The organism is Arthrobacter sp. P1_B11 (genome assembly GCF_056406715.1).
Genome location: NZ_JBFTZQ010000006.1, coordinates 55412 through 110465, shown reverse-complemented (window position 1 = coordinate 110465; position 55054 = coordinate 55412). Strand labels below are relative to the sequence as shown.

Genomic DNA, 55054 nt, shown 5'->3' with positions numbered 1-55054 from the left:
TCGGCTACCTCGGCGAACCATACGCGCATCGACGCGCGTTCGTTGAGGGGCCAGCCTGAGCTCTCCGGTGCTTCCAATTCGGCGCCGAGGATGACGGCGATCCCGAGTTCCTCCCGCAACTCCCGGTGCAGGGCATCTTTAGGGGCCTCGCCCGCCTCCACCTTGCCGCCGGGGAATTCCCACATGCCGGCGAACTGCGGCGGTGCCGTGCGCCGGGCCACGAGCAGCCGCGCGGGCTCAGCCAGCGAATCGAGCACGGCGCCGCCCACAACGTTGATCAGTTCAGTGTTGATCAGTTCAGTGTTGGTCAGTTCAGTCACCGCCCCAGTCTATGGGGCAGAATGGGTAGGGCCCCCAGCGCGGGAACCCCGATCCCGTGTATCTGCAGGGAATACCCTTCAGCCCCGCGACGTTCTATAAATCAGATTTAACTTGCCCTGGTGTCCATCAGCCCCAGAGGCCGTCTCCACACTTCCGCTCCGAAAAGCAGGCTCATGACTTCTACTGTTCAAGCCCCCGGCACTTCCAAAGCCGCCGGCACCCACCTCGGACTCGCGATCCTGGCCCTGGCCATGGGCGGCTTCGGTATCGGCGTCACCGAATTCGCCATGATGGGGCTCCTCAAAGAGGTGGAGCTTGGACTCAACATCAGCACCCCCGAGGCGGGCCACCTGATCTCCGCCTATGCTCTTGGCGTTGTCATCGGCGCTCCGGTGCTGGCCGCCGTCGGAGCGAAGCTGCCACGCAAGTACCTTGCCCTCGGCCTCATGCTGTTCTTCAGCATCGCCAATCTGACCTCTTACGTCGCACCCGACTACGGGAGCATGCTGGTTTCGCGGTTCGCCGCCGGACTGCCGCACGGGGCTTTCTTCGGAGTGGCAGCGGTCATCGCAGCCTCCCTCGTGGCGCCGACGAAGCGGGGGTGGGCCATTTCCATGGTCATGGCCGGCCTGACGGTTTCCAATGTCATCGGCGTACCCTTCGCCACGTGGCTCGGCCAGACTTTCGGCTGGCGGCTGCTCTTTGTCTTGGTCGGCGCGCTCGGTCTGGTGACCCTGGCCCTCATCTGGAGGTTCGTCCCGTTCCAGAAGGCGCACGCCGACGCGAGCATCCGGCGTGAACTCGGCGCACTGAAGCGCGCACAGGTCTGGCTTGCCATCATGATTGGAATCGTTGGGTTCGGCGGCTTCTTCGCAACGTACACCTACATCGCTCACACCATGACGTCGGTCGCCGGCATCCCATCTGCATGGCTTCCCCTGGTGGTGGCCCTTTATGGGCTTGGGATGGTTGCCGGCAACATCGTGGGCGGCAGGATCGCGGACAAGTCCGTGATGGGAACCATCTACCGCGTCCTGCCCGCCATCGCCGTTGCGCTGGTGGTGTACGCCATCGCCGTTCACTGGTCCTGGTCCGCGTTCGTCATGGTCTTCGTCGTCGGGGCGGCCGGTTCAATGCTGGTTCCGGCGCTGCAGACGCGTTTGCTCGACGCATCCCCGGATGCGCCGTCGCTGGCCTCCTCGCTCAACCACGCGGCACTGAACGTGGCCAACGCCCTGGGCGCCTTCCTCGGCGGACTGGTCATCGCCTGGGGCTGGGGCTACGTGGCCCCCGCCCTGGTGGGTGCGGTACTGGCGGTTCTGGGCCTGGGCGTCGCCGTCCTCAGCGGCATGCTGGAACGCAAGAGACCGCTGGCACCGTAACCCTCAAGTCACAGCGAACCCTCAGGTCACAGCGCCAGCGGCCCCGGCTGCCCGGGGCCGGTCAGGCCCCCTGCTCCCCCGCGAACGCCTGCCCGCTTGGTACGTCAGCACGGTGCACGTCAGGTTCGAGATAGATGACCCGGGCAATCGGCACTGCGGTGCGGATCCTGTCCTCCGCGGCGTCGATAAGCCGGGCAATTTCCAGTCCGGAATCGGCCGCGCCGATGGTGATCTTGGCAGCCACCAGGAGCTCTTCCGGCCCAAGGTGCATGGTCTTCAGATGGATGATTCCGGTACCGTCCGACTCAATGGCGTCCCTGATCTTGGCAACATCTGCCTTGGTGGCCGATTCCCCTAGGAGCAGCGATTTGGTCTCCACGGCGAGGACGACGGCGATCGCCACGAGCAGCAGGCCGATCATCCCTGTTCCCAGCGCGTCCCAGATGCCGTCTCCTGTCAGCAAGGTGAGTCCCACACCGAGCAGTGCGAACACGAGCCCCAGCAGGGCCCCGAAGTCCTCCAGGAGGATGACCGGAAGTTCCGGCTGCTTGGCGTTCCGGATGAACTTTGCCCAGCTCTGCTGGCCCCGAACGTGGTTCGATTCGATGATGGCGGTCCTGAAGCTAAAGGACTCCGCGACGATGGCACCTACCAGTACGGCCAGCGGTACCCACCAGAAGTCACCCTCAATGGCGTGCGGGTCCTGGATCTTTTCCCAGGCCTCAAACAGCGCGAACAAACCGCCCACGCTGAACAGCACAATTGAGACGATAAAGGCGTAAATGTAGCGTTCGCGGCCATAGCCGAACGGGTGCTCCGGGCTTGCCTCCTTCTGTGCGCGCTTTCCGCCTACCAGCAGGAGCAGCTGGTTGCCGGAGTCAGCCACCGAGTGGATGGCTTCGGCAAGCATCGAGGAGGACATCGTCAGCAGGAAGGCGACGAACTTCATTACAGCGATGGTCAGGTTTGCGGCCAGAGCCGCGACGATCGCCTTGGTACCGCCATTTGCAGCCAAGGGAGCTTCACCTCTTCAAGTGGGAATTACAACGAATTGGATACAGCCGCGAACCGCGGCCGTCTAGTAAATACCGTACCTGCACGGTCCACGGCGGTGCACCAGCAGTGGCGGGTTCACGCCACGGAAACCCCGAAACTAAGCGTGCTGACAAATAAACGCGCGCTGTGTTAGCTTGAAGCCATATCGGGACTGATAAGAATCGATCCCGACGAATATGAAGGAGGAGACAATGGGTTTTCTTGCTTGGATTATTCTCGGCCTGATCGTAGGCGCAATTGTGAAAGCCGTCATGCCCGGTAGGGTCGGCGGTGGCTGGGTCACCAGCCTGGTTCTGGGCGTCGTTGGCGCCATCGTTGGCGGCTGGATCGGCAGCCTTCTGTTCGGCAAGGGTGACCTGGCCTTCTTCGACCTCGGCACCTGGATCCTCGCCATTATCGGCGGCCTGGTCGTCGCCGGCGTCTACGGGGCAATCACCGGACGCAGCAACCGGACCACGCGAGCCCCTTAAAAGGCCCGCCTCGACGCGGACCTGCTGAAAAACTAAATGCGGGGACCCACCATCTGGTGGGCCCCCGCTTTTTTCATGCCGACTTTTCCGAGCTCCTAGGCCGGTTGCTGCGCCCTCGCACTGGCATAGAGACAGACGGTGGCGGCCGTGCCCAGGTTCAGGCTCTCGGCGGCGCCGTAAACGGGAACTGCCACCCGGTGGTCTGCCAGGGCGAGCTCCTTCTCAGACAGTCCCTGCGCCTCGTTTCCGAACAGCCAGGCAGTGGGACTTTCAAGGGCATAAGCCGACCCGGCGGTAGATCCACCGAGCCGCCGCGCCGCACTCTCGTCCTGGAGACGGTCGAGATTAAGCTTGCCGTAGCCATCGGCCGCCAGCACCCCGATGCCCCGGGCCCTGCACTGGGCCGCCAGGTCTTCGACGTCGGCGCCGAGGACCACCGGCAGGTGGAACAGCGATCCTGCCGTCGAGCGCACGGCCTTCGGGTTGTAAATATCCACACTGGAGCCTGTCAGCACAACAGCATCCGCGCCCGCGGCATCGGCAGCGCGCAGAACGGTGCCGGCGTTGCCGGGGTCCCGCACCTGGCACAGCACGGCTATCAGCCTCGGCCGGGCGTCCAGCGCATCTGCGAGCGGAACGTCGACGAAATCGCAGACAGCGATGATTCCCTGCGGGCTCACGGTATCCGCCATGGCGGCAAGAACGTCGTCCGTTGCCAGCCGGGCGCTGGTTCCGGCAGCCAGTTCCTCGAACTCCGGGTAACGGTCCAGGCATGCCTCGCTGGCAAATACTTCGCTCACGATGCCCGGCTCCCCCGCGTCCGTCCGCTTGCGGTGCAGGACCAACGCCTCACGGACAGCCTGGGGTCCCTCTGCCAGGAACTGCCGGCGCTTTAAACGGGCCGGGCGCCCTGCAAGCTTTGCCACATCCCTGACCCGATCAGCTCGGGGGTTGGAGAGTGGAAAGTCTTGCGGGCGCCCGGTTTCGTTCATATAAGAACCTTAGTTGCTGTCGCAGCAGGTTCTCGAACTACCAGAACGGGGGAACTACTCGGCGGCCTCGTCAGCGGCCGGCTTCTCTGCAGCAGGCTTCTTGGCGGCGGGCTTCCTGGTGGCCTTGGCCTTCGGAGCCGGTGCGGCTTCAGCCGAGACGGCGGGAGCGGAGGTGTCGGCAGGCAGCGAGTCCTTGGCGACCTGGACCAGCGCAGCGAAGGCGTTGGCGTCGGAAACGGCAAGCTCGGCCAGCATGCGGCGGTCGACCTCGACCTCAGCGGCCTTCAGGCCCTGGATCAGTCGGTTGTAGGTCAGGCCGTTGGCGCGGGATGCAGCGTTGATGCGCTGGATCCAAAGACGGCGGAAGTCGCCCTTCTTCTTCTTGCGGTCGCCGTAGCTGTACACAAACGAGTGCAGCAGCTGCTCTTTGGCCTTGCGGTACAGGCGTGAACGCTGTCCACGGTAGCCCTTTGCGCGTTCGAGGATAACCCGGCGCTTCTTGTGGGCGTTTACCGCCCTCTTCACACGTGCCACGTGCGTACTCCTTCAGAATTCTTATCCCAAGCGTCTACTGCCGGTAACCCGGCCGGCCTGAGAAGGCTTATTTAGTTGACTGGTGCCAGGTGGCAGTCAGTCAGAGAGCTTGGAAATTAGATGCCGAGCATCTTCCGGATGACCTTGGCGTCGCCCTTGAAGACGATCTTGTCGCCGGCGAGGCGACGGGTCAGCCTGGAGGACTTGTGCTCGAGGTAGTGGCGGCGGTTGGCCTGCTGGCGGCGCAGCTTGCCGCTGCCGGTCAGCTTGAAGCGCTTCTTAGCACCACTGTGGGTCTTCATCTTCGGCATGGGAACCGATCTCCTAACGTATCCGCAGACTATATGTCTGCAGTCTTTCGTGCAGCCGCCCCTGCGGGCGGCATGCTGGTTGCTGACTGCCTGAAGGCGGTACCTTCCGCAGCTGTGAACTAGGTGGTCTTCTTGCCTGCCGGCTTCGGCGTGGCCCGGGGTGCTGCAGGTCGCGCAGCGGGCTTCGGCGCAGCAGGCCTGGCCACCGGCTTCGGTGGAGCAGGAACAGCCGCAGGCTTGGGCGCGGCCGGGGCCGGGGCCTCGGAAACCTTCGCCGCGGCGGGTGCCGCAGCCTTCGGTGCCGGCGCCTTCGCCGGTGCAGCCTTGGGCGCTTCGGCCTTGGGTGCCTCGCGCTTCGGCTCGGCAGCCTTGGGAGCTTCGACCTTGGGTGCCTCGCGCTTCGGCTCGGCAGCCTTGGGCGCTTTCTGCTTCGGCGCTTCCTGCTTCGGAGCTTCCGCGGTAGGCGCTTCGGCAGCCGGAGTCTGTGTGGTCGGCGCTTCGACGGCGGCTTCCGGAGCAGCGGCTGCTGCCGGGGCTTCCGGAGCAGCTTCAGTGTTGACCTGGAAGCCTTCCGGGAGCAGGTCCGCGAGTGACTGCGTCAGTGGTACCTGGTCGTCGCCCGAGACGTCGATACGGCCGGATGCCTTGGCTTCATTCTGGGCCTTGGCTTCGGCGCGCTGGGTGGCGCGGCGGGCTTCGGCCTTGGCCTCAGCCTTGTTCTTCAGCGGACCGATCACCATGACCATGTTGCGGCCATCGATGCGCGGGCTCGACTCCACCACACCAACTTCGTTGACGTCTTCGGCGAAGCGCTGGAGCAGGCGCAGGCCCATTTCAGGGCGCTGCTGTTCGCGGCCGCGGAACTGGATCATGGCCTTGACCTTGTCCCCGGCTCCGAGGAAGCGCAGGGCGTGGCCGCGCTTGGTCTCGTAGTCATGGGTGTCGATCTTCAGGCGGAACCGGATTTCCTTAAGAACCGTATTGGTCTGGTTCTTGCGGGCCTCACGGGCCTTGACGGCGGCCTCGTACTTGTACTTGCCGAAGTCCATCAGCTTGCACACCGGAGGCTTGGCCTGAGGTGCAACTTCAACGAGATCAAGATCGGACTCGGCAGCCAGGCGAAGAGCATCCTCAATACGGACGATTCCCACCTGTTCGCCGGCAGGGCCGACCAGCCGCACCTCAGGGACGCGGATACGCTCATTGATTCTTGGCTCGCTAATGTTAAAGCTCCTGTGTTTGTGGTGAGTATTCCACCGGCAAATAGAGAAGGCCCCCAATTGCCGGAGCAATCAGAGGCCTCGAGGATCGGATGCGCAGGCCCGCGGGCTGCGCACGCTTCGACAGGACTGTGCCCGCCGGAAACGCCCGACCATTACCCGGCAACCTTGCTTACCTCTGGAATCCGAGGAAAAACGGCCGACGCGGGTGGGAGAGAACTCCGCTTGCAAACTGAATATCAATTCTACAGAAAACTACCCGCTCCCCGCACATTGCGGAAGTGGGACTCATCCACAGCAAAATAACGACATCCAGTCGGTCTGTGACAAGCTTACCAGTATGAGCACTCCAGACAGTAATTCACACGTTTACCAGGCCCCCGGCGAGCAGGCTGATGTCTCACAGCAGATCCGGGACATCTCTGAGGTTCCCGCCATCGAGGTCATCACCACAGCCGCCGTGCACCTTATGAGTGCCGCAGCCGTGAAGCTCGGCCTGGCAGCCGAAGAGAACGCCGAAGAGCTCAAGGACCTGGACGAGGCCCGGAAGCTCATCACTGCCCTCGCCGGACTCGTGACGGCGGCCGCTCCGGAGATCGGCTCCCAGCATGCCGGGCCGTTGCGCGACGGACTGCGTTCACTGCAGCTTGCCTTCCGGGAAGAGTCGATCATTCCCGATCCCCCGGGCAAGGGTCCTGGCGAAAAGTACACCGGCGCGGTGAACTGACGCCCGGCATCCGGCTTTAGCCGCCGCGTGGCTGCGCGGACATGTCGCGGCCCACAGGAAAGTAACGACGACGGCGGGCCGACCTTTGAGGTCGGCCCGCCGTCGTTCTGTCTTAAGCCCGCCGTCGTTCTGTCTTAAGTCGTAGGTCCTACGCCCTCGCAGCCCGCCGGCGTCGGCGGTGCTGCAGGGCGATGCCGGCTGCGCAGAGCACGACGCCGGCCACGCCCACGGAGACGAAACCCCCGGACGGGCCCACGCCGTCGATAAACACCCCGGCCAGGGGCGCTCCGAGTGCCACGCCGGCGGTCAGCGCCGAGCCGTACCAACCCATCGCCTCGCCCCGCCGGGCCTCGTCCACGAGGTCCGCCACCTTCTCCGACGCCGCCGACAGTACCGGGGCGCACAACAGACCGGGCAGCAGCGACAGCAGGCTCAGGGTCAGCGTGTCGGTGGCGAAGCCCATCGGAATGGTCAGCGCCGCCATGCCCAGCAGCAGAAGGAACGGCGAAACCGGGCGGTGCATGGCGCCATAGATGACGCCGCCCACGACCGACGCCGCGCACCAGAAGAGGAAAACGATCCCGATTTCGCCCTGGTGCCCGCCGGTCTCCAAAGCCGCCACGATCCCCACGTCGGTGCCGCTGAGCACCATTCCCGCCCCGGCTGCGACGGTAAACACCGCCGCAACAGCCACGGTGAACCACCTGAAATTGTGGGCGACCTTGTGCCTGAGCCCGGCACGCCGTCTGTTGCCCGCAGCTGCCGGGCCGAGCTCAGCGGCCGCCTCCTGGACGTGGGCCGGGGCGGCAGCCACCACCGCCACCTCGGCAGCCTCCCGCTGGTCCGCCTCGCATGCCTCATCGCGGGCCGCGCTGCGGGTGGGCGGGTTGAACCACATGAGAAACAGCCCGGCCAGCGAGGTGGAGACACCGACGATCGTCAGGCCGAGGACCGAATGGCCGCTCGTGGCCACAATCGCTCCGGCAGCGGGCCCGATCATGAAGACCACCTCGGTGGTGATGGCGTCGAGCGCGAAGGCGGTCCTGCGCTGGTCGCCGTCGGCAAGCACGCCCAGCGATTGGCGCACCACGCTGAAGATGGGCAGAGTCAACAGCCCTCCCACAAAGACCAGCGGCAGCAGCCACTGATAGGACACGTGCGGCACGACGGACCAGATGACCGTCTCGGAAACCACCGACGGGATGAGGGCTGTCCGGAGTCCCGCGGTGTCCACCCGGCGGCCGCGCCACGGGGCGCCTACCGCAATGCCGATGGTCATGACGGCTGCTGCTGTGCCCGCAGCTGCATACCCCTGTCCCAGGGTCAGCACTATGTGCAGGGTCAGCAGCACGCCTGCGGCCGAATGGGGTATGCGGGCAATCATGCCGACCACCAGGAGCCGGCGAATGGGCCTGATGGCCAGCAGCTCCCGGTACAGGGTGAAATTCACGGGTGGGTCCTTCGTTCCGCCGCCGGGCAGCATAGGGACGGACCACAGGTGGACCGCCGTTTACTCCGCGGCGCGCCTTAGCTTGACTTCGATCGAGTCAACACGCTCACCAAACAATACATTCCGGCTCCACTCATTCTGGAGCCCTGCAACGAGCGACTGGACGCCGGCCGCATCCAGTCCGCCCGCCAGGTAAAGCACCACTCGCACCTCGGGCCCCGGACCGCCGCCCGAAACGGGGCGGCCGGAGGCAGTCGACGTTGCCACGCCGCCCCCGGGAAGAACCTCCAGGCGGCGGACAGCCGGCAAGTCTGCCGCCGCAGAACCCAGCATGTCCGCCAGTTCAGCATCGCGGTACGCGGGAATCCACTTCTGTTGCCGGGCCAGGGACCAGACCGCGGGCCGCCTCACCACGAACGTCACTTCCGAGCCCGGGTCCACGACCAGCAGCTCCGCGCCCTCGGCCACGGCCGACAGCGCTGCCCTCGCTGCGTAGACCGCGACGGGCCTCGCCTCGGGGTGCCATGCCGCCAGCGCTGCCGACGAGCTGAATACCGGCATGGCAAGCCGCCCGTCCGGCGCCTTCAGCGTCACGAGTGCCATGTCCGCCTGTTTGTCGGCGTGCAGCCCGCCCACGCCTTCGGCCTCTTCCGCCAGCTGGGCCACGACCGGAACGAAAACGCGTGCGGTCGCCAGCGATGCAACAACGGCTGCTTCGTCGGCTTCACCGCTGAGCAGCCGATCAACTGCGGCGAGATAGCCACTGTCCGGCGAGCCGTCGTCGTCCTCAAAGTTGTGGATGGCGGCGTTTTCGCCGGCGAGGCTCCGCCCGGCCCAGGGCTGGCCGGCCGAATCGGTGGCACCGCCGGCGCCTGCAAGCGCAGCTTCGATGTGTCCCGGAAGCCGGCGGGGCTGCGGCTGGTCCGCCCCCGATCCGCCCGTCCCTCCGGAAGTCAGCCCGTGCCCGGCCATGGCGGCAGCCTAGCGCCGGCCGGCGACGTCGAGGGCCTCCGGCAGGGTGAAGGCCCCTGCGTAGAGGGCCTTGCCGACGATTGCGCCCTCGACGCCCAGCGGCACGAGGGATCGCAGGACCTTCAGGTCATCCAGGCTGGAGATACCGCCGGAAGCCACCACGGGCTTGCCCGTCTTCTCCACCATCTGCCGCAGCAGCTCAACATTGGGGCCCTGCAGGGTGCCGTCCTTGGTCACGTCGGTGACAACGTAACGGGCACAGCCGGCTTCCTCTAGACGGCCCAGCACGTCCCAGAGGTCCCCGCCTTCCTTAGTCCAGCCGCGGCCGGAAAGCGTGGTCCCCCGGACGTCGAGCCCGACGGCGATCCGGTCTCCGAAGCGCTCGATGGCCCGCGCGGTCCAGTCGGGATTCTCCAGGGCTGCGGTACCGAGGTTAACCCGGGCCACTCCCAGGTCCAGGGCCTTTTCCAGCGACTCGTCGTCGCGCAGGCCGCCGGAGAGTTCCACCTTGATATCAAGCCGGCCCACCACTTCGCGCAGGAGTTCGGCGTTGGACCCGCGGCCGAACGCAGCGTCCAAGTCCACGAGATGCACCCATTCGGCGCCCTGCTGCTGCCAGTTGAGGGCTGCTTCCAGCGGCGTGCCGTAGCTTGTCTCGCTGCCGGCCTCGCCCTGGACCAGGCGCACAGCCTGGCCGTTCACGACGTCCACTGCAGGAAGCAGTTCCAGTGCCGGCAGATCGGTTTGGCTGATCATTTCGGGTCCTCAGTTCTCGTGTAGCGCAGTTTCCGGAAAGGCGCGGTTTTAGGCAGCGCCTGGGGAGTTTTGGTAGGTGCGGCAAGCACCTGGTTTCAGGCCCCTGGCAAAGTGAGCAGGTAGGCGGCCAGCAGCGACATTCCTGCCAGCACGTAGAACCCGACCTGCGTCCAGAGCGGCTTCGTCTGCTGCCTGAAGGACAGCGCGCCGCCGACCAGGAGGCCGGCAAGGCCCATCAGGACGATGGACCACATCTAGGCGTCCGCCGCAGGCGCCGCGTCCACTGCCGCACTTGCCTCCGCTGTCGCGGTGCGGCCGTGCGGGCCGCGGAGGCCGTTCACCCAGTTCCGGAGGAGCCGGGCGCCGGCGTCCCCCGATTTTTCCGGGTGGAACTGGGTGGCGCAGAGCGGCCCGTTTTCCACGGCGGCGATGAAGGGTCCGCCGTGCTCGGACCAGGTGACGAGGGGTGCGGCCATACGCGGCTGGACAACGTCGAATTCCCAGTTCTGCACGCCGTAGGAGTGCACGAAATAAAAGCGTTCATTTTCCACGCCCTCGAAGAGCCTGGAGCCTTCCGGGACCTTGACGGTGTTCCATCCCATGTGCGGAACGACGTCCGCCGGAAGGAGTTCCACCTTGCCGGGCCACTCCCCCATGCCTTCAGCTTCGGTCCCGTGTTCCACTCCGGCTTCGAACAGCACCTGAAGTCCCACGCAGATGCCGAGGACGGGCCTGCCGCCGGCTACGCGGCGTCCGATCATCCTGATGGCGTCCACGGATTTCAGTTCGCGCATCACAGTTTCAAAGGCGCCGACCCCCGGAACGAGCAGTCCGTCGGCATTGAGGACGTCCTCCGGCTTGGAACTCAGGATGACTTCGGCGCCCGCACGCTCCAGCGCACGGACGGCGGAGCGAACATTGCCCGAACCGTAGTCGAGCACTGTCACGGTGGGTTTACCCTCCGGCGAGGGGGGCTTGACGGTGGCCGAGGGGTCGATGATCGCACCTTCCCGCAACAGTTTGCCGGTCACAGGGCTCCCTTGGTGGACGGAATGCCTTCGACGCGGGGGTCGGGTTCTACGGCAGCGCGCAGCGCACGGGCGAAGGCCTTGAACTGGGCTTCGACGATGTGGTGCGGGTCGCGGCCGGCAATGACGTTCATGTGCAGGCAGATGCCGGCGTGCAGTGTGATGGCCTCGAACACGTGGCGCGTCAGCGAACCGGTGAAGTGGCCGCCGATCAGGTGATACTCCTGGCCCGCGGGTTCCCCGCCATGGACCAGGTAAGGCCGGCCGGAGACATCGACGACGGCGTGGGCAAGCGCTTCGTCCAGCGGCACGGTGGCTTCCCCGAAGCGGCGGATACCGGCCTTGTTGCCGAGAGCGGTCCGTAGCACTTCGCCGAAAGTGATGGCCACATCCTCAACTGTGTGGTGCACATCGATGTGGATGTCGCCGCTTGCCTTCACAGTCATGTCAATGAGGGAGTGCTTGCACAGCGCAGTCAGCATGTGGTCGTAGAACGGGACCGACGTGCTGATGTCCGACACGCCGGTGCCGTCGAGGTTGATCTCCACCAGAACGGAAGATTCGCTGGTGGCACGCTCGAGACGTGCGGTCCGGGCCCCGGCAGCCTTGATTCCGGTGTCACTCATAGTGATAGATGTCCTTTGACGAAGGAGGGTGCAGACATTGCTGGGTCTTCCCTCAAGTTTAGGCCGGAAGAGCAGCCTGCCCGGCCAGGATGTTCTCCAGTGCCTCGAGGAAGGCTGTGGTTTCGGTCTCAGTGCCGGCAGTGACCCGCAAATGACCGGGGATGCCGACGTCCCTGACCAGCACGCCGGAGTCCAGCAATGCTTGCCAGACCTCGTGCGGGTTGTCGAGGCCCCCGAAGAACACGTAGTTGGAGTCCGATGCGGCAGGCCGCAGGCCCATCCTGATGAGTTCGGCGACAATCCGGTCGCGCTGCTGCTTGATGTCCTCGACGTCGGCCATCAGTGCCTCCCGGTGGTGGAGGGCCGCCAGGGCCGTGGCCTGCGTGATGGCGGACAGGTGGTACGGCAGGCGAACAAGGCGCAGCGCGTCCGTTACCTCAGGTGCCGCTGCCATGTATCCGAGCCGGGCGCCCGCAAGGGCAAACGCCTTGCTCATGGTCCGGGAGACGATGAGACGTTCGCGTCCCGGCAGCAAGGAGAGGGCGCTGGGTGTGCCGTCGTGGGCGAACTCGTGGTAGGCCTCATCGACGATCACGACGGTCTGGCTGGCTTCGCCAGCCTCGTAAACGGCTTCCACGACATCCAGGCCCAGGCCAGTTCCGGTGGGGTTATTGGGCGAGCAGAGGAAGACGACGTTCGGCTGCAGCTCGCGGACTTGGCGGGCGGCGGACTCGGCGCTCAAGCCATAGTCGTCCGCGCGCTGGCCGACGATATATTCGGTGTCCGTTCCGCTGGCCAGCAGTGGGTACATGGAGTACGTGGGCGGGAAACCCAGAGCCTTGCGGCCGGGGCCTCCGAATGCCTGGAGAATCTGCTGGAGGACTTCGTTGGAGCCATTGGCTGCCCAGATGTTTTCGGCGCCGAGTCCGTGGCCGAGGTACTCCGCCAGCGCTTCCCTGAGTCCGGTGAATTCGCGGTCAGGGTACCGGTTGAGGCCTGCTGCCGCCTCTGTCACAGCCTCGGCAATTGCCGCCCTGACATCGGCGGGGACCCCATGGGTGTTCTCGTTGACGTTGAGCAGGATGGGTACGTCCAGCTGCGGCGCTCCGTAGGGAGTCAGCCCCCGCAGATTAGTCCGCAGGGGCAGTCGGTTCAGTCGCTCAAGCTGGTCACTCACTTGGACAGTTTAAGTGCCGGAGGCGGCGACCGGGAAACTGTGACGGATCAGGCCCGGCGAATCAGCCCTTACTTGGACGGTACAAACAGCTGCTGCCCCGGCATGACCTTGCCGTTTTCGAGGTCGTTCAGCTGGACGATGTCCGCGATGACATCGCGCGGATCCCTGGTGGGGTCGACTGTCCCGGCGATAGCCCACAGTGATTCCCCCGGCTGCACAGTCACAGAAACCGTCTCCGTCACGGACAGTCCGCTGGCGGTATCGGCGGCCTTGGCCGGCGAGTTCAGCAAACCGGTGAGCGACAGGAGCAGTGCCGCCAGGAGAACCAGGGGCAATCCGATGAGGACGATCCGGCCCCGGCGAGTAAGCCGAAGCCGCGGCGGCCTGCCCGGCTGCATGCCGAAAGCACCCTGCGCACCCTGCCGACGTGAATGGTTGACTGCTGTTGAAGCTGACATGAACTGAGCCCTCCTGGACCACTCTGTGCTGCCCGGTGTGCCCGGTCCGCCCGGCATCCGCCGGAATATTCGAAGAAACCGGCCCGCTCCGCAGCTGAACTAGAACACATGTTCGAACTTTGCTTCTTCAGTTTTAGCACTTATCAACGAACAAAGTCGAGACTCGCTAGAACAAATGTTTGAAAAAGCCGTGTGGCTGGCCTACGTTTGAAATCAAAGAACAACCACTTCTGCAGTTGATCAGCAGGGTCTGACATTTTCAGGCCGGAAGTTCCCGGCAACTGCAGCCACGGAGGCCGGGTGGAACGAAAGGCGTTGGCGAACATGGCAGCACAAGCCTCCGACGGCAAGGCTACCCAGCGCAGCCAGCGGTCTCAGCGGACACCCAAAGGACTGACCATCCGCCAGAAAAGGATCCTGGAAACCATCCAGCGGTCGGTCAACGACAACGGGTACCCACCCTCCATGAGGGAAATCGGCGACACCGTTGGCCTGGCCAGCCTGTCCAGCGTCACCCACCAGCTCTCACAGTTGGAGAAGCTCGGCTACCTGCGGCGTGATCCCAAACGCCCCCGGGCCATGGAAGTCCTCATGCCCCTCACCCTGGACGCCGGCTTGTCCAAGGCCTCCGGTGCCGAAGGTGACGCCAAGCCGCACAGCGCGCGAAGCGCGTCAGTCACCGAGCTGCCCAGCGCAACAGACACGGCCATGGTGCCGCTGGTCGGCCGCATCGCGGCCGGCGGCCCCATCTTCGCCGACCAAGTGGTTGAGGAACTCATGCCCCTGCCACGCCAGCTCGTTGGCCACGGCGAACTGTTCATGCTCAAGGTTGCGGGCGACTCCATGGTGGACGCTGCGATCTGTGACGGCGACTGGGTAGTTGTCAGGCGGCAGAGTGACGCCGTCAACGGCGACATCGTGGCGGCGCTGCTCGACGACGAAGCAACCGTTAAGACCTTCCGGCAGCGGGACGGCCACACTTGGCTGCTGCCGCAGAACACCCAGTACGAGCCCATCCTTGGGGACCACGCCGTGGTCATGGGCAAAGTGGTGTCGGTGCTGCGTTCGCTCTAGGACTTCGTGCGTTCACTCTAGGTCGTCGTGCGTTCGCTGAAGGCCGCTCCTTAGGACCGCGCTCCCGCTAGCCTCTCCAGCGCCGCCACGGCGATCTTCCGGTCCGTCGTGGGCCAGAAGGGCGGGAGTGCGGCGCGCAGGAACCCTCCATAGCGCTCCGTCGACAGCCGCGAATCCAGCACTGCCACTACGCCCTTGTCATCGGTGGACCGGATCAGGCGCCCGGCACCCTGGGCCAGCCTGATGGCCGCATGGGTAGCTGATACGGACATGAATCCGTTGCCGCCGGCCTGTGCCACTGCCCGTGAGCGTGCCGTCATGAGCGGGTCGTCGGGCCGGGGGAACGGAATCCTGTCGATCACCACAAGCCTGCATGAACCGCCGGGAACATCCACGCCCTGCCACAGCGACATGGTGCCAAACAGGCACGTGTCCGGTTCGTCGGCGAACTGCTTTACCAGCGCGGTCATCGTCGAGTCGCCTTGGCAAAGAACGCTCACATCCAGGCGCGGACGCAGTGCCTCGGCCGCTTCCTCGGCAGCACGCCGGGAGGAGAACAGGCACAGCGCTCCCCCAGCGGAGGCGCGGATGAGCGATTCCAGTTCGTCGAGTGCTTCAGGCGACATACCCCTGCCCGGCTTGGGCAAGTGGCCCGCCACATAGAGGATGCCCTGCTTGGGATAATCGAAGGGAGAACCGACGTCGATGCCGGTCCAGCTCGGCGCACCCTCCCCCACGAGGCCGAGTCCGCCGGCAGCGGGTTCGAACGCGGAGCCGATGGCAAGCGTGGCCGACGTCAGAACTACTGTGTGGCCTGCGAACAGGCCTTCCCTGAGCTTTCCGGCGACGCTCAGTGGGGCAATGTTGATCAGGGCAGGCTGGGTGTCATCCGGTGCCGAATAGCCCTGCTGCGGATCAAACGTGCTGTTCCGCGAGAACCACACCACTTCGCGGTTGTCGCGCGCCGTGAGCAGGCGCTCGCAGAGCTCGAGAATCACGAGGAGGCGGGACCGCGCGAGCTGCCGCCCGCCGTCGGCCGTGGTGTTGCTGTCCCCCTTGGAATCGGACAGCGCCGCCCGGCACGCTTCCCGGAGCTGGTCCACGCAGTCGAGCTGTTCGTCGTTGAGCCCGTTGGGGACCAGCCCGCTGGGGACCCCGGCGATGGCGAGCTCCAGGTTGGCCGCGGCGTTGTTCAGCGCATCCACCGTGATCCCGGAGTGCTTGCGGGCACCGGAGGCGGCCGCGTGCACCATGGCAACGGACAGTTGTCCCGAGACCGCGCCGGTGACACGGTCCTGGAGCTCGTGCGCTTCGTCCACCACCACGACGTCGTATTCGGGCAGCACAGCCAGCCCTTCAAAGGCGCTGACGGCGAGCATCGCGTGGTTGGTCACTACGACGTCGGCCTCGGCCGCGTTGTGCCGCGCGAGTTCACTGAAGCACTCCGCCGCGAGCGGGCACTTCTGCGCGCCCAGGCATTCCATGGAGGTGACCGAGACCTGGCGCCAGGCGCGGTCCGTCACGCCCGGGAGGAGTTCGTCGCGGTCGCCGGTGGCCGTCTTTTCTGCCCATTCCCGGAGCCGGACCACTTCCTTGCCCAGCTGCGACGACGGACCGCCCATGGCGGCGGCAAAGTGCGGGACGCTGGTGTCCTCGCCCAGGGAGAAGAGCTGGCCTTCGGAAGGCTCCTCCGAGGGGAAACCACCTTCCAGTTTGTGCCGGCACACATAGTTGGCGCGGCCCTTGACGAGTGCCACCTTGACCGGCCGGTCCAGCGCCGGAGTGATGGTCTTCAGCAGCCGGGGCAGGTCCCTGCCTACGATCTGGGTCTGCAGCGCAAGGGTGGCGGTGGACACCAGGGTGGGCTTCTCGCTCTCCAGCGAGTGGGCGATGAGCGGAATCAGGTACGCCAGCGACTTACCCGTTCCGGTGCCCGCCTGGACCAGCAGGTGGTCGCCGGTGTCGATCGCCCGCGCCACCTGCCGCGCCATCTCGTGCTGGCCGCTGCGGCTTTGTCCGCCCATACCGGCCACGGCGCGGTCGAGGAGTTCGATCACGAACTCCTCGCCGGCTGTGGCTTCGGCGCCGTCCGGTTCCTGGTCAGTCATTGCTGATGAAGGATTCCAGTTCAGCCGCGAGGCCTTCCCGGACCATGACCACGGCGCGTGTGCCGCCTTCTTCATGATTCAGGCTCAGGATCTCCGCATCGGAGTCGTGGAGTTTACTGATCAAATCACCTCGGTGGTACGGGACCAGCAGCTCCAGCTTAACGTTTGGCCGCGGAATGGCGTCACTGATGGCCTTCAGCAGCTCCGGGATGCCCTGGCCCGTGCGGGCGGAAACGACCACATGGCGCGGTTCGCGCTGCTTCAGCCTTTCCACGACGAACGGGTCGGCTGCGTCGGCCTTGTTCAGCACGATGATCTCGGGCACCTTGCGGGCGTCCACTTCGGCGAACACCGAGCGCACCGCAGCAATCTGCCCCTCCGGATCGGGGTGGGACACGTCCACAACGTGCAGGATCAGGTCCGCGTCCGCCACTTCCTCCAGGGTGGATCGGAAAGCCTCCACGAGCTGGGTGGGAAGGGACCGAACGAAGCCGACGGTGTCGGCCAGGGTGTAACCCAGGCCATCCGAGGTCTCGGCCTTGCGGACCGTGGGGTCCAGGGTGGCGAACAGGGCATTCTCCACCAGGACTCCGGCGTCGGTGAGCCGGTTCAGCAAGGACGACTTGCCGGCGTTGGTGTATCCGGCAATGGCGACAGACGGCACTGCATTACGACGGCGGTTGGCCCGCTTGGTCTCGCGGGCCGGCTTCATCGCGGAGATTTCGCGGCGCAGCTTGGCCATCCGTGTGCGGATTCGCCGCCGGTCCAGTTCAATCTTGGTTTCGCCCGGACCGCGGGAGCCCATGCCGGCGCCTGCGCCGCCCACCTGGCCACCGGCCTGGCGGGACATGGATTCACCCCAGCCACGGAGGCGCGGGAGCAGGTATTCGAGCTGGGCCAGCTCCACCTGGGCCTTGCCTTCGCGGCTCTTGGCATGCTGGGCGAAGATATCGAGGATGAGTGCGGTGCGGTCAATCACCTTGACCTTGACGATGTCCTCGAGTCCACGGCGCTGGGACGGCGCCAGTTCCGCATCCACCACCACGGTATCTGCGCCGGTGGACATCACTACGTCCTTGAGTTCCAACGCCTTGCCCGAGCCGAGGAACGTGCCGGGATCCGGCTTGGCGCGTCGCTGGACCAGGCCGTCCAGCACCTCGGAACCTGCGGTTTCGGCCAGCGCCGCGAGTTCGCGCAGCGAATTCTCGGCGTCGGCCAACGTGCCTTCGGTCCACAAGCCGGCAAGGACGACGCGCTCAAGGCGCAGCTGCCGGTACTCGACCTCGGTGACGTCTTCCAGTTCGGTGGATAGTCCCGCCGTGCGGCGCAGGGCCCGGCGTTCCTCGAGATCCTGCTGGTCGCCGTCGAAAGTGCTGTGTTCTTCATCAAGCCGCGAGATGGCTTGGGCCTTGCCAAAGACGGCCCTGCTGCCGGCTCCCGAGCCGTCCGCAGCCGCGGCACTTCGTGCCGGGACGTCCTTGGAGAGAATCCGGTCGATGACAGCTTGGATTTCCTCAGGACTCATGTCCTGGGCTGCTGGCTCGGATCCGGAATTTTGCTGACTGGTCATGGTCTCCTTAAAGGGTTCTGCATCTTCAGAATAGTGCTGATTGCTTGCCTTGGGCGCAGAATTCGCGCTGGGCTGACGACTGGAGGGCATCTGAGCTCCTGTGCGGCCGCGGCGGACAAGCCTGGGCCGGCGAGATTGATCTGAGTGAATTGATCTGAGTGAGGGTGCATTCCGTGGTGCGTGCATCGCGGCGTCCGGGCGGAAGGTCGAAACCTGCATCACTCCGGAGACGGTGCTGCGCCCGTGGCGACGGCCTCGAAGGCCGGCAGTTCGGGGCGGACCGCGTCAGGGCCGGCTACTCAAAGATCAAGAACATGCCTTTTAGATTAGCAGACGCGCACCCTCCGGTTTCCCATCCGGCGGGCGGCCCACTAATCTGGCCAGTTATGGAGTCTGCCCACTATTTCAGCGCCTCGCCCGCAGGGCCGTTTACCCGCAAGCAGCTCACGGTGGAACTCGCCGGCGAAACGCGCAAGCTGCAGACCTCCTCCGCCATCTTCAGCCCTGACGGCATCGACAAAGGCACGGCGGTCCTGCTGGCGGACGTTCCTGCCCCGGCCCCGCAGGGAAACCTGCTGGACATTGGCTGCGGCTGGGGGCCGATTGCCCTGACGATGGCCCTCCGGGCGCCGCACGCCAAGGTGTACGCGGTGGACGTCAACGAACGCTGCATCACGCTCACGAACGAGAACGCCGAACTGCTGGGCCTAGGCAACCTCGCCGCCAGCGCGCCGGAGGCCGTTGATCCGGACCTGCGCTTCGACACGATCTGGTCCAACCCGCCGATCCGGATCGGCAAGGATGAACTGCATTCGCTGCTGATGCTGTGGCTGCCCCGGCTGGCACCGGGGGGTTCTGCCTGGCTGGTGGTGCAGAAGAACCTTGGCTCGGATTCGCTTCAGCGCTGGCTGGCGGGGGCGCTCGACGGTTCCTTTACGGTGACCCGCGAGAGCACGTCGAAGTCGTTCCGGATCCTGCGGGTCAGGAAAGCGTCCCGCTAGCGACAATCGTTGCCGGGCCGCTCAGCTCCACGTGTTCGTGCCCGTCTGCCACGGTAAAGAATTTAACCCCGACGACGCCGCCCGGTACTTTCACGTGCCAGGCGTCCGGTGCGCCCTGGCCGGCCCAGTGACGGATGGCCACGGCGGCGGCGCACGCGCCCGTTCCGCACGACTGCGTTTCGCCGACGCCGCGCTCGTGCACGCGCATGGTCACGGTGCCGACCCCGTCGTGGACCAGCGGCTCGGCCGGAACGACGAACTCGACGTTGGTGCCGTGTTCCGGCGTGGGATCAACATGGGGTGCGGTGAAGAGCTTCGTGCCCTCAAGTTCTGACAGCTCGGCCAGGGCGACCACCGTGTGCGGGTTTCCCATGCTGACGGACAGCGCCGGCCGCGGCACTTCGAGTCCGTCGGCGCTGACGAGGGAATCCATGGCGCGGGCCGCTGCCTCGGCCGGAAAGATGAACTCCCACGGCCCCATGTCCACCGCGTAGCCGCCAGCAGTACGGACAATGGTCTTCACGCCGCCGCGGGTGCCGATGGTCAGCGAGCCGCCCGGAGGCAGTTCAGCGAGGCCCTCGGCGAGGAGGAAGTGGACGAAGACCCGGACTCCGTTGCCGCACATCTCGGACAGTGAGCCGTCACCGTTCCGGTAGTCCATGAACCATTCGGCGTCGGGTCTTCCGGTCAACAGCTCGCGGCCCTCGTCAAGCAGCCGGGACGGGACAGCCCGGATGAGTCCGTCGCCGCCGATGCCTCTGTGGCGGTCGCACAGCCCCACAACCTGCCCGGGGGAAATGGAATGCATGCCCTCGGGGTCGGCAATCAGAACGAAGTCGTTGCCCGTCCCATGGCCCTTGGAGAAGCGCAGACCGCTCAGCTGTGAGATGGCGGGCTCAGCGGTTTCTGCAAGGGTTTCATCCATGCGTCAAGGTTACCCGCACGCCGCTGGCGGCCGAAAACCGGCCCCTCCCGCCTCGATGGCATTCCGGACGGGGTGGCCTAACGGACGGGCGCGCCTTCCGGACGGGCGCGCCTTCCGGGGTCAGCGGCAGAACGCCGCGGCCTTGGCGGCCAGGGCGGGGTCCTGCCAGTCCAGCCAAGAGATGCGCGGGTCGGCCCGGAACCAGGTGAGCTGGCGGCGGGCGAACTGCCGGGTGGCCACGATGGTCTCCTCAGCGGCCAGCGCAACGTCCGCTTCGCCGTCGAGCACTTTGAGGAACTGGGCGTAGCCCAGGGCGCGCGGCGCGGTCCGGCCGCGGCGCAGGCCCGCGGCATCCAGCCTTTCAACCTCGGCCAGCAGTCCGCGGTCCACCATGCGGTGGACGCGTTCGGCCAGCCGCCCCCGCAGGACTTCGCGGTCAACCTCAAGGCCGATCTGAACGGTGGGCTGGAAGTACTCACGGTTTGGCATGAATGAACTGAACGGGCGTCCCGTCAGTTCGAAGACCTCCAGCGCCCGGATGATCCGGCGGACGTCCCCGAGCCGGCCGGCGGACACCGGGTCAACATCCCGCAATCGTTCAAGGAGGGGGGCCGTCCCGGCGGCGGCGTGTTCCTGCTCAAGGCGGGCGCGGATGTCAGGGTCGGTGCCCGGGAATTCCAGAACGTCCAGGGCGGCCCGGACGTAGAGCCCGGAACCTCCCACCACTATGGCGCGCCGTCCCCGCCGGTGGATGCCGGCGACGGCCGCCCTTGCCTGCTGCTGGAAGTCCGACACGGACGCTTCCTCGGTGACGTCCAGGATGTCCAGCAGGTGGTGCGGCACTCCCCTGCGCTCGGCCTCCGTGACCTTGGCCGTCCCAATGTCCATGCCGCGGTAGAACTGCATGGCGTCGGCGTTAATGACCTCGCCACCGAGTTCCAGGGCGAGTTCGACGGCGAGGTCGGATTTTCCAGAACCTGTCGGCCCGACCACGGCGATGACGGGAGGCTGTCCTTCTGGGCCCTTGGCTCCGGAGGTTGAGGCTTGGGAAGTGACTGTTCCGGGACTGGCGGCCACAGGGCTAGCGGCCGCGGACCGGAAGGGACGGCATGCCGAGCGAGACGCCGGATTTACCTCCCGCGGCGGCCGGCGCCGGTGCACCACAGGAGTCGGCCTGCGACCTGTCCCATGCGTCACCGGCGCGCGAGCGGCGCAGGGTGTAGTCTCCTGAGTTTTCCGGGTCGGCAACCAGGTGGAAGGCTGCAGCTTCGGTGATGGTGACCGTGACCAGATCGCCCGGCCTGGGCGCCTGGGCGCCCGCCGGTACGGAGAAGTGGACGAGCCGCTGGTCCTGGGACCGGCCGGACAACCGGTGGGTTTCCTCGGCCTTGCGGCCGGACTGGGCGGTTACCATGACCTCGACGCGGCGTCCGAGCTGCTTGGCGTTCTCCTCTGCGGCGATGCGGTCCTGGAGTGCCGTGAGCCGTTCGAAGCGTTCCTGCACGACGGCTTTGGGCAGCTGGTCCGGAAGGTCAGCCGCCGGCGTGCCGGGCCGCTTGGAGTACTGGAACGTGAAGGCGGTGGCGAAGCGCGACGTTTCGACGACGTCCAGGGTTGCCTGGAAATCTTCCTCGGTCTCCCCCGGGAAGCCGACGATGATGTCGGTGGAAATWGCGGCGTGCGGGATCTTCTCCCGGACCTTATCCAGGATTCCGAGGAATTTCGCGGAACGGTAGGACCGCTTCATGTCCTTGAGGACCTTGTCCGAACCAGACTGCAGGGGCATGTGCAGCTGGGGCATGACGTTCGGCGTCTCCGCCATGGCGTCGATGACGTCGTCGGTGAAGGCCGCCGGGTGGGGACTCGTGAAGCGCACCCGTTCCAGGCCCGGAATGTCACCGCAGGCGCGGAGCAGCTTGGAGAAGGCCTGGCGGTCGCCGAACTCCACGCCGTACGAGTTCACGTTCTGGCCGAGAAGGGTCACTTCGATGGCGCCGTCATCCACGAGCGCCTGAACCTCGGCGAGGATGTCTCCGGGCCTGCGGTCCTTCTCCTTGCCCCGCAGCGCCGGCACGATGCAGAAGGTACAGGTGTTGTTGCAGCCCACCGAGATGGATACCCAGCCGGAATACACGGAATCGCGCTTGGTGGGAAGCGTGGACGGAAAGACGTCCAGCGACTCAAGAATCTCCAGCTGGGCTTCGTTGTTGTGCCGCGCGCGGTCCAAGAGTGCAGGCAGGGCACCTACGTTGTGCGTTCCGAAGACCGCGTCCACCCACGGCGCCTTCTTCAGGATGGTCTCGCGGTCCTTCTGCGCCAGGCAGCCACCCACGGCTATCTGCATCCCCGGGTTGGCTTCCTTGACCGGCGCCAGCATTCCCAGGTTGCCGTACAGCTTGTTGTCTGCGTTTTCCCGTACGGCGCAGGTGTTGAACACCACGACGTCGGCCTGGCCGCCGTCAGCGGGAACGTAGCCTGCCGCCTCAAGCATCCCGGCCATCCGTTCGGAATCGTGCACGTTCATTTGGCAGCCGAATGTGCGTACCTGGTAGGTGCGGGGCGCGGCGGACGCGTCAGCTGCTGCGGGGACGGTGCCGGATGCGGGGGAAGGGTAGGTCAGACTCACCCGTTAAGCGTACCGGCTGTGCCTAGCTCCCCGACGCGGCGTCGAGCACTTCGCCTACGATCCGGAAGGCCTGCGAGGGCTGGTACCCCTTGCGGGCCAGCATGGACGCCAGGCGCCGCATGGTTTTGTCGCGCTCGGCGCGGTCCGACAGGTCGGTGCCGGGCCGGAGCTTGCGCTCCACCATATGCCGGGCGGCGGCTTCCTCGTTGTCGTCACTGAGCTGCTCCAGAGCCGAGGCAGCCGTGTCCGGATCAATGCCCTTGTCCGCCAGCTCACGGCGCAAGGCACCCTTGGCCAGCTTGCGGGACTGAGCGCGGCTCCGCACCCACATATCGGCGAACTCTGCATCGTCGACGAGTTTGACTTCTTCAAAGCGGTCGAGGACTGCTGCCGCAACATCCCCGGGCACATTGCGTTCGGCCAGCTTGCGCTCCAACTGGACCCTGCTCTTGGGCGAACTGGTCAGCTGCCGCAGCACAATCGCTCGAGCCACCGACGCCGGATCGGGCTCCCTGTCCTCCGGCGGCCCGGACGCCGGACCGGACAGTGGACCCGCAGGACCGGAAAGTGGTGTTGAGGCCGGCTCGGCGGGGCCTGACCGGCCCCGCCGCCTGCTGTTAGAAACCGTCAACGGCCTTCAGCTTCGGTGAGGCCTCGGCATCCGCCGGCTTCACTCCGACCCCGAGCTTTTCCTTGATGAGCCGCTCCAATTCCGCAGCCAGTTCAGGGTTGTCGCGGAGGAAGCGCCGGGAATTCTCCATGCCCTGGCCGAGCTGGTCGCCGTCGTAGGTGAACCATGAGCCCGACTTCTTGATGATGCCGTGCTCCACGCCCATGTCGATGATGCCGCCCTCGCGGGAGATGCCCTGTCCATAGATGATGTCGAATTCGGCGATCTTGAACGGCGGGGCCATCTTGTTCTTGACGATCTTCGCCTTGGTACGGTTGCCGACCGAATCCGCGCCTTCCTTCAGGGTCTGGATGCGGCGGACGTCGATGCGGATGGACGCGTAGAACTTCAGCGCCTTACCACCGGTGGTGGTTTCGGGTGAGCCGAAGAACACACCGATCTTTTCGCGGAGCTGGTTGATGAAGATGGCGGTGGTCTTGGTCTGGCTCAGCCGACCAGTGATTTTTCGCAGGGCCTGGCTCATGAGGCGGGCCTGCAGGCCGACGTGGCTGTCACCCATGTCGCCTTCAATTTCCGCCCGGGGCACCAGCGCCGCCACGGAGTCGATGACGATGACGTCGAGGGAGCCGGAGCCGATGAGCATATCCATGATTTCAAGCGCCTGCTCGCCGGTGTCCGGCTGGGAGACCAGCAGGGCATCCGTGTCCACGCCGAGCTTGGCGGCATATTCAGGATCCAGGGCGTGCTCGGCGTCAATGAAGGCCGCAATGCCGCCCAGCCGCTGGGCGTTTGCCACGGCGTGCAGGGCGACGGTGGTCTTACCGGAGGACTCCGGACCGTAGATTTCCACCACACGGCCACGCGGCAGCCCGCCAATTCCCAAGGCCACGTCCAAGGCGATGGACCCCGTCGGGATGACCTCGATGGGGGCGCGGACTTCATCGCCCAGCCGCATGACGGAGCCTTTTCCGAACTGTTTGTCTATCTGGGCAAGCGCTGCTTCAAGCGCCTTTGCACGATCCGGGGCTGCCGCCATGGTTCACACCTCTAATGCTTTCTCGCTGTGGAGTGGGCCTGCGCGGCCCCTTTTCTCTGTCATCACTGACGCTAGCGCCGCCCTCTGACATTGTTGCCGGGCGGCACTGCGTATGTGGATAACCCGCTGAAAAAAGCATAGTCCTACCCGAACAGATATTCGAACAATCGGTCGGCGTGTCAGGAGTCTGCCAGCGGGCGGGGCGGATTTAGTTGCGGCTGGGCTTGACGTCCCTGCCGAGCCGCCGCTCCGCCGGCACGTCCTGGACGTCGCAGACTGCGAGCCAGACATCGCGGGGGCTGACGCCGGCGGCCAACGCTTGGTCCGCAGTCCGTCCCCCCACACCCGCGAGGACCAGCGAACTGCTGAGCACGCGGGAGTAGCCAGCGCCGAATTCATCGTCCATGAGCCGCCAAAAATCACTAATCCGCACGACATAGAGTCTCTCACGCCCGCGGACTCTAGAATGGTTGCCATGAGCAACCCCGTTGACGTCCCCGGAGTGTCCGCCCCCTTCGAGGACACCATGGATACCGCACTGAAGTCAGTGGAGCATCAGATCAGCATCTTCTGGCGGCGCGCCCGCTCCGTCTCGCAGCAGCTTTCACGTCAGGTTCACCCGGACATGGAGCCTGCGGCCTACGGCCTGCTCACCATGATCCGCCAGACGGGACCCATCCGGCTGACCGAACTGGCCTCCTGCATCGGCGTGGGCAAACCGTCGGTGAGCCGGCAGATTGCCTTCCTGGAAAGTATCGGCCTGGTACTCAAGGAAGCGGACCCGCTGGACGGTCGCGCGCAGACGATCCGGCTCACGCCCAAGGGCGAAGAGAAAATGCACCAGGTACAGGACGCCAGGCGGGAAGTGTTCCGCGAGCGGCTGGGCGAATGGCCGGTGGCGGATCTTGAGGCCCTCGCCACCTATATGGCCAAGCTCAACGCAACTTATGAACGTGACGGGTTTCCCAAAGACGGCGCCCTCTAAGGACGGCGCCCTTTAGGAGACGACAAAAGGCCTCCGGCTTGTGCCGAAGGCCTTCATCTTGGATCTGTAATGCCTTGGGTTCTGTAGGTCCGGGTTGCGTTAGGCTACCGTGCGCCGGACAGCAGGCCCTTGGCCAGTTCGTTGTTGAGTTCAGTGCTGAGATCGCGCTCAAGATCCCGGCCGTAACGCTGGGAAAATTCCTGCGGAACGGTGTCCGGTACGGCTACGCCTTCGGCCACTGCCACGCGGTCGCTGACCTCACGGAGCATGATGGACAACGGAACATCCAGGGCTGAGCAGATCGAGGACAGCAGCTCCGAGGAGGCTTCCTTCTGCCCGCGCTCCACTTCACTGAGGTAGCCCAGGGAAACTCGGGCGCTGTGCGAGACTTCGCGGAGGGTACGCCCTTGACGCTGGCGGACGTCGCGCAGAACATCACCAATTTCGTGACGAAGTACTACCATCTTGCGCTCCTTCTGTTCGCTCTTGGCCTGATCGGCGAGGCCCACATCCTTCCAGCGGACAACGCCGTTCACGGATACGGGCTGCTTTACCATCTGTATCGCCTTGCTCCCTCATGAGTCCGGTTCGCTGTGACGCGAACCGTAGTTGGTCTTTTCATCCTAGGCGCCTCCGTATTGTGGAAGCGACACAAAGTAACAACTATTCGGTAATGCTTTTTGTTCCCGGCAACCTTACTCCCGGTAGCCTATCGACGCGAGGGCCTCCTGTAGCCGCTCCAGCGCCGCCTCACACGCCAGGGCCCTGATCTCCGCCCGGGTGCCTTCAAAGCTGTAGGGATACGACGAGGAGCCCTGCGCTGTGGCGACGCCGACGTACACCGTACCCACCGGCTTGCCGTCGTGCTCGTCCGGCCCTGCCACGCCCGTGGTGGACACGGCCAGGTCTGCGCCGCAGGCGCTCCGCGCACCCTCGGCCATGGCCGCCGCCACTTCGCCGTCAACCGAGCCAACGGCGTCGAGCAGTTCCTGCGACACGTGGAGAACATCCCGTTTGACGGTATTGCTGTAGGAAACGACGCCGCCACGCAGCATGGCCGACGCACCCGGCGTGTCCGCCAGCATTGCCGTGACCATGCCGGCAGTCAGTGATTCGGCGGTGGCCACGGTGACGCCGCGCCGGACGGCCGCGGCAACAGCCTCCCCGGCGATTCGGTGAAGGTTGGACATGCCTATCCCTCCTGTGCTTCCGGCTTGTGGTTTTCCGATTTCTGGTGCCCGTCCGCTGGGAGTTCCCCGGCCCTGCGCAGCAGGCCCTGGGCGCGGACCTTCATTGCTTCAATGACGTATTCGACGCCGGTCCACACCGTGATGAGCACCGCCACGAGCATGACGGCGAGGGCCACCCAGACCAGCCATGGCGCAATGGCTGACAGCGGGAGCAGGTAGAGGAAAATCGCGGCGGTCTGCACGACGGTCTTGAGCTTTCCGCCACGGGAGGCTGGGATCACGCCATAGCGGATGACGAAGAACCGCAGCGCCGTGATCCCCCACTCGCGGACGAGGATGACCAGTGTGATCCACCAGGGCAGCTCGTTCAGGACCGATAGCATGACCAGGGCGGAACCGATCAGCAGCTTGTCGGCAATGGGATCGGCTATTTTTCCGAAATCGGTAACCAGTCCCCGGCTCCGGGCGATGTCGCCATCGAGCTTGTCCGTGTAGATGGCGACGGCGAAGGCCGCCACCGCAGCCCAGCGCCACGGTCCGGATTCGCTCCGCAGGCCGGGAGCATCAGCGACGAGGAACCACACAAAGAACGGCACCAGCACGATGCGGAGCATGGTGAGGATGTTCGGAAGATTCCAGATTCCGGAGCTGCTGGAGCCGGCCGCGGTCGCTTCGGTGCTAGTCACTCTCCTAGGCTACCGTCTTCTCAGCTACCGTCCGGTGAGGGACCAGGCGTCTTCGGAACCGTCCTCGTCGTCGCCGGAGCTGGCGTCGGCGCCGTCGTAGTACTCAACGTTCTGGGTGCGGTTGTCCAGATCAGCCGCCACGAGGTCCTCGGCATAGCCGCCCTGGGCGATGTTGGCATTGGCGTTGTCACTCAGGGCCGCGGTCTGTGAATCAGGAGCAGCCGGGGATTCCTGGCCCTTCATGGCGGCCAGCACCGTGGCGAGGTCATCGGGCTTGACCAGCACGTCGCGGGCCTTGGATCCCTCGGAGGGGCCCACCACTCCCCTGGACTCAAGCAGGTCCATGAGGCGGCCGGCCTTCGCGAAGCCCACACGCAGCTTGCGCTGCAGCATCGATGTTGAGCCGAACTGCGTGGTGACCACCAGCTCGGTGGCCTGCAGCAGCACGTCGAGGTCGTCTCCGATGTCGTCGTCGATCTGCTTCTTCGGCGCTTCGGCGGCGACGTCGTCGCGGTACACGGCCTTGAGCTGGCCCTTGACGTGCTCCACGACCTGGTGGATCTCGGACTCCGTGACCCAGGCGCCCTGAACACGCATCGCCTTGGAGGCGCCCATGGGCAGGAAGAGGGCGTCGCCCTGGCCGATCAGCTTCTCCGCTCCTGGCTGGTCAAGGACCACGCGGGAGTCGGTCACTGAGGACGTCGCGAAGGCCATGCGGGAAGGCACGTTGGCCTTGATCAGGCCTGTGACGACGTCCACGGAAGGCCGCTGCGTGGCCAGGACCAGGTGGATGCCGGCCGCACGGGCCAGCTGGGTGATCCTGACGATGGAGTCTTCGACGTCGCGCGGGGCCACCATCATGAGGTCGGCGAGTTCGTCGACGATCACCAGCAGGTAGGGGTAGGGGCGGATGACGCGTTTGGAATCCACCGGCGGGTGGACCTTGCCGGCCCGGACGGCCTTGTTGAAGTCGTCGATGTGCTTGAAGCCGTAGTTGGCGAGGTCGTCGTAGCGCGCGTCCATCTCGCGGACCACCCACTGCAGGGCTTCGGCGGCTTTCTTGGGGTTGGTGATGATGGGCGTGATCAGGTGCGGGACGCCCTCGTAGGCCGTGAGTTCCACGCGCTTGGGGTCCACCATGACCATGCGGACCTCATCGGGCGTGGCCCGCATCAGGATTGACGTGATCATCGAGTTCACGAAGGAGGACTTGCCGGCGCCGGTGGCGCCGGCAACGAGCAGGTGGGGCATTTTGGCGAGGTTCGCCACCACGTAGCCGCCCTCGACGTCCTTGCCGACGCCCATCACCATGGGGTGGTCGGTGCGGCGGGCGTTCTGGCTGCGGAGGACGTCGCCGAGGGAGACCGTCTCGCGGTCCGTGTTGGGGATCTCGATGCCGATGGCTGACTTGCCGGGGATGGGGCTCAGGATGCGGACGTCAGAGCTGGCCACCGCGTAGGAGATGTTCTTGGACAGGGCGGTCACCCGCTCCACCTTGGTGCCCGCGGACAGTTCTATCTCGTACCGGGTGACGGTGGGGCCGCGGCTGAAGCCAGTTACCTGCGCGTCCACGTTGAACTGGTTCAGCGTGTCCGTCAGAGAGGCCACGATGGCGTCATTGGCTTCGGTGCGCTCCTTGGGAATGGAACCGGGAGTCAGCACGTCCGACGACGGCAGCGTATAGGTGACGTCGCCAGCCAGCGACAGCTGCTCCGTGCGCTGCGGGATGGGTGTGGGCAGCGGCGCGGGTGCCACCGGCTTCGACGGAACCTGCGCGGCTGCCGCGGCAGCCGGAGCGGCGTTCAACGAACCTGCCGCCACCATCCCCGGCGTTACCAGCGGGATGGCCTCGGTGGCATTGTCTTCGGCGGCGCCCGCCGTAGTTTCCCGGTTCGAGGCCCCGAGGCCTTGGGCAGCCTTGATCTTCTCGACGGCGATCTCCGCCTGGGTGGGGCGGCGGACGCCGGGCGCCACCGCTGAGGAACCCTTGCCGGAAGACGCAGGCGGGGCGTCGTCGTCAATGACGGCATGCTCAAAGGCCTCGTCCCCGACGTAGCCTTCCAGGCGGGCGTCGGAGTCCTGGTCTTTGCCGAAGAGCCGCTTGCGCTTCTTCTTCGGCGCTGCCGGAGCGCTGTTTTCGTAAAGATAGCTGCGGTCGTGGCTATCGCCGTCGTCGTCCTGAAGGTCGATGCCCATCAGGTGCTCATAGGCCCCCCGCAGCCGGCGCGGGATCGCGCCGAACGGCGTGGCCGTGACGATGAGCACGGAAACAAAGGCCAGCAGCCCGTAGAGTGCCAGCGGAACGGCAGCGTGAATGGCCGCCAGCGGGGACGCCGCGAGGAATCCCAGCATGCCGCCCGCCCGGCGGAGGCCGTCGAAGCCCTCGCTGACGGTGGGCTGGCCGCCGATGATGTGGGCGAGCCCGCAGCCCGCGCAGGTCATGATGAGGAAACCGATCCCCACCCGGTTGTTTCCGCGGCCGTCGGCCGGCTGGCGGAACAGCCGAAACGCGCAGACGAACAGCATGAGCGGCAGCACCAGGGACATCCAGCCGAAGGTGCCGTTGACGACGGCGTAGACCGCATCCGGGAACCAGCCCCGGAGGCCCCACCAGGCGAAGGTGGCGATGAAGACCGCCAGCGCAAGGTTGAACAGGGCGGCACCGTCACGCCGCTCTTCCGGTGCGAGGTCGCTGACGTCATGGCCGATCCGGCGCACTCCCCCGCCCACGAGGTGCCCGATGCCCTGCCAGGCGCCGCCGGCCACGCGCAGCAGCCACGGCTGGTGCGGTTCGACGGCGGCCAGCTGGCGCGTGCGGGCGGTTCCGCCGGACGCTCCGGCCCGGCTGGATTTTGATGCCGGAGAACCGGCGCGGCCTGCGGACGTGCCTGTCTTAGCGCTCGGAGTACGTTTTGGCGCGGGGGAAGTACGTGTGGCCATATGTGCCACGGTACTCCAACCCAGGCCGGATTCCGCGGATTTCCGGGCCTTGGGGGCTGTGTTCACCCGCTCCCAAGGCCCGGCGGCGCCCGTTTAGGCCTCCAGGACCACCGGAATGATCATGGGCTTGCGGCGGAGCTTGCGGTTTACCCAGGTGCCGACCACACGCCGGACAACCTGCTGCAACTGGTGCGTGGTGTGGTCCGTCCGGTTGAGCACGGCTTCCTCAAGCGCGGCATTGATCCTGGGGATAATGTCGTCGAAAACCGAGTCGTCTTCGGCGACGCCGCGGGCGTGGATCTCCGGGCCCGAAACCACTTTGCCGGTGGCGCGGTTGATGACCGTGATGATGGAGATGAAACCTTCATCCCCCAGAACGCGGCGGTCCTTGAGATCGGCGTCGGTGATTTCGCCCACGCTTGAACCGTCCACGTAGACGAAGCCGACCTCAACCTGGCCCACCACGTCAGCCTGGTGGTCCCGGAGATCGATCACCGTGCCGTTGTCCGCGAGCAGGATGCTCGCGTCGGGCACACCCGACTCCTCGGCAATTTTTCCGTTGGCGATCAGGTGGCGCGTCTCCCCGTGGACGGGCATCGCGTTGAGCGGCTCGAGGATGTTGTAGCAGTACAGCAGCTCGCCGGCCGCGGCATGGCCCGAGACGTGGACCTTGGCGTTTCCCTTGTGGATGACGTCCGCGCCCAATTTGAGCAGACCGTTGATGATGCGGAAAACCGCGTTCTCGTTGCCCGGAATGAGGCTTGACGCCAGAATGACGGTGTCGCCTTCGCCCACCACCACCGGGTGGTCACCATTGGCCATGCGGGACAGCGCGGCCATCGGCTCACCCTGGGAACCGGTGGACATCAGCACCACGCGGTTGTCGGGGAGGTTGCCGATGTTCTTGACGTCAACGAGGATGCCGTCCGGCACGTCCAGGTAGTCAAGCTTCGCGGCGATGGCCATGTTGCGGACCATGGAGCGGCCCACAAAAGCAACTTTACGGTTGTGCTTCGCCGCGGCGTCCAAAACCTGCTGGACGCGGTGGACGTGCGACGAGAAGGAGGCCACGATGATGCGCTTGCTGGCCTGCCCGAAGAGCCGGTCCAGTGTGGGTCCGATTTCCTTTTCAGCGGTGGTAAATCCGGGGACATCCGCGTTCGTGGAGTCGGACATGAACAGGTCCACGCCCTCTTCGCCGAGGCGGGCGAAGTGGCGGAGGTCGGTGATCCGGCCATCCAGCGGCAGCTGGTCCATTTTGAAGTCGCCGGTGTGCAGGACGGTGCCGCCTGCGGTGCGGAGGAAGACCGCCAGGGCATCCGGAATCGAGTGGTTGACGGCCACGAACTCACATTCGAACGGGCCGAACTTCTCCACTTGTCCTTCTACCACCGTGAGCGTGTACGGCTTGATCCGGTGTTCCTGCAGCTTGGCCTCGATGAGGGCAAGCGTCAGCTGYGATCCGACCAGCGGGATGTCGCTGCGGAGCCTGAGCAGGTACGGAACGGCACCAATATGGTCCTCGTGACCATGGGTCAGCACCACGGCAACGATGTCGTCAAGCCGGTTTTCGATGTACGAGAAATCGGGCAGGATCAGGTCCACGCCGGGCTGCGTTTCCTCAGGGAACAGGACGCCGCAGTCCACGATCAGCAATTTGCCGTCGATTTCGAAGACGGCCATGTTGCGGCCGATCTCGCCCAACCCGCCGAGCGGAACGATCCGCAGGGTTCCTTGGGGAAGTCGGGGAGGCGTGACAAGGCCGGGTAGCGCTACTTGGGTCATAATGCACTTCTTTCCAGGCGGAAGAGTGCCGGTCTCAGTCCGTCAGGAAAAGACCAGCCCTCCCTCCGCCAAGTCCTCGCGGATGATTTCGATCTCGGCTTCGTCCGGCTCCACGAGGGGCAAACGGACAATCGAGTTGGGCAGGACTCCCTGCCATTTAAGAATTTGCTTGGCCGCAACGGCTCCCTGGACACGGGTCATCGTTGCGCGCACCACGGGCTGCAGCTCGAAGTTGATCTTGCGGGCCGTTCCGAGGTCGTTCGCATTGACGGCGTCGATAAGGTCCCGGAAGCGGCGGGTAGCAACGTGGGTTGTGACACCCACCAGTCCTACGGCGCCCAGGGCCATCCAAGGAAGGGTCAGTCCGTCGTCCCCGGAGTAGAAGAGAAGGTCGGTCTCTGCCATGACGCGTGTGGCCGCAGTGAAGTCTGCCTTGGCATCCTTGACGGCGACGATATTCGGGTGCTGGGCAAGACGGATCATGGTGTCGGGCTCGATCGGAATGGAGGAGCGGCCCGGAATGTCGTACAGCATGACGGGGACATCTGTTGACGACGCGATGGTCTCGAAGTGTGCGCGGACGCCGGCCTGGCTGGGCTTGTTGTAGTAGGGCGTGACGAGCAGGAGGCCATCGACGCCGAGGGCGGCCGCCTGCTGGGAAAGATGCACGGAGTGCGCCGTGTCGTTGGTCCCGGTGCCGGCGATAATGGCGGCCCGCCCCCCGACAGCGTCCTTGACAGCGCGGAACATTCCGAGGTTTTCCTCGTCCGTGAGGGTAGAGGTCTCACCTGTGGTTCCGGTAACCACCAGGCCATCGCAGCCGTCGTCCACGAGCTTGATGGCCAACTCCGCCGCCTGCCCGTAATCCACTTGGCCATCCTTGGTGAAGGGCGTGACCATCGCGGTCAGGAGGGTACCAAGAGCAGGAATGTTCGCGGAAGTGTCAGCCATGGGAAAAACGTTACCCTGTCACCTGCACGTTAGGACAATGGCCGGCACGTGATGATGGTCAAACACCTGGCTGCCGTCAAATTGCGGCGCCGGCTCGTCACATGGCGGGATGCCGGTACCGATCGAGGGCACCCCGGCGCAGAACCGCCGTGACAACTTCCGTTCCGCTCCCCGCCGCGTGCTTCATGACCAGGCCGTCCGGGCCCCAGAAACCGCTCAGGCCGCAGGACGGTCCCAGCGGCGTGTGGCCGCCAAGGTTTGCAAGGACCGTGTACATGCGGTTGTCCATGGCCCGCGCTCCCAGATGCAGCCCCAGCCGGTGCCCTTCGCCCTTGGGTGTACAGCGCAGATACGGCGTAAACGTCCGCGCCGCCCTCGGCCGCGGCACCCGAGTGGCCGGGGTGGGCTGCGTCGAAGCAGACGGCCAGGGCTATTTTCCAGCCGTCCACAGTCAGGATGGCGGGACCCGGACCGGCGGTGAACAGCGCCTCCTCACCGCCGTGGAGGTGGGTCTTGAAGGCTGCCTCTTCAGATCCGTTCGGATGGACGGCCAGGGATACGAGCCTCGGTGTCCCGTCCGCTGTCCGCAGCGCCGCACCCACGACGGCGGTCACTCCGGTTCGGCGGCAGATCTCCCGGACCGCGCTGAGGCGCGCGTCGCCCGGCACCAGCCACTCGTCCGCGTTCCGGAACAACGGCAGGTTGTACCCGGTCAGGGACAGTTCGGGGAAGATGACGAGCCGGGCGCCGTGGGAATCGGCGTCCTCGATGAGGCGGACGTGTTCGGGTATGTTGGCCCCGATCCCGCCCGCGACGGCCTCGTATTGGATGGCGGCTACAGTCAGCGCTCCGGTCACGGCTCCATCCTAGGCGGGACCGTTCCCCGCACAGTAGCGGCCCACAGCCGTCTCCCGCAGCGACTCTGCCCAGGACGCCAGCCGCTGGGCGGCGCGAACGTAGTGGAACAGCTCCGTGGGCGTCAGCGCCTCAACGTCGGTCTCCGACAGGCGGCGGGCCAGCTCCGCGCCGGGGGCCTGGGCTGAGAGGGGGATCCCCTCACGCCCCCATTGCACGTCTTCGGCGGGCTCGCCTGCGACGAGCCGCCGGAAGAGGTAGTCCACCACTCCCGGGCTCATCGCTTTCAGCGGTCCGTCATTGCCGCGCCTCGGTGCGGCGCGGTGAACGGAGCTGCTGTCCCCCGCCTGCTGTCCCGGCTGATGACGCGATGGGTTGACCTGGTGCCCGGATGAGTTGATCATGCGGAAATACTATTCGAACATATATTCGAACACAAGACCCGCGGCAGCGGGAGATGAATGCCCGGTCAGAAAACGTCATGGCGGGATGTGAGACGATCACATCATGACCTCGCGGAGCACGGCTGCATCGTCCAGAACAGCAAAAGGACCTGCAACCGGCACCCGCCTCGCGGGCATCGACGCCGCTCGCGGCCTCGCCCTCCTGGGGATGATGGCCACGCACCTGCTGCCCACGTTCGAGGCGGATGCCGCCCTGACTCCCACGTGGATCGGGCTGACATTTTCCGGCCGTGCTGCGGCCCTCTTTGCCGTCCTGGCCGGAGTCGGGCTGGCCCTGTCCACCGGCAAGCAGCGCCCCCTGGAAGGCGGAGCCCTCACAGCTGCCCGGCGGGGCATTGCCCTGCGAGCGCTGGTGATTGCCGTCGTCGGCCTGGCCCTGGGCGGCCTGGACGTCAACATCGCAGTGATCCTCGTGCACTATGCCGTGCTCTTCCTGTGCATCCTGCCCTTCATCGGGCTGCGGCTGAAGGCCCTGTGTGCCTGGGCGGCAGGCTGGATCCTCGGCTCCCCCGTGCTGGCATTCCTGCTGCGGCCATGGCTGATGGCCGCGGATCCGCCCCTGCAGCTCGATCACAACCCGGGCTGGGAGGACCTGTCGGCTCCCGGCCGGCTGCTCGGTGACCTGTTCCTGACGGGCTATTACCCCGTGGTCCAGTGGATTTCCTATCTGCTGGTGGGCCTCATCATCGGCAGGCTGGCACTGACGACGTCGCTACTCCCGGTGCTGCTGCTGGCAGGAGGTACCGCTGTGGCCGCCTTCGCCAAGGTTCTGGGCACGGCGGCCATGGAGGAATGGGGCGGCCACGCCGCATTACAGTCGATCCTCACTGATCCCAACTACCCCCTGGGCAGCCTCCTGCAGGTCAACCTGGCCGGGGTGCGGCAGGAGGGCTCGTGGTGGTGGCTGGCGTCCAGCGCACCGCATTCGGGGACCACCCTCGACCTGCTCCATACAAGCGGCGTGGCCGCGGCCGTCGTCGGACTCTGCCTCCTCGTGGGCCGGCTGGGCGAATGGCTGGACCTGGACCTGCTGCTGCCGCTGCGCGGCGCCGGTGCCATGACCCTGACCCTGTACACCGCGCACGTATGCGTGGTGGCCTCGTTCCACCTCAAGCCGCTGCCGCCGGGATGGACCGAGGACGGGATGTACTTTGCCCACGCCGCGCTGGCTGTGCTGATAGGGATGGCCTTCGTGATCCTGAAGAAGCGCGGCCCGCTCGAATGGCTTGGCCACGCCGCGAACCAGGTGGGACGGCACGAGCCGGCCAGGGTCCGGTAGCCCGGGTTCCGTCAGCAGGATCCGGGCGGCTTATCCCGCCAGGGCACCCTTGGAGGTGCGAAAAAGCCGCACGGCGTCGCGCATGGAAGAACGGGCTCGCTTGCGGTCGCCGGCGGCGTCGTACGCGCAGCTGAGGCGGAACCAGGAACGCCAGTCGTCCGGGGCTGCCTCCGTTTCGGCCCGGTACTTCTCGAATTCCTGGTCCGCGGCGGCGCGGACGATCCTTCCTGCCGGCGTGCGGGGCAGGTTGTCAACGGGCAGGCCGCCTTCGGCCTCGAGCACGCGCGCCATCTGTTCGGTGCGGGCACCGAACAGCAGTTCACGGATAAGGGCCCACGCGCCGATGACGGGCAGGACGAGGTACGCCGCGCCGATCGCCTTGGCAACGGGCTCCGGATCCGTCAGCAGAAGCACGGAGCGCTGCAACGAGACAATGAGATAGAAGACCAGGAGGAGCGTCACTGCCCCAACCCAGATCTTGGTGCGGTTCTTCGCCAGCTGGCCAAGGAGTGGTTTCACAGTTTCTACAGCCCCAGATCCAGGTAGCCGTCCAGGCCAACGGTCAGTCCGGGGTGGTGCGCGACGTTCCGCACGCCCAGGAGGACCCCCGGCATGAACGAGGCCCGGTCAAACGAATCATGGCGGATCGTCAGCTGTTCCCCCGGCCCCCCGAGCAGGACCTCCTGGTGCGCTACGAGGCCGCGAAGCCGTACGCTGTGCACGCGGACGCCGTCAACGTCGCACCCGCGGGCGCCAGCAAGCCCGCTGGTGGTGGCGTCCGGGCTGGGATCCATCCCGGCCGCTGCCCGCTCTGCTGCGATCAGCTGGGCGGTGCGGACGGCGGTGCCGGAGGGCGCGTCAACCTTGTCCGGGTGGTGGAGCTCGATGATTTCCACGGATTCGAAGTATTTGGAGGCCTTGGCGGCGAACGCCGACGCCAGCACCGAGCCAAGGGCAAAGTTCGGCGCAATCAGGACGCCGACGTTCTGGTTGCCGGCGAGCAGCGTTTCAAGCTTCTCAAGCCGTGCTGCGTCCCAGCCCGTTGTGCCCACCACGGCATGCATGCCGTTCTCCACGGCAAAACGGACGTTCTCCTCCGTGCTCTCCGGAACGGTGAGGTCCACGACGAATCGGGCCCCGGCGCTGAGCAGTGTGTCCAGGGAATCGCCACGCCCCAAGGCAGCGACGAGCTTCATGTCGGGAGCCGATTCAACGGCCTTGACTGCTTCGGCGCCCATGCGCCCATTCGCGCCAAGGACGGCGACAGCGAGTTGTTCGGTCATGGATTCAACCCTACCTTTCGCCCGGCCGGCGAAGGGAACCGGTCCCCATGCGTTACCTCCCGTGCCTGAGGGCGCCCAGAGGCCGCTGCGTGGCCGGCACGCTTATGAGAAGACTCTCAGACGAGTCTCATGCACCCCTCACGTTTGCCCCTCATCATGGAACTCCAGGGGGACAAGGATCGTGACTTCAACGAGCCGAAGGAGTCCGGAATGCGCATCGACACCCGCGATCTTCACGAGCACGTCGCTCCACAGCAGTGGGAGACCGCCGCCCCACAGGCGCCTGCGTGCGTCCAGCTGGGGAATCCGGAGCTCCGCCAGCAGATCCTGGACATCATCCTGGATGTCCTTTCCGATTCTGAACCTGTACGGCCCGAGGTCCGCGGCCGCCTCCTGCAACATCTGGCTGACAATCCCGGCCACCCGGAACGGGCTCTGCTGGAACATCTCCGGGACCCCGGCATCAAGGCAAACGGGGCACTGGAAGTCCTGTAACGGCCAGTTACCTGGCTGCCAGAAGCCGCCCCTCACCCGCCGCACGCATGTGCGGCGGGGGCATGCATGGCGGCATTAAGGCCCCTCCAATTCCTGGAGGTGTGAGAGCAAGGCCCGCTCCGGGTTTCCCGGATTTTCCATCAGCTGCCACAGCAGCCTGCGCCGCACCTCGGGGGATGTCGCTGTTCCGGAAATGACGTCAGCGATGACGTCCAGGACCTGACCGCGCAGGGAAGGATCCCCAGCCCTCCGCTCCCTTGACCCGGACTCCAGTGGGTTCCCGGGGTGAAGCCCGTGCGGTCGGGCCTCCGTGTCGGGGTCTCCCGGCTCCATCGGCCCACTCCTTCCGCTCCAATCGGCCAGAGAGCCCCTTCGCCCACTGACCTGAGACCCGCCCGGGCTAGTCGTCCGGGCGTGCCCGGCAAGCCGGCCAGCCGTCGCAACGGCTGGCCGGCTTTCCCCGGCGAGCGTCATCGTGTCTCGCTTCTGCTACGAAAACCCGGACCGGGGACCCCCTGTCCTAAGCCCCCTGCCCCCCACGAGCGGGAACCACCCCCATGAGGGGGGCTGCGGGGGACCATGTGGCGGGGATGCAGGGTGCGGCTTTCCTCAAGACGCCCGGGCGAAAGTTGGAGTGTCCTGAAGTCGAAGATCGCCGCGAACCCTCGGCTGCAGGACTGCCGGGTCCGGACGCACTCCCCCCAGAAGCTCCGGACCCGGCTATACCCCTCAGCTCTCCTCAGCCCTGGAGATGCCGCTCCGCATAGATGCGAAGAGCATCGCGGACGAAGCCCGCTCCGGCCTCGCCGCCATAATTTGCTGCGAAACGCGGATCGGCGACATACATCTCGCCAAGGCCCACCACATATCCCTTCCTGTCGCCGCCCCGGGACGCCGGTGTCCCCGGGATGGCGGTGAGCCAGTCGACGTGGCGTCGCGCCAGGTCCTGCGCCTCAGCACTGTCGGCTGCGGCGCCCGACCCTGCGGCGCGGATCCAGTCCGTCGCCAGATCCTGGGAGCCTTGCCGCCAGGCCTGCTTCTCCTCGGCACTCATTCCGCGCCACCAGGAGTCCCCCTGGGCGTAGGCGTCCTTCCCCCACCGTTCCTCGACCTCGTTTTTGTACTGTGTGTGGTCGAAACCGTCGAACATATTTTCTGCCACGAGTTCCCCATCTCCTTTCAATGACTCAATGGTTTGCCGGACGGAGGCCGCCTGCCTGGCCAGCCTTGCCTGTTCCTGCTGCAGCCACGCAAGGTGCCCGCCGAGGGCCCTGACGGCATCCGTCTCCTGCCGGAGCACGTCAGAAATCACTGGCAGGCTGAGGCCCAGTTCGCGCAAAAGCAGGATGCGCTGCAGCTGCACCAGGGCAGCGGAGTTGTAGTACCGGTAGCCGTTATGGCCGGTCCGGCTCGGCCTGAGCAGTCCGATGTCGTCGTAATGGCGCAGCGTGCGGCTCGTCGTGCCGGCGATCTTCGCTATCTCCTGGATGGACCAGTCCATGCGTCCTCCCCTTGCCCATCAGCGGCCGGCCGGTCCGGCCCGCTAATGCGACTCTAAAGGTTGACGTTACGGAAGGGTCAAGGCCGCTTTTTTGCCGGGAAGTCACCCGCCGCTCAGGCTCCTGCCCCGACCCATTCCACGGTGCCATCGGCGAAGAACTGTTCCTTCCAGATGGGAACCTGTGCCTTGATGCGGTCAACGAGCTCGGAACACACGGCAAACGCCTGCCCCCGGTGTGCCGCGGATACCGCGCAGACCAGGGCGGGATCCCCGATTTCCAGGGGTCCTACCCGGTGGGCAGCCCAGATCTTCACCGGCGGTGCCTGGGCATCAGCACCGACGGCGTGTTCGGCCACCAGCTGCGCCACGACGTCGGCCATCACCTGGTGTGCCGTGGGGTGCGCGCTGTAGCTGAGCCGCTCGACTGCCTTCCCGCCGTCGTGGTTCCGCACCACGCCGCTGAAGCTGACCACGGCTCCTGCCGTGTCCGACTCCACGGCGGCGATGGCCTGGTCCACGGAGATGGGCTCGGTGCTCAGCACCGCGTGAACTACTTCAAAGGATGCTTCAGTGCCCATGTCCGCCCTCCAGCTGGTCACAGAGATGCCCGATCACCGGGTCCAGCACGGACAGGCCGTCCATGACGCCCTTGGGTGATCCGGGAAGATTAATAATGAAGGTCCTGCCGGCGGCGCCGGCGTGGCCCCTGCTGAGCATGGCGTGCGGGGTCTTGGCTATCCCGGCCTGGCGGATGCCCTCCATGATGCCGGGGATTTCGCGGTCCAGCAGCGGGAGCGTCATTTCCGGCGTGCGGTCGTCGGGGCTGAGTCCCGTGCCGCCGCTGGTGATCACGACGGCGGGCTGCTGGGTCAGGAGCGCGCGGATGGCCGCTCCCACCGGTTCGCCGTCGGGGACCACCATGGCGGGAAACGTCTCAAAACCGTGTTCGGTGAGCCAGTCGACAATGACGGGCCCGGTCTCGTCGCGGTACAAGCCGGCCGCGGCGCGCGTTGAGGCAATGACAACGCCTGCCTTCCGGCCCTGGACTTCGCCGTGGACGTGGGGTTGCGTGCCGCTCACAGTGTCCAGTCCCCGCTCTTGCCGCCACTTTTGGCGAGCACTTTGATGTCGGTCAGTACCGCGTGCTTGTCCACGGCCTTGATCATGTCGTAAACGCTCAGTGCAGCAACAGAGGCGGCAGTCAGGGCCTCCATCTCAACGCCGGTGACTCCCCTGGTCCTGACAGTGGCCAGGATGTCCACGGTATCCGGACCGAGTTCGAAGTCGACGGTCACCTTCGAAATCGGCAGCGGATGGCACAGCGGAATCAGTTCCGGTGTCTTCTTAGCCGCCATGATGCCGGCCACCCTGGCCACAGCCAGGGCATCGCCTTTGGGCAGCCCGCCGGTGCCCAGCAGCGCCAGGACCTCCGCGGTGCTGCGGACTGTTGCGGTGGCCGTGGCCTCACGCGTGGTCTCGGGTTTTCCTGAGACGTCCACCATTTGGGCGGTGCCGTCGTTGCGCAGGTGCGTAAGCCCGGCGCTGTCATTTTGTGCAGTCACAACATCCATACTTCCACTTCGGCGCCCTCGTCGAGCGCGGAGATTCCTTCAGGCACGTGGACCAGGGCGTTCGATTGCGCGAGTGCCCTGATGAGGTGGGAGCTTTCGCCGCCCTCGAGCCGCACGGTGCGGTCCGGCAGCAGCGTTCCCCGCCGCACCTGATGCTTGCCTGCCGGCGACGTCAGCGGCTGGGCGAGCCGGCCCTGGATCCTGGCCCGAGGCGCGGGCGAGCCGAAAAGTGCGCTGAGGACGGGACGCAGGAACATCTCGAACGAAACGAGGCAACTGACAGGGTTACCCGGAAACCCAAGGAAAGGGACGCCGTCGAACGTTCCGAGCCCCTGCGGGCCACCCGGCTGCATCGCCACATGCTGAAAGACCACGGCCTGGCCGTCCATGGCCTGGCGCACCACTTCGTACGCGCCTTTGCTGACTCCCCCGGTGGTGACGATGAGGTCCACGGTGGCCGTGTGGCTGCGCAGGAGAATGCGCAGCGCGGCGGGGTTGTCGGTGGAGATGCCGGCCCTGACCACTGCCAGCCCCGCCTGCCGCAAGGACGATTCCAGCAGGGTGCCGTTGGCGTCGTAGATCTTGCCGTCCTCCAGTGGTTCGCCCGGTTCCACCACTTCATCGCCCGTGGTGACCAGCAGAACAGTCAGTGCAGGGTGGACCAGGACGTCCGGCAGTCCCAGTGCTGCGAGGAGCCCCAGCTGGCCCGGCCCCAAAAACGTGCCGGCGGGCAGGGCAATTTCCCCGGCCCGGATGTCGCTTCCTGCACGGCGGATATACGTTCCGGCAGGCGCCGCGGGCAGCCGCACCGTCGCTACTTCGCCGGGCACCGGGAACCTCGCCGGAACAGCCCGCTCAACGGGCACGACGGCGTCGGCACCCGCCGGGACCATGGCTCCCGTCATGATGGGGGCCGCCTCGCCCGGCTGCAGCGGGACGGGACGCGAGCCGGCCGGAACCGGAGCCACAACCCGCAGTTCCGCGCCGCCGTCGGGCACGTCAGCAGCGCGGATGGCAAAGCCATCCATCTGGGAGTTGGCGAAGGATGGCAGGCTGACCGGTGCGGTCACGGTCTCCGCCAGCCCGCGGCCCAGGGCATCGGCGAGGGAAAGGCGCTCGGTGCGCCCTGCGGCCGGCAGCGGCTCAAGGAGCTCCCGGACGGCACGCCGGTGTTCGGCCACAGTGCGGTGGGCGTGGGCGGCGTGCCCCGTTTCGGCGGCTGCTGCCGGAGCGGAGGCGAAGGTGGCAGAGGCGTGCGGCTGCGGTTGGCTGTGCATGGTCCTGCCTTCGGGAACGGCGGCTACGGGTTCACGTCAACTCTAATGGTGTGGAAGCCCGTGGCGCCGTCCGGGGCGACCGACCTTTGTTCCTCGGACTGCGCGGCGCCGCGGAGGTCCGTGGCGCGCACCTGGACCTCGTGCTGTCCCGGGTGAAGGTCGATGCCGAGCTGCCACTGGTACCACGTGTCCACCGAGATGCCCGGGGCGAGGTCGGCCGGCTGCCAGTTGCCCCGGTCCACGCGCAGTTCCACCTTGCCGATTCCGGTGTGCTGCGCCCAGGCCACCCCGCCGAACATCACCGTGCCGGCGCGGGCGGGCCGGCCGTCGCGGGGCACATCGATCCGCGAGGAGATCTTGATGGGGCCGCGCTCTGACCAGCCGCGCGGTGTCCAGTACGCGACGTCGTCGGCGAACCTCGTGACTTTGAGCTCAGTCAGCCATTTCGTGGCGGACACGTATCCGTACAGGCCGGGAACGATCATCCGCACCGGAAACCCGTGCTCCAGCGGCAGCGGATCGCCGTTCATGCCTACCGCGAGCAGCGCATCCCGGTTTTTGTCAGTCAGGACTTCCAGCGGCGTGCTTGCTGTCCAGCCGTCAGTGCTTTTGGACAGCACCATGTCTGCGCCGGGCTTCGGCCCCGCCATCGCCAGCAACTCACGGACGGGCCAGCCGAGCCAGAGCGCATTGCCGATCAGGTCGCCGCCCACCTCGTTGGACACGCACGCGATGGTCACATGCCGTTCCGTGAGGGGTTTCGCCAGCAGCACATCGAAGTTGAGCTCTACCTCCCGTTCCACCATGCCGGTCACTTTGAGCGTCCATTCGCGCGGATCGATCACAGGGGCGGAGAGTGCGGTGTCGATGCGGTAGAAATCGGGATTCGGGGTGACGAGGGGAACCATTCCGGCCAGGCCAATCTGGGCGCCCTGCGGAATGCCCGCGGCCCGCGAACGTGGGGGCGGCAGCCGGAGAGCGCTGCGGAGCTCGCTGACGCCGGCAGCGCCTCCCCGCCAGGCGGTGGCGAAGGCGCCTCCCACCAGGACGGCCGCTGCGGTGCCGCCGAGCAGTTGCAGGAAGCTGCGCCGCTCCGCGCTGTTCTGCCCGGGGCGCTGCCCGCGGGAACGTGGTGCGGCGGCCTTCTGCCAGGCGGCCAGCCGCCAGATCAGGCTTTGGAGCAGCAGTCCTCCGATGCCGGCCGCCAGCACGGGGAGCGCGACGGCGGTGACAGTCACCTGGGCGCGGGTCAGGACTGCCGCCACGCCCACGATGCCGAAGGCCGCGAAAACGGCGGCACCGGCGAAGCGGCGGCGCAGCTCCAGCATTCCGGCCACGGCCGCGAGGATTGCGATCACCAGGGCCATGCCGGTCAGCAGCGCTATCTTGTCCGCGGTGCCGAAAAGCGAAACCGCCCAATCTTTGACTCCCGGCGGAGCTGCGTCAATGACTGCGCCGCCCAGCGCCGTCATGGTCGACAGTGAAGGGCTGACGAAGCCGGCGATGAGCTCGCTGGCCACCAGTCCCGTGCCTGCCGCCACCACACCGGCGGCCGCAGCCCAGCCGCGGGGCTGCGCACCAGCGCCGGGCCCGGGTTCCGGAATTTGCCCGGACGCGACGGGCGGCTGTTCGGCAGGCTGTTCCGCAGGGGATGCCCCAGCCGCCGTAACCGGCACAGGTCCACGGGTGCGTTCAGGGGTGTAGTTCTGTTGCCCGGCTGCTGCCCGGGGCACTGCCGGCTGGGACTCGTTCACCCTTCCAGCATAAGTTCGCCGGCCACCGTCGGCGCCTTTTCCAGGGTCATTCCCAAACCCGCGCCTGCCCCTTCTCGCGGCGCATGGATCTGAACGGCGGGCCCGCCCGTCCCGGGAATGTCACAGGCGTGGAGCTGTGCCCAACGTGGCGTAGCCTGAATTTATGAGTGTTCAGCTTGGCATGCCGCAGCCCCGCGAAGGAGGCAGCCCGGTTCCGGGTGCCCAGGGCCTTCCCGCTGCCCGCCCGGCCGATGCTCCTGCCGGGCTTGCAGACCGCTACGGACGCCGTGCCACCGATATGAGGCTGTCCCTCACGGACAAGTGCAACTTACGGTGCACGTACTGCATGCCGGCCGAGGGGCTGGAGTGGCTGGCCAAGCAGGCTGTCATGTCCGCAGAGGAAATCGTGCGGATCGTCAGGGTGGGCGTGGACCTGCTGGGCGTGCGCGAGCTGCGCCTGACGGGCGGCGAGCCTCTGGTCCGGGCGGATCTGGTCAGCATTATTGCGGCCCTCCGGAAGGCGCACCCCGAGCTCCCGATCTCCATGACCACCAACGGGGTAGGCCTGGACAAGAAGGCCGCCGCGCTCAAAGCGGCCGGGCTGACCCGCATCAACGTCTCGCTCGATTCCCTGCACGAGGAAACGTTTGCCGAACTGACCAGGCGCCCGTTCCTGGACCGTGTCCTCGCCGGCGTGGACGCAGCCTGGGCGGCAGGCCTGGGGCCGGTCAAGCTCAACGCCGTCCTGATGCGCGGAATCAACGACGCCGAGTCCCCGTCCCTGCTCGCCTGGGCGCTGGACCGGGGCTACGAGCTCCGGTTCATCGAGCAGATGCCGCTCGACGCCGATCACGGCTGGACACGGCGGAACATGATCACCGCGGCGGAAATCCGGGACCTCCTCTCCGCGGACTACCTCCTGAGCCCGGATCCGCGTGTCCGGGACGGCGCGCCTGCCGAGCGTTTTGAAGTACGACGCCGGGTGGCGGGGTCAGCTGATCCGCACGGACCGGTGCTGGGCACCGTGGGAATCATCGCCTCGGTCACCGAGCCGTTCTGCTCGGACTGCCGCCGGACCCGCATCACGGCCGAAGGCAAGATCATGAGCTGCCTGTTCTCCCGCGAGGAGTTCGACCTTCTGGGCCTGCTTCGCGACGGAGCCAGTGATCAGGAACTGGCGGAACGCTGGCAGGACGCCATGTGGGTCAAGCCCAGGGCCCACGGCATGGACCACGTGGGACTCGACGCCCCGGACTTCGTCCAGCCGGACCGCAGCATGAGCGCCATCGGAGGCTGAACCCTTGAACGTACGCTACTTCGCTGCCGCACGGGCCGCGGCAGGCATGGAGGAAGAGCGCTTCGACCTTCCCGCCGGGGCCACGGTGGAGTCGCTGCTGGCCGCCGTGCTCGAGGTTGAACGCCCCGAGCCGCCTGCCGGGACGCCACCGCTGGCGAGGATCCTTGCCCGCAGCAGCTTCCTGCTCAACGAGGTTGCCGTCCGCGACCGCACTGTGGTTCTCTCCGACAGCGACGTGGTGGACGTCCTGCCGCCCTTCGCCGGCGGTTAAGAACGAAGCGGCTCAGACCCGGACTGCGGGTCACGCCCGGCGGCAGATTGACGTCATGAAGGGGCTGAAGTCCTGCGCGTCCCCCAGCCTGAGTTCGGCGGTGTGGATGAGGATGCCATTATCAACCCGGAACGTGTGCCGGGCAGTTCCGCGGTCACTGTGCCGCTCCACGGTCAGCGTGGAATCATGCCAGGCGCCCCGGGCCGGCGCTGCCGGGGGCCTGCCCATGCTGTCGACGTAGTACCAGAGGGTTTCGTCGTGGTCCGGGTCGACGGTGAAGRCGCCGTGGCCTTCGAAGTGCGTGCCGTCGGCCTCGGTGTGGCGGTACGTCTGCACCACCGCAAACCCGCCGGCTGCCCGCGTGAACGTCACCTCCGCGGTGGCGATTCGGGCCGGCCCCCACGGCGATGAGGCCAGCTCAGTGGTGCCCAGCCAGCGTCCGACGAAAATCCCGAGCGCCTCGTGCGCTGTCCCCGGATGCGGCCGGTCCATTCTTCCTCCGAGTCGGATGACTCCGAGTGGAATACCGGAGTGGTCTGGCTCCATGATGATCCCGCGCCGCGGGCATGTCCAGCGGCATGGTCAGGGGCAGGTCCGGTGCCGCGCCGGCTGGGGGCCACCCCTCGCGCCGCATCAGAGCCCGAAGGTTTCCGTCTCTTCGAAGGGACCCACAACCGTCACCGTCCGCGGCGCGGCTGCCAGCTCGCGGGCCAGCTCCTGCACCTGCCCCGCCGTCACGGCCTTGATGAGCCGCAACGTCTCGTCGATGTCCTGATACTCGCCGGAGACGAGTTCGGCGCGGCCCAGCCGGGACATGCGGGATCCGGTGTCCTCCAGGGCGAGGACGATCCCGCCACACAGCTGGCCAACTGCCTTGCGGAGTTCGTCGTCAGAAATGCCGCCGTCTGCAAGCTTGTCCAGCTCCGCCCCCAGGAGTTCCACTACCTGGCGGACCTTGGTGGGCGTGCAGCCGGCGTACATGCCGAAGTAGCCGGCGTCGGCGTAGGAAGAGGCGAAGGAATACGTGGAGTAAACAAGCCCTCTCTTCTCACGGATCTCCTGGAACAGGCGCGAGGACATCCCGCCGCCCAGTACTGCGTTCAGCACGCTCATGACGTACCGTCGCTCATCGGTGGCCACGATGGTGGGGCACCCCATGATGATGTTGGCCTGCTCCACAGGACGCTTGACCACGTGCAGGCCTGACGTGCCGGTGATGTCCGCGCGCTCCGTGGAGCGGCGCTCCACCGGGGCAGCGTCGGGCTCAAGCGACCAGCCTGCGGCGTGGAGGGCGTCCACCACAAGGCGGCACACGACGTCGTGCTCCAGGCCGCCTGCAGCGGTAATGACCAGCTCATCCGGACGGTAGTAGCGCCGGTAGTGGTCCCAGACCGAGTCGCGGGCTACAGCCCTGATGGCGTCAGGGGTGCCGCCGATGGGACGTCCGAGAGGATGCGTTCCAAGAACGGCGGCGACGAAATGCTCATGGGCCACGTCTGTGGGGTCGTCGCTGTCCATGGCGATTTCTTCCAGGATGACGTCCCGTTCCTGCTCCATTTCGCCCGGGTCCAGGACGGCGCCGGTAATCATGTCCGCAATCACGTCGATGGCCATCGGCAGGTCCGTGTCCAGCACGCGGGCGAAATAGCAGGTGCTCTCCTTCGCCGTGGCGGCGTTGGATTCCCCGCCGACCTCGTCGAACGCCGACGCGATTTCGAGCGCGGTGCGCCGCTTGGTGCCTTTGAACAGCAGGTGCTCGAGGAAGTGGGTCGAACCGTGCTGGCCGGGTGCCTCGTCACGCGACCCCACACCCACCCAGAATCCGATAGTGGCGGAGCGCTGGCCCGGCATCGCCTCGGTCAGGACACGCACCCCGCCGGGGAGGACGGACCGGCGCACAACCGAGCCGCCGTCGGCGCCGTGGATCAGGGTGTCGCCGGGGTGGTTCTGAGCCAGCGGCAGGGGTACGACAGTCATCAAGGCCTTTCAGGAAGCGGAGCCAAATCTGCCTGCAATCGTACCAGCGGGCCGCGACGCCGGAGTGTGTGGGGTTAACGGCGGCGGGGCCGGTGGATCAACCACCGGCCCCGCCGTCGTCTGCTGGGGAGTTACCGCCCCTGACTGCTGTTAGTCGTCAGAGCCCTCCGCGTTTGCCGAGGCGTGAACGCGCTCGGCTTCGCCGGCGCCTTCCTCTTCAGCCACAACGGGAGACAGGGACAGCTTTCCACGGTCATCGATCTTGGTGATCTCGACCTGGATCTTCTGGCCCACGGAGACGACGTCGTCGACGTTGTCCACGCGCTTGCCACTCGCGAGCTTGCGCAGCTCGGAGATGTGCAGCAGGCCGTCCTTGCCCGGGGTCAGGGAGATGAACGCACCGAAGGTGGTGGTCTTGACGACCGTGCCCAGGTAGCGCTCGCCGATTTCCGGAACCTGCGGATTGGCGATGGCGTTGATCGCGGACCGTGCAGCGTCAGCCGACGGGCCGTTGGTGGCGCCGATGTAGACAGTTCCGTCGTCCTCGATCGAGATGTCGGCGCCGGTGTCTTCCTGGATCTGGTTGATCATCTTGCCCTTGGGCCCGATGACCTCGCCGATCTTGTCCACGGGGATCTTGACGGCGATGACGCGCGGTGCGAACTCGGAGAGCTCGTCCGGGGTGTCGATCGCTGCGTTGATGACCTCAAGGATGTGCAGACGGGCTTCGCGGGCCTGCTTCAGTGCTGCTGCCAGCACGGAGGCCGGGATGCCGTCGAGCTTGGTGTCCAGCTGGATGGCCGTGACGAACTCGGAGGTACCGGCGACCTTGAAGTCCATGTCGCCGAAGGCGTCTTCGGCGCCGAGGATGTCGGTCAGGGCCGCGTAGCGGGTCTGGCCGTCAACCTGGTCGGAGACCAGGCCCATGGCGATGCCGGCGACGGCGGCCTTCAGCGGCACTCCGGCGTTCAGCATGGACAGGGTGGAGGCGCAGACGGAACCCATCGACGTCGAACCGTTGGAGCTGAGAGCCTCAGACACCTGGCGGATGGCGTAGGGGAATTCCTCACGGGACGGCAGGACCGGCACGAGCGCGCGCTCTGCCAGGGCGCCGTGGCCGATTTCACGGCGCTTGGGCGAACCCACGCGGCCGGTTTCACCGGTGGAGTACGGCGGGAAGTTGTAGTTGTGCATGTAGCGCTTGCGCGTTACCGGCGACAGCGAATCGATCTGCTGTTCCATCTTGAGCATGTTCAGCGTGGTGACACCCATGATCTGGGTCTCGCCGCGTTCGAAGATGGCCGAACCGTGGACGCGGGGCAGAACCTCCACCTCGGCGGTGAGCTGGCGGATGTCCGTCAGGCCGCGGCCGTCGATGCGGATCTGGTCCTTGAGGATGCGCTGGCGCACAACCTGCTTGGTCACCGAGCGGAATGCTGCGGACAGTTCCTTCTCGCGGCCCTCGAACTGGCCGGCCAGGGAAGAAGTGACTTCGTCCTTGAGTGCGTCGGAGGCGGTGTCGCGCTCCTGCTTGTCACCGATCTGGAAGACGGCGGCCAGCTTCTCAGCGGCGGCAGCCTCGACAGCGGCGTAGACGTCATCCTGGTAGTCAAGGAAGACCGGGAACTCGACGGTCGGCTTGGCGGCGCGTGCTGCCAGGTCGGCCTGTGCTTCGCAGAGGGCCTTGATGAAGGGCTTGGCAGCCTCGAGGCCTTCCGAAACAACTTCTTCGGTGGGGGCGGTGGCGCCCTGTTCCTTGATGAGGTTCCAGGAGTTGTCGGTGGCTTCGGCCTCGACCATCATGATGGCGACGTCATCACCGGCAATGCGGCCTGCGACGACCATGTTGAACACGGAGTTCTCGAGCTGGGAGTGCTTCGGGAAAGCTACCCACTGCGAGCCGTTCTCGTCGGCGACGAGGGCAACGCGGACGCCGCCGATCGGGCCGGAGAAGGGCAGGCCGGAGAGCTGGGTGGACATCGAGGAGGCGTTGATGGCCACCACGTCGTACAGCTCGTCGGGGTTGATCGCCAGGACGGTGACGACGATCTGGACCTCGTTGCGCAGGCCCTTGACGAAGGCCGGACGCAGCGGGCGGTCCATGAGGCGGCACGCGAGGATGGCCTCGGTGGACGGACGGCCTTCGCGGCGGAAGAACGAGCCCGGGATGCGGCCGGCAGCGTACATGCGCTCTTCGACGTCGACCGTCAGCGGGAAGAAATCGAAGCCTTCGCGCGGGTGCTTGCCGGCGGTGGTGGCGGACAGCAGGGCAGTGTCTTCGTCGATGTACACCATGGCTGCGCCGGCTGCCTGCTTGGCAAGACGGCCGGTTTCGAAGCGGATTACACGCTTGCCGAAGCGGCCATTGTCAATGACGGCTTCTGAGAACTGGATTTCGGGACCCTCCAAGAGAGTCACCTCCGTTTCTTGTTTAACGGAAGTCCAGCCGCATCAACCCAGGCCAGCATCTGTCTACTGGCCTGCACTGCACCCGGTCATCGATCGAGACCCACGGGCCGGGGCTTCAAGACGTCGAAGCCGTTCCCGGGGATCACTACCGAGGACCGCGAATGCGTGATGCGGTTGATCCTCCTGTTTAATTATCTGTGAAGCGGGCGGCCCGTTCCGCTCCGGAAAGGGCCGCCCGTAATGCCTGACTAGCGGCGCAGGCCGAGGCGCTCGATGAGCGAACGGTAGCGGGCGATGTCAGTGTTCTTCAGGTAAGTGAGCATGCGCTTGCGACGACCGACCATGGCCAGCAGACCGCGCTGGGTGTGGTAATCGTGCTTGTGCTCCTTCATGTGCTCAGTGAGATCCTTGATCCGCTGAGTCAGGACTGCAACCTGGACCTCCGGTGAACCGGTGTCGCCTTCGGACGTTGCGAAATCCTTGATGATGGACTGCTTTACAGCGGCTTCAAGTGCCACAATAACTCCTAGAGATGTGCCGTGAGGCCCGAGTCAGTAACTCACTGCCGGGTGTGCCGGCGCGGACCATCCCGATAAACGGGGGCCGGTGCGCGCGAAACAGGATCCAGCAACCACGGACTGCAGCCGGATCCACCGCTTAGTTTACCGGCCTTGTTGCAATCTTGTCGAAACGCCCCCAGCCTTGTCGAAACGACTCCGGCCGCCCCGCCGGGCACGTGAAGGCCGGCAGGGCGTGAAGGTCAGGCACGCGGCAGCAGGTCGCGGACGGCCGCCATGCCGCGGTGGAGCTCGGTGAACCCCGTGCTCAGCGGGGAGAGTCCGATCCTGATGCCCTCCGGTGCGCGGAAATCGGGGATGACGTCCCTGTCCCACAACAACGCAGTCACTTCCCGGAAGGCCGGATGGTCGAGGCTGATGTGGCTCCCCCGCTGTTCGGGGGCGCGTGGTGTTGCGAGTTTCACGCCGGCCGGCGCAAGCCAGGCATCGTGCAGCTCCAAAGCGTAGGCGGTCAGGCGCAGCGACTTTTCCCGGATGGCCGGCATTCCCGCTTCCTCGATCATGTCCAATGTGCCTCGCATCGCGATCATTCCGAAGATGGCCGGGGTCCCGCTGAGGAAGCCGCGGATACCGGGGGCGGCCTCGTAGCCGGCCCCCATCTCGAAGGCGTCCTTCCGGCCCATCCATCCCCAAATTGGCTGGGCCAGTCCGGGAAGATGCCTGGCATTGACATACGCAAAGGCGGGCGAGCCGGGGCCGCCGTTGAGGTACTTGTAAGTACAGCCGGCGGCGAAATCAACGCCGCTGGCATCCAGCCCTATTTCCACTGACCCCGCCGAATGACACAGGTCCCACACCACCAGCGCGCCGGCGTCGTGCACCGCCGCCGTGATGGCCGGCAAGTCGGCAAGGAACCCCGAGCGGTAGGCCACATGACTGAGAAGTACGACGGCGGTTGCCGGCCCTACGGCCTCGCTCACCTGTTCAACGGTCACCCCGGCGGCAGGGTCTGCGTCGATCCAGCGCAGGGTCAGCCCTTCCTCCCGCGCGATGCCCTCGACGAGGTAGCGGTCGGTCGGGAAGTTGTCCGTGTCCAGGACGATCTCTGTCCTTGCGGAGTCCTTGACCACCGCAAGCGCGGCGCGGATCAGCTTGTAGAGCACCACCGTGGTGGAATCGGCAATGATGGTCTGGCCCGGGGCGGCACCCAGGACGGCATGTCCCAGCTGGTCCCCGATGGCCTGGGGCATCTCCAGCCATTCCTCATCCCAGCCCCGGATCAGACGGGCGCCCCAGCCCGCATGGATGAAGGCGTTGATGTCCTCGGCCGTCCTCTTGAGCGGGCGGCCCAGGGAGTTGCCGTCAAGGTAGGAGAGCTCCGTGTCCGTGCCGATGAAACGCGCACGGTACGGTGCCAGGGGATCCTCGGCGTCCAGCAGGGCCGCACGTTGGCGGAGCGCGTCTTCAGTGCCGTGAACGGTGGTCACTGGCCGATCTCCGTCCGTACGGCGAACAATTCCGGGAAGAACGTGAGTTCAAGGGCTTTTTGGAGAAAAGCCGCGCCGCTGGAGCCGCCGGTTCCGCCCTTCATGCCGATGGTGCGCTGCACGGTCCGCAGATGGCGGAACCGCCACAGCTGGAAGTTGTCCTCCAGGTCCACGAGCTCCTCGCACGCTTCGTAGGCGCCCCAGTTGTCGGACGCATTTTCGTAGATGTGCTTGAAAAGGGGCACGAGCTCGGGGGTGAACTCGTGCGCCTTGCTGACGTCGCGGTCAAGGACGGAGGCGGGCACGTCATAGCCCTTGCGGTGCAGGTAGGCCAGGAATTCGTCGTAGATGCTCGGGGCATCGAGGACTTCCTGGAGCAGCGCGTGAGCCTCCGGGTCGGATTCGAACACCGGCAGCATCTTCCGGTTCTTGTTGCCGAGGACGAACTCCACTGCCCGGTACTGGCTGGACTGGAATCCTGAGGAGTTGCCGAGGAAACCGCGGAACTGCGAATACTCGGTGGGCGTGAGCGTGGCCAGCACCGACCACTGCTCCGTGAGGGTTTTTTGGATGTGCTTAACCCGGGCAATCCCTTTCAGGGCCGTCCCGAGATCATCCGCCCGGAGGTGTTCCGCCGCGCTGCGAAGCTCGTGGAGCACGAGCTTGAGCCAGAGTTCGGTGGTCTGGTGCTGGATGATGAACAGCATTTCGTCATGGTGTTCCGGCGTGCTGACAGGCCGCTGGGCACTGAGCAGCGTGGGCAACTGCAGGTATGCCCCGTAACTCATCCTGGAACTGAAATCGCGGACGATCCCCTTGTCCAGTTTTCTGGTGTTCTTCTCCACGGTCACAGTGTTGCCTTCCTTGCCAGTACTGTGTGGGGCTGACAAATCAGCGCTTGAGGAGGAGGTCGTGGGTCTGCACGACGTCCTGGCGCATCTGCTCCACGAGGGCTTCAGGCCCACGGTATGCCACCATGCCCCGGAGACGGACGACAAACTCCACCACTACTGTCTGGCCGTACAGATTGAAGTCGTCTGCGGACTCTTCCGGGCGGTCGATGACGTGGGCCTCAACCTGGCGGCTGACGCCGTCGAAGGTCGGGTTGGATCCGACCGAAATAGCGGCCGGCCACCGGGTGCCACCCTGGTCCACCAGCCAGCCGGCGTAGATGCCGTCCGCCGGGATGAAGCCGCTGGCGTCATGGGAGAGATTGGCCGTGGGAAAACCGAGCACGCGGCCGCGGGCCGCCCCGTGGACCACTTCACCGCGCATCTGGTGCGGGCGTCCGAGCACGGCGGCCGCCGTGGCAACGTCGCCGCCGTTCAACGCTTCACGCACCCAGGTGGACGAACAGCGGCGGTCCGTGCCGCCGTCGTCGTGGAGGGGAAAACCCTCGGAACCGAATTCACTGATGACCAGGACTTCGAAGCCGAACTTCTCCCCCAGCTCGCGCATGGTGTTCAGGTCACCGGAATTGCCCCGCCCGAAGCGGGTGTCATGGCCGATGACGACGTGGCTGGCGTGGAGGCTGTCAACAAGAACCGTTCCGACGAATTCCTCGGGAGTGAGGCTGGCAAGCTCCAGCGAGTACTTCATGACCAGCACCGCGTCCAGGCCCAGCTCTCCCAGCGCCTGGAGTTTGTCCTGCAGGCCCATGATGAGCTCGGGTGCGGCCTCCGGCCGGTGGACCTGCGCCGGGTGGGGATCGAACGTCACGGCCACGGACTTTGCCCTGTTCAGCCTGGCCGTCCGGATCAGCTGGGACAGCACCTGCTGGTGCCCGCGGTGGACTCCGTCGAAGTTGCCGATAGTGACAACGGAAGGACCAAAGTCGTCGGGGACTTCGGTCGGATCGTTCCAGATGTGAACCATCAACCTCGCCTTTTTACTGCCTTACAGGAACCCGTCCGGGCGCCTCCCAGGCGCCGGAACTCTCTAAGATTACCTGCAATCGCTGCGGGTCATGGACGCCCGCGGCGCCGCGGTTCGGCAGAACCTACCGCGCCCCGGGGTCCCGGACTAGGATGCAAAGGCAGCTGTCCGGCGACGCACGCTTGTGCCGCTTCCCATGACGCCCGAGCGCTCAGCGGGCCAGAAGGAGTATCCCTTGACTGACATCCATGAGCTTCTGGGGCAGATCCCGGTGGACCAGATCGCAACGCTGCTTGGCACCGATACCGCTACCGCGCAGGCCGCTGTGGAGGCCGCCGTCCCCACGCTCCTCGCCGGCATGCAAAACAATGCGCAGGCTCCGGACGGCGCGGCGTCCCTGGAATCGGCGCTGGCGCAGCACCGGACGGGACCCGTCGACGGCGGAGTGGACGCCACCCAGGTAAACACCGACGACGGCGAAAAAATCGTGAGCCACGTCTTTGGCGGCCAGCAGGACCAGGTGGCAAACCAGCTGGCTGGTGCCGCCAACCTGGGCGGCGGCGTGGGCGGGGACCTCATCCGCAAACTCCTTCCGATCCTCGCGCCGATTGTCATGTCCTACCTGGCGAAGAAAATCCTTGGCGGCGCCCAGCAGGGTACCGGCCAGTCCCCGCTTCCTGGCGGGGAGGCCTCCGGCGGGGCGGGCGGGATCGATCTGGGCAGCATCCTGGGCGGCATTCTGGGTGGCGCTGCCGGCGCGGGCGGCCAGGGACAAGGAGGCCTGGGTGACATCCTCGGCGGCCTTCTGGGCGGAGGCCGGCAACAGCAGTCCCAGGCAAGCCCGGTTCCGGCTTCGGACCAGCCCGAGCCGACTCAGCCGCCTGGGCCCGCGCAGAGCCCCGAGCCAGCCACTGGCATGGAGGGCGAACCGGCGCAGCGTTCCGTCACGCCGGGCGAGGTCATTGACGTTGATCTGCCGGGCGAGGACCAGCCGGATCAGTCAACATCCGGGCGGCCGTCAACGAACAACAACGGCGGCCTCGGCGGGATCCTCGGAGACCTGTTCGGCAAGAAGTAAGCGGCAGTGCAGTACTGCCGGGTGTGGTGCCGCCAGATGGGGTGCAGCTAGGCGGCCGGCGCGGATGGCCGCCTGCGGTAGAGCCAGACCAGGCCCAGCACCGGAAGGATCAGCGGGATGAAGGCGTAGCCGCGGCCAAACAGGGACCACACCGTCTCGTGCGGAAACTGGACGGCGTCAAACACGCTCAGCGCGCCGACGACGATCACTCCGACCAGTTCCACGAGCACGGCGATGACCGAGACACGGAACCAGGTCCGGCCCGGCCTGGCGAGCGACACCGTGGCCACGACATAGACGAGGGCCGCGAGGGCAGACAGCACGTAGGCCAGTGGCGCCTCGGAGAACTTGGTGAGAATCTGGTAGCCGGCCCGCGCTGTGGCTGAAATGGCGAACACGGCATACACCGCGATGAGGAGCCGTCCCGGGCCTGTGTTGCGCGTGTTCCGGGGGCTTGCGGCGGTTTTGGGAGTTGCGGTCACGTTGTGTGCTTCTTCCACTTCAGTACCAGATCTGGTTCATTCGCGCGGCCATGACCAGGGCGGTCACGCCGACGGCGGCAAGGACAAAGTTGCTCCAGCGGGTCCGTTCCAGGATGGACCAGTACACCGCGGCGACGGGCAGCATGAGGGCGGTGACGAGATAGCCCCAGAATTCCCAGGCCTCGCCTGCGAT

General features: G+C 66.1%; 59 protein-coding genes (2 of these 59 cut by a window edge). 11 read left to right on the top strand and 48 right to left on the bottom strand.

Annotation, left to right across the window (positions count from 1 at the left end):
- A protein-coding gene (locus tag AC1D14_RS06915) for a (deoxy)nucleoside triphosphate pyrophosphohydrolase (RefSeq protein ID WP_476968236.1) crosses the window boundary here: on the bottom strand, positions 1-311 show its 5' portion. It extends 178 nt beyond the left edge of the window; the window shows 311 of its 489 coding nt (coding positions 1-311); it begins with the start codon at positions 309-311; the stop codon falls past the left edge of the window.
- 183 nt (positions 312-494) lie between these two features.
- Here AC1D14_RS06915 and AC1D14_RS06910 point away from each other — a divergent pair, with 183 nt between their 5' ends.
- A complete protein-coding gene (locus AC1D14_RS06910) occupies positions 495-1703 on the top strand; it encodes an MFS transporter (protein WP_230117600.1) in 1209 nt (402 codons plus the stop codon).
- Positions 1704-1764: 61 nt separating this feature from the next.
- On the opposite strand, the gene AC1D14_RS06905 is transcribed toward AC1D14_RS06910, so the two are convergent.
- The gene (locus AC1D14_RS06905) at positions 1765-2718 is read right to left on the bottom strand and encodes a cation diffusion facilitator family transporter (RefSeq protein ID WP_230117599.1); all 954 of its coding nucleotides are present in this window, start codon (positions 2716-2718) and stop codon (positions 1765-1767) included.
- A gap of 232 nt (positions 2719-2950) precedes the next feature.
- Here AC1D14_RS06905 and AC1D14_RS06900 point away from each other — a divergent pair, with 232 nt between their 5' ends.
- Positions 2951-3229, top strand: coding sequence for a GlsB/YeaQ/YmgE family stress response membrane protein (locus AC1D14_RS06900; RefSeq protein ID WP_230117598.1), 279 nt, complete (start codon positions 2951-2953; stop codon positions 3227-3229).
- 95 nt (positions 3230-3324) lie between these two features.
- Here the strand turns inward: AC1D14_RS06900 and AC1D14_RS06895 are convergent, their stop codons facing one another.
- The 4 genes from AC1D14_RS06895 to infC form a co-directional block, all read right to left on the bottom strand.
- On the bottom strand, positions 3325-4221 hold the full coding sequence (locus tag AC1D14_RS06895; protein WP_230117597.1) for a TrmH family RNA methyltransferase: 897 nt from the start codon (positions 4219-4221) through the stop codon (positions 3325-3327).
- A gap of 54 nt (positions 4222-4275) precedes the next feature.
- A complete protein-coding gene (rplT, locus tag AC1D14_RS06890; protein WP_230117596.1) occupies positions 4276-4755 on the bottom strand; it encodes a 50S ribosomal protein L20 in 480 nt (159 codons plus the stop codon).
- A 116-nt stretch (positions 4756-4871) separates the two neighbouring features.
- A complete protein-coding gene (gene rpmI / locus AC1D14_RS06885; RefSeq protein ID WP_009358635.1) occupies positions 4872-5066 on the bottom strand; it encodes a 50S ribosomal protein L35 in 195 nt (64 codons plus the stop codon).
- A 119-nt stretch (positions 5067-5185) separates the two neighbouring features.
- The gene (gene infC / locus AC1D14_RS06880; RefSeq protein ID WP_476968221.1) at positions 5186-6247 is read right to left on the bottom strand and encodes a translation initiation factor IF-3; all 1062 of its coding nucleotides are present in this window, start codon (positions 6245-6247) and stop codon (positions 5186-5188) included.
- 379 nt (positions 6248-6626) lie between these two features.
- Here infC and AC1D14_RS06875 point away from each other — a divergent pair, with 379 nt between their 5' ends.
- A complete protein-coding gene (locus AC1D14_RS06875) occupies positions 6627-7013 on the top strand; it encodes a DUF1844 domain-containing protein (RefSeq protein WP_230117594.1) in 387 nt (128 codons plus the stop codon).
- A gap of 148 nt (positions 7014-7161) precedes the next feature.
- Here AC1D14_RS06875 and AC1D14_RS06870 read toward each other — a convergent pair whose 3' ends face one another.
- From AC1D14_RS06870 to AC1D14_RS06835, 8 genes are all read right to left on the bottom strand, one after another.
- Positions 7162-8463 carry an MFS transporter gene (locus tag AC1D14_RS06870; RefSeq protein ID WP_230117593.1) on the bottom strand — a complete coding sequence of 434 codons (1302 nt, stop codon included), beginning with the start codon at positions 8461-8463 and terminating at the stop codon, positions 7162-7164.
- Between the two features lie 60 nt (positions 8464-8523).
- On the bottom strand, positions 8524-9435 hold the full coding sequence (locus tag AC1D14_RS06865) for an SseB family protein (RefSeq protein WP_230117592.1): 912 nt from the start codon (positions 9433-9435) through the stop codon (positions 8524-8526).
- A 9-nt stretch (positions 9436-9444) separates the two neighbouring features.
- The gene (priA, locus tag AC1D14_RS06860; RefSeq protein ID WP_230117591.1) at positions 9445-10191 is read right to left on the bottom strand and encodes a bifunctional 1-(5-phosphoribosyl)-5-((5-phosphoribosylamino)methylideneamino)imidazole-4-carboxamide isomerase/phosphoribosylanthranilate isomerase PriA; all 747 of its coding nucleotides are present in this window, start codon (positions 10189-10191) and stop codon (positions 9445-9447) included.
- Between the two features lie 95 nt (positions 10192-10286).
- Positions 10287-10445, bottom strand: coding sequence for a hypothetical protein (locus AC1D14_RS06855; protein WP_230117590.1), 159 nt, complete (start codon positions 10443-10445; stop codon positions 10287-10289).
- A complete protein-coding gene (hisH, locus tag AC1D14_RS06850) occupies positions 10446-11222 on the bottom strand; it encodes an imidazole glycerol phosphate synthase subunit HisH (RefSeq protein ID WP_230117589.1) in 777 nt (258 codons plus the stop codon). It lies immediately after the preceding gene.
- Positions 11219-11845, bottom strand: coding sequence for an imidazoleglycerol-phosphate dehydratase HisB (hisB, locus tag AC1D14_RS06845; RefSeq protein WP_230117588.1), 627 nt, complete (start codon positions 11843-11845; stop codon positions 11219-11221). Before hisB ends, hisH begins: the two co-directional genes overlap by 4 nt.
- 58 nt (positions 11846-11903) lie before the next feature.
- The gene (locus AC1D14_RS06840) at positions 11904-13022 is read right to left on the bottom strand and encodes a histidinol-phosphate transaminase (RefSeq protein ID WP_230117587.1); all 1119 of its coding nucleotides are present in this window, start codon (positions 13020-13022) and stop codon (positions 11904-11906) included.
- A gap of 68 nt (positions 13023-13090) precedes the next feature.
- Positions 13091-13420 (bottom strand): LysM peptidoglycan-binding domain-containing protein, encoded by a 330-nt coding sequence (locus AC1D14_RS06835; RefSeq protein WP_476880989.1) that lies wholly within the window; start codon positions 13418-13420, stop codon positions 13091-13093.
- Positions 13421-13804: 384 nt separating this feature from the next.
- On the opposite strand from AC1D14_RS06835, the gene lexA reads away from it, so the two are divergent.
- Positions 13805-14554 (top strand): transcriptional repressor LexA, encoded by a 750-nt coding sequence (gene lexA, locus AC1D14_RS06830; RefSeq protein ID WP_476880875.1) that lies wholly within the window; start codon positions 13805-13807, stop codon positions 14552-14554.
- 50 nt (positions 14555-14604) lie between these two features.
- Here the strand turns inward: lexA and AC1D14_RS06825 are convergent, their stop codons facing one another.
- Positions 14605-16662 carry an ATP-dependent DNA helicase gene (locus AC1D14_RS06825; RefSeq protein ID WP_476880876.1) on the bottom strand — a complete coding sequence of 686 codons (2058 nt, stop codon included), beginning with the start codon at positions 16660-16662 and terminating at the stop codon, positions 14605-14607.
- Positions 16655-18232: a GTPase HflX gene (hflX, locus tag AC1D14_RS06820; protein WP_230117583.1), complete on the bottom strand. Its 1578-nt coding sequence runs from the start codon at positions 18230-18232 to the stop codon at positions 16655-16657. Before hflX ends, AC1D14_RS06825 begins: the two co-directional genes overlap by 8 nt.
- Before the next feature lie 386 nt (positions 18233-18618).
- Between hflX and AC1D14_RS06815 the strand changes: the two genes are divergently transcribed.
- Positions 18619-19233, top strand: a complete 615-nt coding sequence (locus AC1D14_RS06815; protein WP_230117582.1) for a class I SAM-dependent methyltransferase — start codon at positions 18619-18621, stop codon at positions 19231-19233.
- On the opposite strand, the gene dapF is transcribed toward AC1D14_RS06815, so the two are convergent.
- The 6 genes from dapF to AC1D14_RS06785 all read right to left on the bottom strand — a co-directional run bounded on the left by dapF (position 19214) and on the right by AC1D14_RS06785 (position 24884).
- Positions 19214-20158, bottom strand: a complete 945-nt coding sequence (gene dapF / locus AC1D14_RS06810) for a diaminopimelate epimerase (protein WP_476968220.1) — start codon at positions 20156-20158, stop codon at positions 19214-19216. The two genes, AC1D14_RS06815 and dapF, sit on opposite strands and share 20 nt — an antisense overlap.
- 120 nt (positions 20159-20278) lie before the next feature.
- On the bottom strand, positions 20279-21157 hold the full coding sequence (miaA, locus tag AC1D14_RS06805) for a tRNA (adenosine(37)-N6)-dimethylallyltransferase MiaA (protein ID WP_476880990.1): 879 nt from the start codon (positions 21155-21157) through the stop codon (positions 20279-20281).
- An 82-nt stretch (positions 21158-21239) separates the two neighbouring features.
- Complete coding sequence (miaB, locus tag AC1D14_RS06800) at positions 21240-22784, bottom strand: tRNA (N6-isopentenyl adenosine(37)-C2)-methylthiotransferase MiaB (RefSeq protein ID WP_476880878.1); 1545 nt, start codon at positions 22782-22784, stop codon at positions 21240-21242.
- A gap of 22 nt (positions 22785-22806) precedes the next feature.
- A complete protein-coding gene (locus tag AC1D14_RS06795) occupies positions 22807-23277 on the bottom strand; it encodes a regulatory protein RecX (protein WP_476968219.1) in 471 nt (156 codons plus the stop codon).
- A 124-nt stretch (positions 23278-23401) separates the two neighbouring features.
- Positions 23402-24451: a recombinase RecA gene (recA, locus tag AC1D14_RS06790; RefSeq protein ID WP_230117578.1), complete on the bottom strand. Its 1050-nt coding sequence runs from the start codon at positions 24449-24451 to the stop codon at positions 23402-23404.
- Positions 24452-24659: 208 nt separating this feature from the next.
- Complete coding sequence (locus AC1D14_RS06785; RefSeq protein WP_230117577.1) at positions 24660-24884, bottom strand: DUF3046 domain-containing protein; 225 nt, start codon at positions 24882-24884, stop codon at positions 24660-24662.
- Between the two features lie 42 nt (positions 24885-24926).
- Here AC1D14_RS06785 and AC1D14_RS06780 point away from each other — a divergent pair, with 42 nt between their 5' ends.
- Positions 24927-25436, top strand: a complete 510-nt coding sequence (locus AC1D14_RS06780; protein ID WP_230117576.1) for a MarR family winged helix-turn-helix transcriptional regulator — start codon at positions 24927-24929, stop codon at positions 25434-25436.
- 104 nt (positions 25437-25540) lie between these two features.
- On the opposite strand, the gene AC1D14_RS06775 is transcribed toward AC1D14_RS06780, so the two are convergent.
- The 8 genes from AC1D14_RS06775 to AC1D14_RS06740 all read right to left on the bottom strand — a co-directional run bounded on the left by AC1D14_RS06775 (position 25541) and on the right by AC1D14_RS06740 (position 34247).
- Positions 25541-25993: a helix-turn-helix domain-containing protein gene (locus tag AC1D14_RS06775; RefSeq protein ID WP_230117575.1), complete on the bottom strand. Its 453-nt coding sequence runs from the start codon at positions 25991-25993 to the stop codon at positions 25541-25543.
- Positions 25994-26131: 138 nt separating this feature from the next.
- Positions 26132-26626, bottom strand: a complete 495-nt coding sequence (locus AC1D14_RS06770) for a CinA family protein (RefSeq protein ID WP_476968218.1) — start codon at positions 26624-26626, stop codon at positions 26132-26134.
- Between the two features lie 2 nt (positions 26627-26628).
- Complete coding sequence (pgsA, locus tag AC1D14_RS06765; RefSeq protein WP_230117573.1) at positions 26629-27312, bottom strand: CDP-diacylglycerol--glycerol-3-phosphate 3-phosphatidyltransferase; 684 nt, start codon at positions 27310-27312, stop codon at positions 26629-26631.
- Positions 27313-27336: 24 nt separating this feature from the next.
- Entirely contained in the window at positions 27337-30252 is a 2916-nt protein-coding gene (locus AC1D14_RS06760; RefSeq protein ID WP_476968217.1) for an FtsK/SpoIIIE family DNA translocase, read from the bottom strand.
- Positions 30253-30345: 93 nt separating this feature from the next.
- Positions 30346-32037 carry a ribonuclease J gene (locus AC1D14_RS06755; protein WP_230117571.1) on the bottom strand — a complete coding sequence of 564 codons (1692 nt, stop codon included), beginning with the start codon at positions 32035-32037 and terminating at the stop codon, positions 30346-30348.
- A 42-nt stretch (positions 32038-32079) separates the two neighbouring features.
- Positions 32080-32988, bottom strand: a complete 909-nt coding sequence (dapA, locus tag AC1D14_RS06750; RefSeq protein WP_476968216.1) for a 4-hydroxy-tetrahydrodipicolinate synthase — start codon at positions 32986-32988, stop codon at positions 32080-32082.
- 29 nt (positions 32989-33017) lie between these two features.
- On the bottom strand, positions 33018-33845 hold the full coding sequence (locus AC1D14_RS06745; protein ID WP_476968215.1) for a carbon-nitrogen hydrolase family protein: 828 nt from the start codon (positions 33843-33845) through the stop codon (positions 33018-33020).
- 9 nt (positions 33846-33854) lie between these two features.
- A complete protein-coding gene (locus tag AC1D14_RS06740; RefSeq protein ID WP_476874838.1) occupies positions 33855-34247 on the bottom strand; it encodes a hypothetical protein in 393 nt (130 codons plus the stop codon).
- Positions 34248-34350: 103 nt separating this feature from the next.
- Here AC1D14_RS06740 and AC1D14_RS06735 point away from each other — a divergent pair, with 103 nt between their 5' ends.
- A complete protein-coding gene (locus AC1D14_RS06735) occupies positions 34351-35586 on the top strand; it encodes a heparan-alpha-glucosaminide N-acetyltransferase domain-containing protein (RefSeq protein ID WP_476968214.1) in 1236 nt (411 codons plus the stop codon).
- 30 nt (positions 35587-35616) lie between these two features.
- On the opposite strand, the gene AC1D14_RS06730 is transcribed toward AC1D14_RS06735, so the two are convergent.
- Together AC1D14_RS06730 and dapB are read right to left on the bottom strand one after the other, a co-directional pair.
- Complete coding sequence (locus AC1D14_RS06730; protein WP_230117566.1) at positions 35617-36105, bottom strand: hypothetical protein; 489 nt, start codon at positions 36103-36105, stop codon at positions 35617-35619.
- Positions 36106-36110: 5 nt separating this feature from the next.
- Positions 36111-36869: a 4-hydroxy-tetrahydrodipicolinate reductase gene (gene dapB / locus AC1D14_RS06725; RefSeq protein WP_476968213.1), complete on the bottom strand. Its 759-nt coding sequence runs from the start codon at positions 36867-36869 to the stop codon at positions 36111-36113.
- A 129-nt stretch (positions 36870-36998) separates the two neighbouring features.
- Between dapB and AC1D14_RS06720 the strand changes: the two genes are divergently transcribed.
- Positions 36999-37364 (top strand): hypothetical protein, encoded by a 366-nt coding sequence (locus AC1D14_RS06720; protein WP_230117564.1) that lies wholly within the window; start codon positions 36999-37001, stop codon positions 37362-37364.
- A gap of 75 nt (positions 37365-37439) precedes the next feature.
- Here AC1D14_RS06720 and AC1D14_RS06715 read toward each other — a convergent pair whose 3' ends face one another.
- The 7 genes from AC1D14_RS06715 to AC1D14_RS06685 all read right to left on the bottom strand — a co-directional run bounded on the left by AC1D14_RS06715 (position 37440) and on the right by AC1D14_RS06685 (position 43185).
- Positions 37440-37697: a hypothetical protein gene (locus AC1D14_RS06715; protein WP_476968212.1), complete on the bottom strand. Its 258-nt coding sequence runs from the start codon at positions 37695-37697 to the stop codon at positions 37440-37442.
- Positions 37698-38103: 406 nt separating this feature from the next.
- Positions 38104-38865, bottom strand: a complete 762-nt coding sequence (locus AC1D14_RS06710) for a MerR family transcriptional regulator (RefSeq protein ID WP_476968211.1) — start codon at positions 38863-38865, stop codon at positions 38104-38106.
- A 113-nt stretch (positions 38866-38978) separates the two neighbouring features.
- Entirely contained in the window at positions 38979-39443 is a 465-nt protein-coding gene (locus AC1D14_RS06705) for a molybdenum cofactor biosynthesis protein MoaE (protein ID WP_230117561.1), read from the bottom strand.
- Complete coding sequence (locus tag AC1D14_RS06700) at positions 39433-39945, bottom strand: MogA/MoaB family molybdenum cofactor biosynthesis protein (protein ID WP_230117560.1); 513 nt, start codon at positions 39943-39945, stop codon at positions 39433-39435. Before AC1D14_RS06700 ends, AC1D14_RS06705 begins: the two co-directional genes overlap by 11 nt.
- A complete protein-coding gene (gene moaC, locus AC1D14_RS06695) occupies positions 39942-40436 on the bottom strand; it encodes a cyclic pyranopterin monophosphate synthase MoaC (RefSeq protein ID WP_230117559.1) in 495 nt (164 codons plus the stop codon). Before moaC ends, AC1D14_RS06700 begins: the two co-directional genes overlap by 4 nt.
- Complete coding sequence (locus AC1D14_RS06690) at positions 40424-41713, bottom strand: molybdopterin molybdotransferase MoeA (RefSeq protein WP_230117558.1); 1290 nt, start codon at positions 41711-41713, stop codon at positions 40424-40426. The genes moaC and AC1D14_RS06690 overlap by 13 nt, the downstream gene beginning before the upstream one ends.
- Positions 41714-41736: 23 nt before the next feature.
- Complete coding sequence (locus AC1D14_RS06685) at positions 41737-43185, bottom strand: molybdopterin-dependent oxidoreductase (protein ID WP_476968235.1); 1449 nt, start codon at positions 43183-43185, stop codon at positions 41737-41739.
- Between the two features lie 445 nt (positions 43186-43630).
- Between AC1D14_RS06685 and moaA the strand changes: the two genes are divergently transcribed.
- Together moaA and AC1D14_RS06675 are read left to right on the top strand one after the other, a co-directional pair.
- The gene (gene moaA / locus AC1D14_RS06680; RefSeq protein ID WP_476968210.1) at positions 43631-44764 is read left to right on the top strand and encodes a GTP 3',8-cyclase MoaA; all 1134 of its coding nucleotides are present in this window, start codon (positions 43631-43633) and stop codon (positions 44762-44764) included.
- 4 nt (positions 44765-44768) lie between these two features.
- Positions 44769-45035 (top strand): MoaD/ThiS family protein, encoded by a 267-nt coding sequence (locus AC1D14_RS06675; RefSeq protein WP_230117556.1) that lies wholly within the window; start codon positions 44769-44771, stop codon positions 45033-45035.
- A gap of 30 nt (positions 45036-45065) precedes the next feature.
- On the opposite strand, the gene AC1D14_RS06670 is transcribed toward AC1D14_RS06675, so the two are convergent.
- From AC1D14_RS06670 to AC1D14_RS06640, 7 genes are all read right to left on the bottom strand, one after another.
- The gene (locus AC1D14_RS06670; protein ID WP_476968209.1) at positions 45066-45527 is read right to left on the bottom strand and encodes a DUF1579 family protein; all 462 of its coding nucleotides are present in this window, start codon (positions 45525-45527) and stop codon (positions 45066-45068) included.
- Between the two features lie 141 nt (positions 45528-45668).
- A complete protein-coding gene (locus tag AC1D14_RS06665; protein ID WP_230117554.1) occupies positions 45669-47012 on the bottom strand; it encodes a M16 family metallopeptidase in 1344 nt (447 codons plus the stop codon).
- 150 nt (positions 47013-47162) lie between these two features.
- Positions 47163-49421, bottom strand: coding sequence for a polyribonucleotide nucleotidyltransferase (locus AC1D14_RS06660; RefSeq protein ID WP_230117639.1), 2259 nt, complete (start codon positions 49419-49421; stop codon positions 47163-47165).
- 248 nt (positions 49422-49669) lie between these two features.
- Positions 49670-49939 (bottom strand): 30S ribosomal protein S15, encoded by a 270-nt coding sequence (gene rpsO / locus AC1D14_RS06655; protein WP_230117553.1) that lies wholly within the window; start codon positions 49937-49939, stop codon positions 49670-49672.
- Between the two features lie 242 nt (positions 49940-50181).
- Entirely contained in the window at positions 50182-51426 is a 1245-nt protein-coding gene (kynU, locus tag AC1D14_RS06650; RefSeq protein WP_476968208.1) for a kynureninase, read from the bottom strand.
- Positions 51423-52277 carry a tryptophan 2,3-dioxygenase gene (gene kynA / locus AC1D14_RS06645; RefSeq protein ID WP_230117551.1) on the bottom strand — a complete coding sequence of 285 codons (855 nt, stop codon included), beginning with the start codon at positions 52275-52277 and terminating at the stop codon, positions 51423-51425. Before kynA ends, kynU begins: the two co-directional genes overlap by 4 nt.
- A gap of 40 nt (positions 52278-52317) precedes the next feature.
- A complete protein-coding gene (locus AC1D14_RS06640; RefSeq protein ID WP_230117550.1) occupies positions 52318-53301 on the bottom strand; it encodes a bifunctional riboflavin kinase/FAD synthetase in 984 nt (327 codons plus the stop codon).
- A gap of 235 nt (positions 53302-53536) precedes the next feature.
- On the opposite strand from AC1D14_RS06640, the gene AC1D14_RS06635 reads away from it, so the two are divergent.
- Positions 53537-54379, top strand: a complete 843-nt coding sequence (locus tag AC1D14_RS06635; RefSeq protein WP_476968207.1) for a DUF937 domain-containing protein — start codon at positions 53537-53539, stop codon at positions 54377-54379.
- Between the two features lie 47 nt (positions 54380-54426).
- Here AC1D14_RS06635 and AC1D14_RS06630 read toward each other — a convergent pair whose 3' ends face one another.
- A complete protein-coding gene (locus tag AC1D14_RS06630; protein ID WP_476968206.1) occupies positions 54427-54879 on the bottom strand; it encodes a hypothetical protein in 453 nt (150 codons plus the stop codon).
- A 1-nt stretch (position 54880) separates the two neighbouring features.
- Positions 54881-55054 carry the end of a hypothetical protein gene (locus AC1D14_RS06625; RefSeq protein ID WP_230121431.1) on the bottom strand. The gene runs 180 nt beyond the window's last position, so 174 of the gene's 354 nt are visible here — the last part of the coding sequence; the start codon falls outside the window, past its right edge; the stop codon is at positions 54881-54883.

What these genes read in the sequence shown, in the direction of transcription:
- AC1D14_RS06690 (WP_230117558.1), bottom strand. Translation starts at nt 41,713, where the DNA reads ATGCACAGCCAACCGCAGCCGCACGCCTCTGCCACCTTCGCCTCCGCT.
- AC1D14_RS06640 (WP_230117550.1), bottom strand. Translation starts at nt 53,301, where the DNA reads ATGGTTCACATCTGGAACGATCCGACCGAAGTCCCCGACGACTTTGGT.
- AC1D14_RS06825 (WP_476880876.1), bottom strand. Translation starts at nt 16,662, where the DNA reads ATGACTGACCAGGAACCGGACGGCGCCGAAGCCACAGCCGGCGAGGAG.
- AC1D14_RS06815 (WP_230117582.1), top strand. Translation starts at nt 18,619, where the DNA reads ATGGAGTCTGCCCACTATTTCAGCGCCTCGCCCGCAGGGCCGTTTACC.
- lexA (WP_476880875.1), top strand. Translation starts at nt 13,805, where the DNA reads ATGGCAGCACAAGCCTCCGACGGCAAGGCTACCCAGCGCAGCCAGCGG.
- AC1D14_RS06720 (WP_230117564.1), top strand. Translation starts at nt 36,999, where the DNA reads ATGCACCCCTCACGTTTGCCCCTCATCATGGAACTCCAGGGGGACAAG.
- dapB (WP_476968213.1), bottom strand. Translation starts at nt 36,869, where the DNA reads ATGACCGAACAACTCGCTGTCGCCGTCCTTGGCGCGAATGGGCGCATG.
- AC1D14_RS06735 (WP_476968214.1), top strand. Translation starts at nt 34,351, where the DNA reads ATGACCTCGCGGAGCACGGCTGCATCGTCCAGAACAGCAAAAGGACCT.
- hflX (WP_230117583.1), bottom strand. Translation starts at nt 18,232, where the DNA reads ATGACCAGTCAGCAAAATTCCGGATCCGAGCCAGCAGCCCAGGACATG.
- AC1D14_RS06910 (WP_230117600.1), top strand. Translation starts at nt 495, where the DNA reads ATGACTTCTACTGTTCAAGCCCCCGGCACTTCCAAAGCCGCCGGCACC.
- AC1D14_RS06710 (WP_476968211.1), bottom strand. Translation starts at nt 38,865, where the DNA reads ATGGACTGGTCCATCCAGGAGATAGCGAAGATCGCCGGCACGACGAGC.
- AC1D14_RS06780 (WP_230117576.1), top strand. Translation starts at nt 24,927, where the DNA reads ATGAGCAACCCCGTTGACGTCCCCGGAGTGTCCGCCCCCTTCGAGGAC.
- AC1D14_RS06900 (WP_230117598.1), top strand. Translation starts at nt 2,951, where the DNA reads ATGGGTTTTCTTGCTTGGATTATTCTCGGCCTGATCGTAGGCGCAATT.
- dapF (WP_476968220.1), bottom strand. Translation starts at nt 20,158, where the DNA reads ATGGATGAAACCCTTGCAGAAACCGCTGAGCCCGCCATCTCACAGCTG.
- hisB (WP_230117588.1), bottom strand. Translation starts at nt 11,845, where the DNA reads ATGAGTGACACCGGAATCAAGGCTGCCGGGGCCCGGACCGCACGTCTC.
- AC1D14_RS06685 (WP_476968235.1), bottom strand. Translation starts at nt 43,185, where the DNA reads ATGACGGCGCTGGGCGGCGCAGTCATTGACGCAGCTCCGCCGGGAGTC.
- AC1D14_RS06715 (WP_476968212.1), bottom strand. Translation starts at nt 37,697, where the DNA reads ATGGAGCCGGGAGACCCCGACACGGAGGCCCGACCGCACGGGCTTCAC.
- AC1D14_RS06895 (WP_230117597.1), bottom strand. Translation starts at nt 4,221, where the DNA reads ATGAACGAAACCGGGCGCCCGCAAGACTTTCCACTCTCCAACCCCCGA.
- AC1D14_RS06760 (WP_476968217.1), bottom strand. Translation starts at nt 30,252, where the DNA reads ATGGCCACACGTACTTCCCCCGCGCCAAAACGTACTCCGAGCGCTAAG.
- moaA (WP_476968210.1), top strand. Translation starts at nt 43,631, where the DNA reads ATGAGTGTTCAGCTTGGCATGCCGCAGCCCCGCGAAGGAGGCAGCCCG.
- AC1D14_RS06770 (WP_476968218.1), bottom strand. Translation starts at nt 26,626, where the DNA reads ATGTCCAACCTTCACCGAATCGCCGGGGAGGCTGTTGCCGCGGCCGTC.
- recA (WP_230117578.1), bottom strand. Translation starts at nt 24,451, where the DNA reads ATGGCGGCAGCCCCGGATCGTGCAAAGGCGCTTGAAGCAGCGCTTGCC.
- AC1D14_RS06855 (WP_230117590.1), bottom strand. Translation starts at nt 10,445, where the DNA reads ATGTGGTCCATCGTCCTGATGGGCCTTGCCGGCCTCCTGGTCGGCGGC.
- AC1D14_RS06835 (WP_476880989.1), bottom strand. Translation starts at nt 13,420, where the DNA reads ATGCAGCCGGGCAGGCCGCCGCGGCTTCGGCTTACTCGCCGGGGCCGG.
- AC1D14_RS06705 (WP_230117561.1), bottom strand. Translation starts at nt 39,443, where the DNA reads ATGGGCACTGAAGCATCCTTTGAAGTAGTTCACGCGGTGCTGAGCACC.
- AC1D14_RS06740 (WP_476874838.1), bottom strand. Translation starts at nt 34,247, where the DNA reads ATGATCAACTCATCCGGGCACCAGGTCAACCCATCGCGTCATCAGCCG.
- rpmI (WP_009358635.1), bottom strand. Translation starts at nt 5,066, where the DNA reads ATGCCGAAGATGAAGACCCACAGTGGTGCTAAGAAGCGCTTCAAGCTG.
- AC1D14_RS06875 (WP_230117594.1), top strand. Translation starts at nt 6,627, where the DNA reads ATGAGCACTCCAGACAGTAATTCACACGTTTACCAGGCCCCCGGCGAG.
- AC1D14_RS06775 (WP_230117575.1), bottom strand. Translation starts at nt 25,993, where the DNA reads ATGGTAAAGCAGCCCGTATCCGTGAACGGCGTTGTCCGCTGGAAGGAT.
- moaC (WP_230117559.1), bottom strand. Translation starts at nt 40,436, where the DNA reads ATGGATGTTGTGACTGCACAAAATGACAGCGCCGGGCTTACGCACCTG.
- AC1D14_RS06865 (WP_230117592.1), bottom strand. Translation starts at nt 9,435, where the DNA reads ATGGCCGGGCACGGGCTGACTTCCGGAGGGACGGGCGGATCGGGGGCG.
- AC1D14_RS06665 (WP_230117554.1), bottom strand. Translation starts at nt 47,012, where the DNA reads ATGACTGTCGTACCCCTGCCGCTGGCTCAGAACCACCCCGGCGACACC.
- dapA (WP_476968216.1), bottom strand. Translation starts at nt 32,988, where the DNA reads ATGGCTGACACTTCCGCGAACATTCCTGCTCTTGGTACCCTCCTGACC.
- priA (WP_230117591.1), bottom strand. Translation starts at nt 10,191, where the DNA reads ATGATCAGCCAAACCGATCTGCCGGCACTGGAACTGCTTCCTGCAGTG.